The sequence below is a fragment of the Arthrobacter sp. P4_H3 genome, from assembly GCF_056400885.1.
On record NZ_JBFUKK010000028.1, the window covers coordinates 1 to 43653 of the forward strand.

The 43653-nt window shown below is 66.9% G+C and carries 42 protein-coding genes, 2 pseudogenes and 1 riboswitch; of the genes and pseudogenes, 23 read left to right on the forward strand and 21 right to left on the reverse strand.

Features of this window, described 5'->3' with window-relative positions; all coding sequences use genetic code 11:
* Positions 1–12 precede the first annotated feature (12 nt).
* The 3 genes and pseudogenes from AC1DRE_RS23055 to tcuA form a co-directional block, all read right to left on the reverse strand.
* Positions 13–495: pseudogene (locus AC1DRE_RS23055) on the reverse strand (ABC transporter substrate-binding protein); the annotation flags it as partial.
* A 608-nt stretch (positions 496–1103) separates the two neighbouring features.
* Positions 1104–1793 carry a GntR family transcriptional regulator gene (locus tag AC1DRE_RS23060; protein ID WP_476986812.1) on the reverse strand — a complete coding sequence of 230 codons (690 nt, stop codon included), beginning with the start codon at positions 1791–1793 and terminating at the stop codon, positions 1104–1106.
* A gap of 58 nt (positions 1794–1851) precedes the next feature.
* On the reverse strand, positions 1852–3345 hold the full coding sequence (gene tcuA, locus AC1DRE_RS23065; RefSeq protein WP_476986813.1) for an FAD-dependent tricarballylate dehydrogenase TcuA: 1494 nt from the start codon (positions 3343–3345) through the stop codon (positions 1852–1854).
* 239 nt (positions 3346–3584) lie between these two features.
* On the opposite strand from tcuA, the gene AC1DRE_RS23070 reads away from it, so the two are divergent.
* The 4 genes from AC1DRE_RS23070 (at position 3585) to AC1DRE_RS23085 (ending at position 7465) form a co-directional block, all read left to right on the forward strand.
* A complete protein-coding gene (locus AC1DRE_RS23070; protein WP_476986814.1) occupies positions 3585–4565 on the forward strand; it encodes a Bug family tripartite tricarboxylate transporter substrate binding protein in 981 nt (326 codons plus the stop codon).
* Positions 4562–5209 carry a tripartite tricarboxylate transporter TctB family protein gene (locus tag AC1DRE_RS23075; protein WP_476986815.1) on the forward strand — a complete coding sequence of 216 codons (648 nt, stop codon included), beginning with the start codon at positions 4562–4564 and terminating at the stop codon, positions 5207–5209. The genes AC1DRE_RS23070 and AC1DRE_RS23075 overlap by 4 nt, the downstream gene beginning before the upstream one ends.
* Positions 5209–6717, forward strand: coding sequence for a tripartite tricarboxylate transporter permease (locus AC1DRE_RS23080; protein ID WP_476986816.1), 1509 nt, complete (start codon positions 5209–5211; stop codon positions 6715–6717). Before AC1DRE_RS23075 ends, AC1DRE_RS23080 begins: the two co-directional genes overlap by 1 nt.
* 163 nt (positions 6718–6880) lie before the next feature.
* Positions 6881–7465: a histidine phosphatase family protein gene (locus AC1DRE_RS23085; protein ID WP_476986817.1), complete on the forward strand. Its 585-nt coding sequence runs from the start codon at positions 6881–6883 to the stop codon at positions 7463–7465.
* Positions 7466–7505: 40 nt separating this feature from the next.
* On the opposite strand, the gene AC1DRE_RS23090 is transcribed toward AC1DRE_RS23085, so the two are convergent.
* The gene (locus AC1DRE_RS23090; protein WP_476986818.1) at positions 7506–8333 is read right to left on the reverse strand and encodes a hypothetical protein; all 828 of its coding nucleotides are present in this window, start codon (positions 8331–8333) and stop codon (positions 7506–7508) included.
* Positions 8334–8492: 159 nt separating this feature from the next.
* Positions 8493–8945 (reverse strand): LbetaH domain-containing protein, encoded by a 453-nt coding sequence (locus AC1DRE_RS23095; RefSeq protein WP_476986819.1) that lies wholly within the window; start codon positions 8943–8945, stop codon positions 8493–8495.
* A 173-nt stretch (positions 8946–9118) separates the two neighbouring features.
* Between AC1DRE_RS23095 and AC1DRE_RS23100 the strand changes: the two genes are divergently transcribed.
* A complete protein-coding gene (locus AC1DRE_RS23100) occupies positions 9119–10006 on the forward strand; it encodes an SGNH/GDSL hydrolase family protein (RefSeq protein ID WP_476986820.1) in 888 nt (295 codons plus the stop codon).
* A gap of 206 nt (positions 10007–10212) precedes the next feature.
* Positions 10213–10839, forward strand: a complete 627-nt coding sequence (locus tag AC1DRE_RS23105) for a TetR/AcrR family transcriptional regulator (RefSeq protein ID WP_476986821.1) — start codon at positions 10213–10215, stop codon at positions 10837–10839.
* Between the two features lie 132 nt (positions 10840–10971).
* On the opposite strand, the gene AC1DRE_RS23110 is transcribed toward AC1DRE_RS23105, so the two are convergent.
* On the reverse strand, positions 10972–12261 hold the full coding sequence (locus tag AC1DRE_RS23110) for an MFS transporter (RefSeq protein WP_476986822.1): 1290 nt from the start codon (positions 12259–12261) through the stop codon (positions 10972–10974).
* Between the two features lie 17 nt (positions 12262–12278).
* On the reverse strand, positions 12279–13499 hold the full coding sequence (locus AC1DRE_RS23115; protein ID WP_476986823.1) for a M20 metallopeptidase family protein: 1221 nt from the start codon (positions 13497–13499) through the stop codon (positions 12279–12281).
* A gap of 159 nt (positions 13500–13658) precedes the next feature.
* On the opposite strand from AC1DRE_RS23115, the gene AC1DRE_RS23120 reads away from it, so the two are divergent.
* Positions 13659–14693, forward strand: coding sequence for an Lrp/AsnC family transcriptional regulator (locus AC1DRE_RS23120; protein WP_476986824.1), 1035 nt, complete (start codon positions 13659–13661; stop codon positions 14691–14693).
* Between the two features lie 26 nt (positions 14694–14719).
* Here AC1DRE_RS23120 and soxR read toward each other — a convergent pair whose 3' ends face one another.
* Positions 14720–15235, reverse strand: a complete 516-nt coding sequence (gene soxR, locus AC1DRE_RS23125; protein ID WP_476986825.1) for a redox-sensitive transcriptional activator SoxR — start codon at positions 15233–15235, stop codon at positions 14720–14722.
* Positions 15236–15343: 108 nt separating this feature from the next.
* Between soxR and AC1DRE_RS23130 the strand changes: the two genes are divergently transcribed.
* A complete protein-coding gene (locus AC1DRE_RS23130; RefSeq protein WP_476986826.1) occupies positions 15344–16801 on the forward strand; it encodes an MFS transporter in 1458 nt (485 codons plus the stop codon).
* Here the strand turns inward: AC1DRE_RS23130 and cycA are convergent.
* Entirely contained in the window at positions 16798–18288 is a 1491-nt protein-coding gene (gene cycA, locus AC1DRE_RS23135; RefSeq protein WP_476986827.1) for a D-serine/D-alanine/glycine transporter, read from the reverse strand. The genes AC1DRE_RS23130 and cycA overlap by 4 nt on opposite strands.
* 434 nt (positions 18289–18722) lie before the next feature.
* On the opposite strand from cycA, the gene AC1DRE_RS23140 reads away from it, so the two are divergent.
* From AC1DRE_RS23140 to AC1DRE_RS23175, 8 genes are all read left to right on the forward strand, one after another.
* Entirely contained in the window at positions 18723–19391 is a 669-nt protein-coding gene (locus AC1DRE_RS23140) for a response regulator transcription factor (RefSeq protein WP_476986828.1), read from the forward strand.
* Positions 19388–20602 carry a sensor histidine kinase gene (locus AC1DRE_RS23145; protein WP_476986829.1) on the forward strand — a complete coding sequence of 405 codons (1215 nt, stop codon included), beginning with the start codon at positions 19388–19390 and terminating at the stop codon, positions 20600–20602. The genes AC1DRE_RS23140 and AC1DRE_RS23145 overlap by 4 nt, the downstream gene beginning before the upstream one ends.
* A 115-nt stretch (positions 20603–20717) precedes the next feature.
* Complete coding sequence (locus tag AC1DRE_RS23150) at positions 20718–20996, forward strand: hypothetical protein (RefSeq protein ID WP_476986830.1); 279 nt, start codon at positions 20718–20720, stop codon at positions 20994–20996.
* Position 20997: 1 nt separating this feature from the next.
* The gene (locus tag AC1DRE_RS23155) at positions 20998–21963 is read left to right on the forward strand and encodes an FAD:protein FMN transferase (protein ID WP_476986831.1); all 966 of its coding nucleotides are present in this window, start codon (positions 20998–21000) and stop codon (positions 21961–21963) included.
* Positions 21956–22513, forward strand: a complete 558-nt coding sequence (locus AC1DRE_RS23160) for a ferric reductase-like transmembrane domain-containing protein (protein WP_476986832.1) — start codon at positions 21956–21958, stop codon at positions 22511–22513. Before AC1DRE_RS23155 ends, AC1DRE_RS23160 begins: the two co-directional genes overlap by 8 nt.
* The gene (locus AC1DRE_RS23165) at positions 22510–23763 is read left to right on the forward strand and encodes an NADH-ubiquinone oxidoreductase-F iron-sulfur binding region domain-containing protein (protein ID WP_476986833.1); all 1254 of its coding nucleotides are present in this window, start codon (positions 22510–22512) and stop codon (positions 23761–23763) included. The genes AC1DRE_RS23160 and AC1DRE_RS23165 overlap by 4 nt, the downstream gene beginning before the upstream one ends.
* Positions 23760–24005, forward strand: coding sequence for a ferredoxin (locus AC1DRE_RS23170; RefSeq protein ID WP_476986834.1), 246 nt, complete (start codon positions 23760–23762; stop codon positions 24003–24005). Before AC1DRE_RS23165 ends, AC1DRE_RS23170 begins: the two co-directional genes overlap by 4 nt.
* 273 nt (positions 24006–24278) lie before the next feature.
* A complete protein-coding gene (locus AC1DRE_RS23175) occupies positions 24279–26186 on the forward strand; it encodes a DEAD/DEAH box helicase (RefSeq protein ID WP_476986835.1) in 1908 nt (635 codons plus the stop codon).
* Positions 26187–26277: 91 nt separating this feature from the next.
* Here the strand turns inward: AC1DRE_RS23175 and AC1DRE_RS23180 are convergent, their stop codons facing one another.
* The 8 genes from AC1DRE_RS23180 to AC1DRE_RS23215 all read right to left on the reverse strand — a co-directional run bounded on the left by AC1DRE_RS23180 (position 26278) and on the right by AC1DRE_RS23215 (position 33731).
* A complete protein-coding gene (locus AC1DRE_RS23180; protein ID WP_476986836.1) occupies positions 26278–26928 on the reverse strand; it encodes an MBL fold metallo-hydrolase in 651 nt (216 codons plus the stop codon).
* Positions 26929–26949: 21 nt separating this feature from the next.
* Positions 26950–27960, reverse strand: a complete 1011-nt coding sequence (locus AC1DRE_RS23185; protein ID WP_476986837.1) for an aldo/keto reductase — start codon at positions 27958–27960, stop codon at positions 26950–26952.
* Positions 27961–28025: 65 nt separating this feature from the next.
* A complete protein-coding gene (locus tag AC1DRE_RS23190; protein WP_476986838.1) occupies positions 28026–30218 on the reverse strand; it encodes a putative bifunctional diguanylate cyclase/phosphodiesterase in 2193 nt (730 codons plus the stop codon).
* 188 nt (positions 30219–30406) lie between these two features.
* Complete coding sequence (locus tag AC1DRE_RS23195; RefSeq protein ID WP_476986852.1) at positions 30407–31036, reverse strand: nucleoside/nucleotide kinase family protein; 630 nt, start codon at positions 31034–31036, stop codon at positions 30407–30409.
* An 81-nt stretch (positions 31037–31117) separates the two neighbouring features.
* Positions 31118–31474 (reverse strand): DMT family transporter, encoded by a 357-nt coding sequence (locus AC1DRE_RS23200; protein ID WP_476986839.1) that lies wholly within the window; start codon positions 31472–31474, stop codon positions 31118–31120.
* Complete coding sequence (locus AC1DRE_RS23205; RefSeq protein WP_476986840.1) at positions 31474–31797, reverse strand: DMT family transporter; 324 nt, start codon at positions 31795–31797, stop codon at positions 31474–31476. Before AC1DRE_RS23205 ends, AC1DRE_RS23200 begins: the two co-directional genes overlap by 1 nt.
* Before the next feature lie 9 nt (positions 31798–31806).
* A riboswitch (guanidine-III (ykkC-III) riboswitch) is annotated at positions 31807–31872 on the reverse strand.
* A 50-nt stretch (positions 31873–31922) separates the two neighbouring features.
* Positions 31923–32537, reverse strand: coding sequence for a hypothetical protein (locus AC1DRE_RS23210; protein WP_476986841.1), 615 nt, complete (start codon positions 32535–32537; stop codon positions 31923–31925).
* 93 nt (positions 32538–32630) lie between these two features.
* Positions 32631–33731: a LacI family DNA-binding transcriptional regulator gene (locus AC1DRE_RS23215; protein WP_476986842.1), complete on the reverse strand. Its 1101-nt coding sequence runs from the start codon at positions 33729–33731 to the stop codon at positions 32631–32633.
* Positions 33732–33938: 207 nt separating this feature from the next.
* On the opposite strand from AC1DRE_RS23215, the gene AC1DRE_RS23220 reads away from it, so the two are divergent.
* Complete coding sequence (locus tag AC1DRE_RS23220) at positions 33939–35906, forward strand: glycogen debranching N-terminal domain-containing protein (RefSeq protein WP_476986843.1); 1968 nt, start codon at positions 33939–33941, stop codon at positions 35904–35906.
* A 26-nt stretch (positions 35907–35932) separates the two neighbouring features.
* Here the strand turns inward: AC1DRE_RS23220 and AC1DRE_RS23225 are convergent, their stop codons facing one another.
* The gene (locus tag AC1DRE_RS23225) at positions 35933–36586 is read right to left on the reverse strand and encodes a HutD/Ves family protein (protein ID WP_476986844.1); all 654 of its coding nucleotides are present in this window, start codon (positions 36584–36586) and stop codon (positions 35933–35935) included.
* A gap of 141 nt (positions 36587–36727) precedes the next feature.
* On the opposite strand from AC1DRE_RS23225, the gene AC1DRE_RS23230 reads away from it, so the two are divergent.
* The 3 genes from AC1DRE_RS23230 (at position 36728) to AC1DRE_RS23240 (ending at position 39146) form a co-directional block, all read left to right on the forward strand.
* The gene (locus AC1DRE_RS23230) at positions 36728–37339 is read left to right on the forward strand and encodes a phosphoribosylanthranilate isomerase (protein ID WP_476986845.1); all 612 of its coding nucleotides are present in this window, start codon (positions 36728–36730) and stop codon (positions 37337–37339) included.
* A gap of 72 nt (positions 37340–37411) precedes the next feature.
* Complete coding sequence (locus AC1DRE_RS23235; protein WP_476986846.1) at positions 37412–38476, forward strand: LLM class flavin-dependent oxidoreductase; 1065 nt, start codon at positions 37412–37414, stop codon at positions 38474–38476.
* A gap of 124 nt (positions 38477–38600) precedes the next feature.
* Entirely contained in the window at positions 38601–39146 is a 546-nt protein-coding gene (locus AC1DRE_RS23240) for a YceI family protein (RefSeq protein WP_476986847.1), read from the forward strand.
* Positions 39147–39170: 24 nt separating this feature from the next.
* On the opposite strand, the gene AC1DRE_RS23245 is transcribed toward AC1DRE_RS23240, so the two are convergent.
* Positions 39171–40187, reverse strand: a complete 1017-nt coding sequence (locus AC1DRE_RS23245) for a magnesium and cobalt transport protein CorA (RefSeq protein ID WP_476986848.1) — start codon at positions 40185–40187, stop codon at positions 39171–39173.
* Between the two features lie 249 nt (positions 40188–40436).
* On the opposite strand from AC1DRE_RS23245, the gene AC1DRE_RS23250 reads away from it, so the two are divergent.
* The gene (locus tag AC1DRE_RS23250) at positions 40437–40838 is read left to right on the forward strand and encodes a YccF domain-containing protein (protein WP_364123974.1); all 402 of its coding nucleotides are present in this window, start codon (positions 40437–40439) and stop codon (positions 40836–40838) included.
* Positions 40839–41006: 168 nt separating this feature from the next.
* The gene (locus AC1DRE_RS23255; protein WP_476986849.1) at positions 41007–41513 is read left to right on the forward strand and encodes an SRPBCC family protein; all 507 of its coding nucleotides are present in this window, start codon (positions 41007–41009) and stop codon (positions 41511–41513) included.
* A gap of 31 nt (positions 41514–41544) precedes the next feature.
* Here AC1DRE_RS23255 and AC1DRE_RS23260 read toward each other — a convergent pair whose 3' ends face one another.
* The gene (locus AC1DRE_RS23260; protein ID WP_476986850.1) at positions 41545–42297 is read right to left on the reverse strand and encodes a 2-phosphosulfolactate phosphatase; all 753 of its coding nucleotides are present in this window, start codon (positions 42295–42297) and stop codon (positions 41545–41547) included.
* Positions 42294–43181, reverse strand: coding sequence for a DUF4031 domain-containing protein (locus AC1DRE_RS23265; RefSeq protein WP_476986851.1), 888 nt, complete (start codon positions 43179–43181; stop codon positions 42294–42296). The genes AC1DRE_RS23260 and AC1DRE_RS23265 overlap by 4 nt, the downstream gene beginning before the upstream one ends.
* Positions 43182–43314: 133 nt before the next feature.
* Here AC1DRE_RS23265 and AC1DRE_RS23270 point away from each other — a divergent pair.
* A pseudogene (locus AC1DRE_RS23270) lies at positions 43315–43653 on the forward strand (hypothetical protein); the annotation flags it as partial.

Below are 43653 nucleotides of genomic sequence, written 5' to 3' on the forward strand. Positions count from 1 at the left end.
AGCCAATCAGCCAATCTCCGGCTTGACCACCAGCTGCGCCCCGCCCGCCGCAGCGCCGGCAATGATGCTGACGGACTCCCCCTGGCTCTTGACGAACGAGTTGATCGCCGGGTTCGGCCCGATGTAGGCGGCATCGATCGCGCCGGCGTTCAGCGCCTCGATCGCAGCCGGGCCGGCGTTGAACACCTGCGTGCTCAGCTTCGTTTCGCCCAGGCTCTTCGCAATGAAGCCTTCCTTGACCCCCACCAGGGCAGGAGCATGGGTCACGTTGCCGAAGAAGCCAAGTTTCAGCTCGGCCGCGGGGGCGGCGGCCGCGGCGGCCGCCGGCTGTGATTCGGTGCCGCGGTTGAGGTTTGACGCCACGACCGCGCCTCCGGCGATCAGGGCTACGAGGCCCGCGGCGATGCCGATTCCGAGGGCACGCTTCCGCTTTGGCTTGGCCGTTTGACCCGCAATGATGCGGGTGGATCCTTCGGGGTTCTGATGCGATGACATGGGGATTCCTTCAAGAGTGGGGCAGCCCGGTATAAGGGTCGCCGCCGGACAACAGTCGAGGGGACGGAGGCTCGCGTCGGCAGTCTTTTGCCGCCCTCCGTGAGGGGCCAGCTGCTGGGCCTGTTGCTCTTGTGGAGCTTGTCCGGTGCCCCGGTCCCAGCGCTTGGATTGAGATTACGGTCCGGCATCCGGCGGAAACAATGCCCCGCGACTCCTGCGTTCATGGGCAGTAACGGGGTGACCCGCAGCGTCATCTGCGGCCCTGAAAGGCGGTGCTGAGCGCCCGAAGCGTCACGCGGCGTCACGCGGCGGTTCACGTGGGCCGCGGTCACGATGGCCTTTGTGACTGTCAGCCAAGACCAGGTGTTTTGAGTCAGAGGACAGGCTGGCGGTTATGTGCTCACGCAAATCTGCGGACGTTGCGGGTGGAGGAGGCGGGGCGGCATTTTGGAGCCGCCCCGCCTCAGCCGCGCTCGCCCCATCCTGCGCCCGTCTTTCGGGCTACCTGTTGCGATGGAAAGCAGGACCAGGGTTCACGCATGCCGGAACTGAGTCCGGCGGTCGTCGGGGTTTTGTGGCGGTGATGTCGCCCGAACTGTGCCACTGGTTCAGCGGCGGGAACCGTGGTTGGTCAGCGGCTGTTGCAGTGCTGTTTCTCGGAGAAGCTGCAGACGAAGTGTGCGCGCTGTTTCCATGTGCTCTCGGGCGATTTTTCCGGCGGCATCGCTGTCCTGCTGTTCGATGGCCTGTATCAGGGCCTCGTGCTCGTCCAGCGATTCCACCCAGCGGTTCCCCGTGGAGAGGGTGGACCGGGGTGCGTGGATGAGGTGTGTTGACAGGCGGTCCAGCAGGTCCCGGAGGACGGGGTTGTGTGCGCAGTTCCAGATGGCGGCGTGGAACTCCAGGTTGGTGGTGATTCTGGTGTGGTCGTCCGGTTCCTGGAGTTGCCTGTCTCGCTGCAGCAAGGCGTCGAGCCGCATGAGGTCGGGGAACTGCCGGGATCGGGCGGCCTGTCGTGCTGCCTCTTCTTCGAGGAGGATGCGCATGTCGTAGATCTGGATGACCTGCTGCGGGTCCACCTGGGGAACCTGCAGGCCCCTGGCTACCCGCTCAAGGAGGCGTTCCTGCTGCAGGCGGGACAGCGCCTCCCGGACGGGTGTCCGGGAGACGCCGAAGCGGGTGGCAAGCGAAGTTTCTCGAATGGCGGTACCAGGCTGGTGCACTCCGGACAGGATTTCGCTGCGCAGTGTCTGGAAGATGTTCTCCCCGTCGATGCGTGGGGTTGCTGAATCCGTCACTTGGCTGGTCCTTGAGGTGTTGGAGTGGTTGTTGCTGGCCGCTTGTTCGAAAGGAACTTTACGCCAGAACGCCCGCGCGCCGGCCGAAGACGCATCCTGCAGCAAGGCCGGTGCCCCCCGGGTAGTTGATGCTGAATAGGCCGCCGAGCATTTCACCCGCCACGAACAGGCCTTCGATGTGCTTGCCGTCCCCGTCCAGGACGCGGCCATGGGTGTCCGATTTGATGCCGCCGAAGGTGAAGGTAATCCCGCACGTGACGCCGTAGGCGTAGAAGGGTCCGGTTTCAAGGGGGGCGGCCCAGTTGCTCTTGACCGGTTCGGTCGCCGCTGCCCGGCCGTCCTTGATGGTGGGATCGAACGGGACAGCGCGGTCGATCGAATTATTGAAGTCCGTCACGGTCTTGGACAGGCTCTCCGGGTTCAGGCCGATCTTGACGGCCAGTTCCTCGATGGTGTCCGCGACCTCCACGGAGATGCCGGGCATGTCGTATTCCTCGCTGCGCAGCATCGGGCGGAGGGTTGCATCGAAGATCTGGTACGCCACTGATCCGGGCTGCTTCAGGATTTCCTTGCCGTACTTGGCGTAGGTGTAGTTCCTGAAGTCCGCGCCCTCATCCAGGAAACGTTTGCCGTCGGTGTTCACAATGATGCCGAACGGGTAGCTCTGCCGGGTCAACCGGTTGGTGAGTTCACGGTTGCTCTCGTTGGTGGCCGTGAAAGCGTCCCACTGCACGCTGTGGCAGGTACTCCAGTCGCCGCCCTTGGTGGCACCGATCGCCAGCGCAGCAGCGATCATGTCACCGGTGTTGTACGGGGTTCCCCGGACCTTGGCGTTCTCCCAGCCTTCGCCAAGGTGCTCCCGCCGCCACTGTGGATCGGATTCAAAACCGCCCGCGGTGAGAATCACTGACTCTGCCCTCAGTCGCAGTTCGCCTTCAGCGGTTTTAACAACGACGCCGGCAACGCGCCCGCTCTCGACGATGAGGCTTTGCGCCGCGTGGCCATAGCGGACATCGATACCCAGCTCCGAGGCGACCCGCATGTGGTCCTCGATCAGGCCCTCGCCGCCGCCCACGTTCCCCACGTGCAGTCCGCCCCAGAAGAGGTAGGACCCGTCCGGACGCTCATAGGCCTGACGCTCGTACATCAGGCGGTACTTCAGGCCCAGGCCATTGAGCCACCGAAGCGTGGACTGGCTTTCGGCGATGAGAACTTCAGTCAGCGCGGGGTCGTTCCGGCCTTCGGTCACCTTTTCCAGGTCCGCTGCATATTCCTCGGCACTGTAGGGGGGAACAACAGTGCGGCCGTGCCGCTCATCCGGTTCCACGAGGCCCTGCAAATCTTCGAGACCGTCGTGCGCGATCCGCGTGGCACCGGCGGTGTAGAAACTGTTGCCACCGGCCATCTCCTTCTCGCCCTTTTCCAGCAACACGACGCGCCGCCCGCGTTCCGCCGCGGCATGTGCCGCCGTGAAACCGGCATTACCGCCGCCCACCACAATTACGTCAACGCTGTCCGTGCTCCGGGGTCCGGCTCCATTACCGATAGACATTGGCTGTCCTTTCACTGGTTAGTGAATCCAACTGTATACAAACGTATGCAATCGGCGCAAGAAGGTTTTTTACAAACCAAACTTGCCGGTGACCGCCATCACATGTATAACTGTATTTCATTGTGTACAACAGTATGCGGATCGGTACCGGCAGTCTGTGTCACCGCAATTACGGCTGAGGCTCCGGCCCAGCAGAGGACTTTCGCACCGCCCAACAACGTCGTTACGGAACGAGAACCATGAAAAACCCCCTACGAAATGCCGTCTTCGGCCTGGTCGTGGCCATCGTGGCAGCGCTGGCGTTCCTGAATGCCGGCACCGCCGGCGGAACGAGCACGGCCCGGAACAAGCTGACACTGATAGCCCCGGCAGCACCTGGCGGCGGATGGGACGGCTTTGCCCGTGAAGGACAGCAGGCGCTCAAGAGCGGCGGCGTCGTCAATAACGCCCAAGTGGTCAACGTTCCCGGAGCAGGCGGAACAATTGGTCTGAGCCAGTTCGTTCAGACCCCCGGCCGCGAAGACGCCCTCCTGGTGACCGGTGGAGTGATGGTGGGGGCCATCGAACTCGGCGACAATCCGGAGTCCATGGCCGACGTTGTTCCCATTGCCCGGTTGGCCGATGACTACGCAGCCCTGGTGGTTCCGGCCGACTCCAAGTTCAAAACACTGGATGACTTCCTGGAAGCCTGGAAGAAAGACCCGGGAGGAACCTCGATCGGCGGCGGCTCCCTGGGATCCATCGACCATCTCCTCAGCGCAAAGGTGGCAAAAACCGTCGGCATCGATCCTCAGGACGTGAACTACATCGCCTATTCCGGTGGCGGCGAAGCCCTGACCTCCCTCCTTTCCCACACCACCGCTGCCGGCATGTCCGGCTACAACGAAGTCAGCGACCAGATCGAAGCGGGAACCCTCCGTGCCCTGGCCATCTCTTCGGAAGAGCGGCTCGAGGGTGTGGACGTTGCCACGTTCAAGGAACAGGGTGTGGACGCATCCATGTCCAACTGGCGTGGAATTGTAGCCGCGCCCGGCATCACGGACGAGGCGAAGGCGGAGTTCATCAAGATCGTCACCGAGATGCGCAGCAGTGCCCACTGGCAGGAAGCACTGAAGCGCAACAGCTGGACGGACACCTTCACCACCGGCGAGGAATTCGAACAGTTCATCAACAACGAAGTTGCAACGGCCCAAGAAATCGTAAAGGACCTCGGCCTATGAGCCTCACCCAGCATCAGTCGGAAGCAGGACCCGCCACGGAGCCACACGGAAAACCTAAGCCCCGCTTTGGAACCGGCCGCAGCGAATTCGTGGTCGTCGTCGTGCTTTTCGCAGTGGCCATCTTCCTCACCGTCGGCACTGTCACCATGCACGTCCAAGGCAAATCAGCCCCGGGGCCGCAGTTCTTCCCTATCATCGTGTGCGTCATTCTCTACCTGGTAGCCACCCTGCTCGCCATCCAGATCCTTCGCTCACCGCAGGTTCCGGACAACTCCATCCACCCCGGACACGGGCAGTTCTCGGCGGACATGCTGCACGACCTCGGTCACCTGGGGAAGGAAGAGGATGAGGCGTATGACGATGCGCCATCCAAAACCCCGGCCAACACCTGGAAAACCTACTCGGACTGGCGGACGGTCGGCTTGATGCTGGCCGGCGTCGTGGCCTTCGTCGCGCTGCTGGAACCGCTGGGCTGGATCATCAGCGCGACGATGCTCTTCTGGGTTGTTGCCTACGCCCTCGGCAGCCGTCGACGATTCTTCGACATCGGCGTGGGCCTGCTCTTTTCCTCAATCATTCAACTGGCCTTCGGCGCCGGGCTGGGCCTCAGCCTGCCCTCCGGCTTCATAGGAGGGATCCTCTAATGGAACAACTTGAACTCCTCATGGGCGGCTTTGCCAGCGCACTGACCCCGATCAACCTCCTCTGGGTGCTGATCGGCGCCCTCCTGGGCACCGCCGTCGGCGTCCTTCCGGGACTTGGCTCCGCCATGGCGGTGGCCCTGCTGCTGCCCGTCACATTTTCACTCGAACCCACGGCAGCGTTCATCATGTTCGCCGGCATCTACTTCGGCGGCCTCTTCGGCGACTCCACGTCAGGAATCCTGCTCAACACACCTGGCCACTCGTCGGCCATCGCGTCCACCTTCGAGGGTCACCGAATGGCCAAGAGCGGGCAGGCCGCCAAGGCGCTGGCCACCTGCGCCATCGGCGCCTTCATCGGAGGCCTGATCGCCACCACCCTGGTGGTGTTCTTCGCGCCGACCCTGGTCAAAATGGCCACCGTCTTCGGGCCGGCCGAGTACTTCGCCCTGGCAGTGTTCGCGTTCCTGGCCATCTCCGCCGTCGTCTCCGAATCCGTGATCCGCGGGATCGCGGCGCTGGGGATCGGTCTGGCCCTGGCCCTCGTCGGAATTGATGGCCCCAGCGGCACCGCCCGCTTCACCCTGGGCATGCCCCAGCTCTTCGACGGGATCTCCGTTATCGTCATCACCGTCGGGCTCCTGGCACTCGGCGAGGTATTCCACATCGCCTCCCGCATCCACCGCGACCCGATCGCCACCCGGATCGAAACGAAGGGCCGGGCGAGACTTAACGTCGCAGACTTCAAGAAAGCCCTGCCTGCCTGGCTGCGCGGCACCGCCTTCGGTGCCCCTTTTGGGCTCATCCCCGCCGGCGGCGCTGAAGTGCCCACGTTCCTGGCCTACGGAACCGAAAAGCAACTGGCCAAGCGCCGAAACGATCCGGAATTCGGCACCACCGGCTCAATCCGCGGCCTCGCAGCCCCCGAAGCCGCAGCCAACGCCACCGCCGGCACCGCCATGGGTGCGCTGCTCGCACTCGGCCTGCCGACTTCGGCCACCGCAGCGATCATGCTCGCAGCATTCCAGCAGTACGGCATGCAGCCCGGGCCCCTGCTCTTCGAGCGAAGCGGTGACCTGGTCTGGGCGCTGCTGGCCTCACTGTTCATCGGTCTGGTGATCCTGGTCGTGATCAACATCCCGTTTGCCTCCGTCTGGGCCAAGCTGCTGAGCATCCCCAAGCACTACCTGTACGCCGGCATCACCGTTTTCTCCATGCTCGGCGTCTACGCGGTCAGCTCCGCAGTTCTGGACCTGTGGCTCCTCATTGCCATCGGGCTAATCGGATTCCTGATGCGCCGCTACAACATCCCGCTCGCGCCCGTTCTGATCGCCGTAATCCTCGGACCCATGGCCGAGACCGAACTGCGCCGCGCGCTGGCAGTCTCCGAAGGTAACCTGGGCATCCTGGTGGACAGCCCCATCACCATCACCCTCTACGCGGTCCTGGCCGCCGCCCTGGTCCTCAGCGCCGTCCAACACGTCCGCCACCGGGTCAGTCGGAAAGTCTAGTCACCTGACCCCACCAAATGAGAGCCCCTGCGTCTCCATTGCCTCCACGGGCCGTTGAGTTGCAGGGGCCTCCCAATTTCCGAGGTGGCCCGCCGGCCGTCCGCCCGACCTGTACGTGGCCGCCGTTTTCGGGGCCGCCCGCTGTCAGGGCACAATGGAAAGCATGACCCTTACGACCTTCGCCCTCGTCCGCCATGGCCAGACGGACTGGAATGCGCAGCGCCGGCTGCAGGGTTCCACCGACATTCCGCTGAACGACGTCGGCCGCGGCCAGGCAAGCGACGCCGTCTCCGTCCTGTCCGGCCACGATTGGGATGCCATCGTGTCCTCGCCGCTGAGCCGTGCCGCGGAAACCGCCGACCTGATTGCCGCCGGGCTCGGGCTCAGCGTGACCAGGCGCGTGCCGGCGCTTACCGAGCGCAGCTTCGGGCCCGCGGAGGGACTGCAGGCCGGCCCCGAATTGGACGCACTGCGGACGCCCGGTGGTTTCCGCGGCGCCGAAAGCGAGGACGAGGCAGCCTCCCGCGGGTTGGGCGCACTGGAAACGCTGGCCGAGGAGTTCCGCGGCCGCCGCGTCCTGGTTGTCGCCCACGGCACGCTCATCCGGGTCACTCTCAGCCGCGCCATCGGCCGCACTCTGCAGAGCATCGACAACGCCGCGCTCAACCTGGCCCACCACCATGCCGTAGATGGCTGGCAGCTCGAATACTTCAACGGCGAGCGGGTTGTGGCCGCCGCCCAAGGCTGACCGTACCGGGGTCCTACTACCCGGGCCGGTAGGCCCTCAACTAGGGCTGGTAGTACCCCTCCGTCGGCGCGAATCCCGCACGGTCCACCTTGCGGTGGTAGTGAACTCCGGCGATGCCGCCCAGCACGGCGCCGAGCAGAGCTGATGCAGCCACGGCTATGGCTGCGATGACGCCGCCCGTACTCAGCTGGCCGTCGCCCACGGGGAAGCGGAGGAAGCTATTGAGCGTGGCCAGGACACTGGGTTGCCCGCCACCAACAATCGCCACCAGGGCCAAACCTGCCGCCAGGATCACAGTCCACAACCACACCATGAGCCCCTGGCCGATGCCGTTGAAGCGCGCCATCCGTCCTGCGACGTAGCCGCCCGCAAAATAAGCGAGGAACGGGATGGACACGAGCGTGATCGAAGCTGCCACGCCACCTGATGATGCCTGGCCGGCTTCCGCGATAAGGTCCGTGCCGGCCAGGAAGCCGGCCCGGCCGGCCGCGGTAACCACGGCGACCAGCACAACAGCAATTGCGGTCGCGGTGAGCCAGCCGAAGAAGGCCGAGCCGATCTTGATGCCGCCGAACCGCTCCTCTTCGCGGGCAACCACGGCTTCACGGATAGCGGCGGCAGGGTCTGCAGGAAAGAAACGCTCCACCGGGCCGCCGGTGTCCTCAACGTAGCCGGTGTCATCAACGTACGCGGGGTCCTCCAATGCGGCGTCCTCGGCGTAGGGGACGCCGCCGTCGGATTCTTCGTAGAAGCCGTCGTCAACTCCGCGGGCACGAGCGCTGCCATCCGCTGGACCCGGAGTTTGGGGAACGTCATCTCCCGCTCCGTGGCGACCCCGCTTGCCTTCAGGCTCACCTGCGCTGCCCATCACGCGTCCTCGCTTTCATGGTCTCCGCTGCGCCTACGCTGCCGGTGACTATGACCCAACCTAGTCGCCTCCGGTGCAGCTCGCGAGAGGCTTTCGGCCTGACCTGGACTTCGTCTGCGCTCCGCGCATTGTTCGCAGGCGCAGCGTCAGGCGCCGGTCTCAGGCAGCCTTTCGCACCTTATGGTTGCCGTCCGAACGGGACCGCGATGCCGAGTTTGCCGTCGGCTTGCTTCTGGCCGCTACGTGGCTTCCCTGGGCAACAGTGGTGTCCCCATGCAGGCGGACCCCGTGGGCGATCACGGCACCGGCCCCGATCCGGGAGTGGCTGCCGATATGGACCCGGTTACCGACCACGGCTCCCGGCCCGACGTACACGGCGTCACCAATCACCACCCGGTGGCCGATACGCGCCTGCCGGTCGATCCAGCTGCCCCCGCCGACCCGGCATCCCGACTCCACCCGGGCGCCGGCCTCCACATAGGCACTTGAGCTGATGAACGACGTCTCGTGCACCTCGGCGCCACGCCCGATCAGACCGCCACCGTTCGGGTGCCGGTGGTAGGTGATGACCTTCCCGGCGTCGTCTTCAACGGTCTCGATTTTCCTGCTCATTTACCTTCCTGTCAGTCCGGAGATACGTACCATCAGACACTCCTTTTAACACCCGAAACGCGACCAGCATTCCACGCAGGAATTTGCCCCGGGCCGGCCAATCTGCGGAACATGTTGGCCGCCCAAATGGTTATTTACACAAAGGGCTCAGGCTTCCCACAAGGAGGTGCAGGGTGACCGCGAACGGCAAATATCTGTCAGGACGCCGGCCCCAAGATGGTGTTTCCGGCGCCGGGTACGTGGAGCGTGCCGGCGCCCACCCGTGGCGCCGGTACGTTGCTTTGGGGGATTCGTTCACTGAAGGAGTGGGCGACCCTGACCCGCGGAGTCCTGGTGGAGTGCGCGGTTGGGCCGATCGCGTGGCAGAGGAACTGAGCACCGGTCATGAGGACTTCGCGTACGCGAACCTTGCCGTCCGCGGCCTGCTGCTGGAGCAGATAATGGACCTGCAAGTTGCGCCGGCGTTGGCCCTTCAGCCGGACCTGATCACGCTTTCGGCGGGAGGCAACAACATGGTTTTCCACGGCGGTGATCCGGACAAATTGGCTGACAGGCTCGACGCCGGTGTGGAGCTTTTGAGTTCTTGCGGCGCCACCCTGGTGCTCTTCACCGGGCCCGACTGGAGGTCAACGCCCGTCCTGGGCCGCAACCGGACCAGGGTTGCCGTCTTCAACGAGAACATCCGCTCCATCGCGTCCCGGCATGACGCCGTGGTTGCCGACCTATGGGGCCTGAGGACGCTCAGGGACCCGCGGATGTGGGACCAGGACCGGCTGCATCTCTCCCCGCTGGGCCACCACTCCGTGGCCATGATGGTGCTGGACACGCTTGGTGTCCCGCACCGGCTCCGGCCGCTGGAACCCGGGGAACTGCCGCGTGGCAGTTGGCCCCAGGCCAGGGCAGGCGACCTGTTGTGGGCTCGCCGGTACCTCCTGCCTTGGGCCTGGCACCGGCTGCGGAAACGGGCGGCCCTGGAAGAACTGAGGGCAAAGCGCCCCACTGCGGCCCCTGTGAATAGCCTTGGGCAACCTGCCGCCGCGATGGAGGACTTGAGCCAATAGGCAGGCATGTGAGTGGCGGGAGAGCCCTGCAGACGCGCGAGGTCCGCGGCGGAGGCCGACTGCCCAAAAACGCTCCGGGCGTAGAGTGGAACTGATATCTCATTCGTTTTGCCAAATTAACCGGCCTAACCAAACAGACGTCATCAGGGGAAGCACCTGAAGACTGGTGAAGCTGTTCCTGGCACTGTCTGCCGAGGAGGTGAACAATGGACAGATTGAGCCGGCGCAAGGATGCCAGTGATCGTATCCTCAAGATCGCGTCGGACCTGTTCTCCGCCGAAGGCCTGTACCAGGTCGGCATCAACCGCATCATTGCCGAGGCCGGCGTGGCCAAGGCGACCTTTTACAGGCATTTCCCGACACGGGATGATCTGGTCCTTGCCTATATCGATGAACTGGGCCTCGGCTGGGCAGCGGATTTGAGGCAGGCCGCAGGTCCGTTCGCAACACACCCCGCCGACCAGCTGCTCGGCATGTTCGACGCCATTTCCCGGGACGGGCGCCCCGGCGACCAGCGCGGTGCTGCGTTCCTGCGGGCCGCGGCCGAGATCCGTCCCGGCACTGCTGCGCACCTGAGGATCGCCCTGCACAATGCGCGGGTCCTCGACTGGGTCACGCGGCTGGCCCGCCAGACAGGTGCAGAAGACCCTGACGCACTGGCCCGGGCGCTGGCGCTCATCCTTGAAGGGGCACAGGCATGCGGAATCACGTCTCCAGACTCCGATACGCCTGAGATTGCCCGGGCCGCGGCCCGGCAGGTCATCCGCTCCGCCATGCCCCGTCCCCGGCAGGCCGCACGGTCGCAGGTCGCGGCCGCCCGGAACCCCGCCTGAGGCGGAACCCAACCGGAGGCCACCTGACGCAGCGACGTGCCCGCATGGCGCCGTTCTCGCAGACACCGCAGACACCGCGAAGGCCGGGCGGCCAAGCCGCCCGGCCTTCGCCGGTTCACCCAGGAAGCAGCGTCAGCCGCGCAGGTCCTTCCCCTTGGTTTCGGGAAGGCTGAAGACGAACGCCGCGCTGACCAGCAGCAGCACCACGGCGTAGATGTTGAACAGGCTGGGCAGCTGGAGCGTGGTGCCAAGCCACTGCTGCAGGTACGGCGCGGTTCCGCCGAACACTGCGACGCAGATGGAGTAGGGGACGCCGACACCCACGGTGCGGATGCTGGTGGGGAACAGTTCGGCGTAGACGGCCGGAACAATGGCCGCGCTGGCGGCGATGAAGATGAGCATCACGGACATGCCGACCGCCAGCTGCCACGCGGAATCCTTCAGCAGCCAGGTCATCGGGAAGTGCATCACGGCCGAGCCGATGGCGCCGGCCCAGAGGACCTTCTTTCGGCCGATCCGGTCGGACAGCTTGCCCCAGAACGGCAGGGCGGCAATGAAGACGATGTTGCCGATCACGCCGGCCCAAAGCGCTTCGCCGCGGTCGATCTTGAGGGCGGTCGTGGCGTAGCTTGGGGCCACCACGCCCCAGATGTAGTAGATCACAGTCAGCCCCACGGTCAGTCCGATCACCTGGAGGGCCTGCTTGCGGTGCCGGACGATCTGGGGCCAGATGGGCGCCCGTTTCTCCGTGGCGGACTCGCCTTCGAACACGTCCGTCTCGTGCAGTTTCGACCGCATGATCAGGGCGTAGAGGCCCATGGCGGCGCCGACAAGGAACGGGATCCGCCAGCCCCAGGCGTTCATCACCTCGGTGCTCAGCGCCATGTTCAGGACAGCGCCCAGGAGTGTGCCGAAGAGGATGCCCACGGTGCCGGACGTGTAGATCAGCGTGGCCCAGAACCCCCGGTGTTCCCGGGGTGCCATCTCGGAAAGATAGGTTTGCGACGACGGCAGCTCTCCTCCGTGGGCCAGGCCCTGGACCAGCCGGGCCACCAGCAGCATGAGGGATGCCCACGCGCCTACGGCAGCGAAGGTGGGCGCGATGCCGATCATCAGGCTGCCCAGGGAGGCCAGGCCTACGGCCAGGGTCATGGACGCTTTGCGGCCGATCCTGTCCCCGATCCAGCCAAAGAGGAAGCCGCCGAAGGGACGTGCCACGAAGCCGACGGCGAAGATCGCCAACGTGGATAGGACCGCAGACGCCGGGTCCGCCTTGCTGAAGAGCTGGCTGGCGATGAACGGCGTAAAGGTGGCGTAGATGGCCCAGTCGTACCATTCGACGGCGTTACCGATGCCGGTGCCGATGATGGTCTTCCTGGTGGCGGTGCGGGCCGCGAGCTGCGGGCTGACGGTGGTTGTCATGGTGTTCTCCAGGGTTCTCAGGACCGGGCGGCCAGGGTGGCGATGCGGGAGAGTGCCAGTTCGGCGTAGAGTGCGGCGCCGTCGGCGAGGACGCCGTCGTCGAAGGTGGCATAGGGGGAGTGGTTGAACGCTGCGGCGACATGGTCGGCACCAGGCGGCACGGCGCTGAGGCCGATAAACGTGGAGGGGACCTCGTTCATGACGCGGGAAAAGTCTTCCGAGCCGCTCAGTGGCGTGGCGAAGCGGGTGTGCCGGCCTTCGCCGAACAGCCCGCGGATCACGTCCTCCGCGGTGTTGGTCTCGTCCACGTCAGTGACGCTCAGCGGGTACTCGGCACGGTATTCCACATCCACATCCAGGCCGTGGGCGGCGGCGATGCCCTTGAGCAGCGCGGGGATCGAAGTCATCATCTTCTCCCGGGATTCCTCGGAGAACGTGCGCACGGTGGCTTCGATCCTGGCGGTTTCGGGGATGATGTTCCGTTTGGTCCCGGCCTGCAGGACGCCCACCGACAGCACCACGGGATCGAACATGTTGAACTGCCGGGTGATCATCACCTGCAGCGCGGTGACCATCTCCGCCGCCGCGGTGACCGGGTCCTTGGCCGAATGCGGCGCCGAACCGTGGCCGCCGGCCCCCAGCACAGTGACGAATAGCCCGTCTGAGGCACTCAGCATGACGCCGGGCCGCGTGCAGAACTTCCCGTGCGGTTCCAAAGCGGAGAACACGTGCATGCCGTACGCGGCATCCACGCGCCGTCCGGCGGCGTCCAGGACGCCTTCGCGGATCATGTGGCTCGCGCCGTCGAAGCCCTCCTCACCCGGCTGGAACATCAGGACGACGTCGCCGGCCAGTTCGTGCCTGCGCTCGGCCAGGAGCGTTGCGGCTCCGGCCAGCATGGCGGTGTGGAGGTCGTGGCCGCAGGCGTGCATGGCGCCTTCGATCTTCGAGGTGAACTCGGCGCCGGTCTTTTCCTGGACCGGAAGGGCATCCATGTCCGCGCGGAGCAGGACCGCCGGCTTGGCGGGAGAACCGTGTGGTGCGCCGCCGCGCAGGACCGCAGTGACCGACGTCGTGCTCTCGCCGAGGGTGATCTCGTACGGCAGCCCGTCCAGCGCCTTCAGCACCTTTTCCTGGGTCCGCGGAAGATCCAGGCCGATTTCCGGCTCCTGGTGCAGCTGGTGCCTGAACCTGGCGAGGTCCCCCTGCAGCTCCTTGGCGTCGGTGATGATCGGCATGCGTGCTCCTGATCTGTCGGCGGGCCGGCAGCGGTTCCGCGGCCCAGGTCTCCAGTCTGTCGTGACATACTTCACAGGCAGCCAAATGGCTGGAAAAATGCAATCAAGGACTATTAAGCGCAGGATTCACGCAACATGGACGGGCGGAGGAAGGGATAAATGGAACTCAGCGAGGAGGACCTGGCCCTCATCAACGCCCTCCAGATTGCGCCGCGGCTGAGCTGGTCGGACGCCGCCGAAGTCCTGGGCGTTCATGCGACCACGCTGGCCGCTCGCTGGGAGCGGCTGCGTTCCGCCGGGGCGTCCTGGGTCACCGCGCACCTGATGGGCGATCCGCAGCAGATGTGCCTGGCTTTTGTGGACGTGGAGTGCGAGATGCACCGCCGTGATGATGTGACGGAGGCCCTGGCGGCGGTGCCGGAGATTGTCACCGTGGAGGAGGCGGCCAGCAACCGCGACCTGATGCTGACGGCGATCACGCGGTCGCTGGACGAATTCGGCACCGCCGTGGCCGCGCGGCTGAAGGACATCGACGGGCTCGTAAAATACCAGACTGCCCTGTGTACGCGGCTGCACACCGGCGCCTACTCCTGGCGGCTCAACGTCCTGGACCGCGCCCAGGTGGCGGCGCTGCGGGCCAAGGCAGGACCTGAGGCAACGGGTTCCGCCCCGCCGCTGTCCCTGCGGGAGCCACTGCCAGCCAGCCACCTGGATCTTTTGCCGTTCCTGGCCCGCGACGGCCGGGCGACGGCTGCGGACATTGCCCGCGCCCTGGGACGGCATCCGGCCACGGTCCAGCGGCAGCTGAACCGCGTGCTGGCCAGCCGCGTGCTGTCCTTCCGCTGCGAGATCGCGCAGAAGTATTCAGGGTTCCCGGTGACGTGCCAGTGGTTCGCAAATGTTCCGCCCGGCCAGCATGATGCCGCGGCGGCCGAACTCCGGGGGTTCCGCAACGTCCGGCTGGCCGCCTCCACCACCGGGCGGACCAACTTTGTGATCATCATGTGGCTGCAGTCGGTGGCCGATGTCCTGACCGAGGAACTTGCGCTGCAGCAGCGGATCCCGGGGATTGAACTCGTGGAGAGCGTGGTGATGCTCAGCAGCGTCAAGCGGGTGGGCTGGATGCTGAACCCGGACTCGACGGCGACCGGCGCCGTCGTGCCTTCGGTGGGGTTGGGCCTTTCGTCGGGTTGAGCCTTCCGTCGGGTGCGACCGGACGCCTAGGCGTCCGGACCTTCGGAGGCCGCGGCGCCAGGGTCTCCGGTGTAAGGGTCGCGTGAGTCGGGTTCCCAGCGCCGGGGGCCCGTGCCGCCGTCGCCCAGCGTGTCCTGCGGGTTCTGCAGCCGGCAGGCCTTCAGGCTGAGGCAGCCGCAGCCGATGCACCCGTCCAGGTCGCGCCGCAGATGCTCCAGGGCGGCGATGCGCGCGTCCAGTTCCGAGCGCCACAGCCGCGAAAGCCGGGACCAGTCGCGCTTGGTGGGGGTCCGGCCTTCAGGCAGGGAATCCAGGGCCGCCCGGATCTCCTTCAGCGGGATGCCGACCCCCTGGGAGACCCGGATGAACGCGACACGCCGCAAGGCGTCGCGGCGATACCGCCGCTGGTTTCCGGAGGTCCGTTCGGAGGAGATCAGGCCGCTGCGTTCGTAGAAATGAAGGGCCGACGGCGCCACCCCGCTCCGTTCGGACAACTCACCGATGCTCAGGGCATGGTGTGCTCCGCCGGCAAGCTGTGGCATGCTTCCCCCTAGGGTTTCCCGAACGCTGTAACCGAACGCCGAGCGTCATTTCCGCATCCCGGGCGGCACCTTGACCTCAACCTTAGTTGAGGTCCTACGGTAACGTCCATGACTATTGATCAGGCCACCACCGTGCAACGAAGCGCCCCAGCATCCGCCCCGGCGACCGCAGGAATCCTGCACCGCCACTATCTCCTGGTGACGTCAGGCGCGTGCGCGCTGGTGTTCCTGGCCGCCTTCGAATCCCTCGCGGTGACCACCATCATGCCGCTGGTCAGCCGTGAGCTGGACGGCGCCGGGCTCTACGCCCTGGCCTTTGCCGGCCCCCTCGCCACGGGTGTGATCGGCATGGTGGCGGCCGGCAACTGGTCGGACCGCCGCGGGCCGGTCGGGCCGCTCTACGCGTCGGTGGCCATGTTCGTGCTGGGCCTGCTGATCGCCGGCACCGCGGGAAGCATGGCCGTCCTGGTGGCCGGCCGGCTGGTGCAGGGACTGGGCGGCGGCGCCATGACCGTGGCCCTGTACGTTGTGGTGGCACGCGTCTACCCTCCGGTGCTGCACCCGAAGATCTTCGCCGCCTTTTCCGCGGCCTGGGTGATTCCGTCCCTGGTGGGCCCCTTCGCCGCCGGAATCGTGGCGCAGGCGGCAAGCTGGCACTGGGTCTTCCTGGGCGTGGTGGGGCTGGTGGTTCCGGCACTCCTGATGATCGTGCCGGCGCTGCGCGGGCTGCACGGCCGTCCGGCAGCGGTAGAGGCGTCCGCAAAAACTGACGGGCCGGAAGCTAGTGCGAATCCCAAGCGGTGGTCCTACGGCCGGCTCGCCTGGGCTGCCCTCGCGGCGCTCGCCGTTCTCGGGCTGAACCTCTCCGCCCAGTTACCGGTGGCCGGCGGCGCGGTGGCCGCGGCCGCCGTCGTGATTGCACTGGTCGCGGTGCGCCCGCTGGTGCCCCGCGGCACCCTGCTGGCCCGGCGAGGGCTGCCGAGCGTCATCCTGGCCCGCGGGCTGGTCTCGGCGGCGTTCTTCGGAGCGGAGGTCTACCTGCCATACCTGCTGGTGGAGCGCTACTCCTATTCGCCCACCTTCGCCGGGCTGACCCTCACGTTCGGTGCCATTGCCTGGGCCGGAGCCTCCGCGGTCCAGGGCAGGCTCGGTACGAAGCTGAACCACCGGCTGGCCATCGTGATCGGTTCCGCGATGGTGCTGGCCGCCGTCGTCCTTGCCCTGGTGACCACCGTGCTGGGGTGGCCGGCTGCCGTCGCAATAGTCGGCTGGATCTTCGCCGGCGGCGGCATGGGGCTGATGTATCCGCGCCTGAGCGTCATGACACTGGCCATGTCCACGCCGGAGACGGAGGGTTTCAACAGTTCCGCCATGTCCATCTCCGATTCCCTCGGCGGCGCGCTGGCCCTGGCCACCACCGGGATTGTGTTCACGGCCTTAACCGCAACGACGACGGCGGGCGGGGTGTCGGGCGCCTCCTTTGCGGGAGTGTTCGCCCTCACGGCCGCCATCGCCGTCGTCGCTGTGGTTGTGGCGCCGCGGGTTGCGGCGCGTCGAACGTCCTAGCTCATGGTGCTGACTTTTGCTTTGTCCGAATCAGACTCAGCCTTCCACTCTGCGATCCGTGCCTGCTGGAGCGGCGTCTTTCGGTTGAAGTGCCAGGCCGCGCCCAGGATCAGGAACCAGAGGGGCGCCACGAACAGGGCCAGGCGGGTGTCGTCGGCCTGGGCAAGCGCCACGAGCATAAACACGAAGAACGCCAGCACCACGTAGGGCATGAAGGTGCCGCCGGGCATCTTGAAGGCGGATTCTGCGTGCAGTTCGGGCCGGCGGCGGCGGAACACAATGTAGCTGACCAGGATCATGGACCAGACGAACATGGTGAGCACCGAGGCGACCGAGGTGACCACGGTGAAGGCGCCGATGACGGAGTCGCCCGAGTAGAGCAGCACCAAGCCGGCCAGCAGGAAGATGCAGGAGAACAGCAGGGCGTTCTGCGGAACCTTGCGGATGCTCAGCTTGCCGAAGGCCTTCGGGGCGTTGCCGTCCTGGGCCAGGCCGTAGACCATGCGCGAGGTGGAGTAGATGCCGGAGTTGGCGCTGGAGGCCGCGGAAGTGAGGACCACCAGGTTGATGACCACTGCGGCGATGCCCAAGCCGGCCAGGGTGAACATGCCGATGAAGGGGCTGCTCGCGGCGTCGATGCTCCGCCACGGGTTGACCGCCATGATGACCACCAGCGCGCCGACGTAGAAGAGCAGGACGCGGATGGGGATGGAGTTGATGGCCCGCGGCAGGTTCTTCTCGGGGTCCTTGGTTTCGGCCGCTGCGGTGCCCACGAGTTCGATGCCGGCAAAGGCGAAGATGGCGATCTGGAACCCGAGGATGAAGCCGAACATGCCGTGCGGGAACATGCCGCCGTCGTTCCACATGTTGGCCAGGTTGGCCACAGCGCCGTTGGGGGAGGTGAAGTTCGTTGCGATCATCACGATGCCGGTGCCGATCAGCGCTACGATGGCCACCACCTTGATGATGGCGAACCAGAACTCTGCCTCACCGAAGGCCTTGACGGTGGGGAGGTTCAGCAGGATCAGCACCACGGGGGTGAGGAGCGCAGGGATCCATAGCGGGGTGCCGGGGGCGAGCTTGTCCACGTAGCCGGCGATCGCCACAATGTCCGCCACTCCGGTGACAACCCAGAAGAACCAGTAGGACCAGCCGGTGAAGAACCCGGCCCACGGACCCAGGAGGTCTCCGGCGAAGTCGCTGAAGGACTTGTAGTTCAGGTTGGAAAGCAGGATTTCGCCCATCGCCCGCATCACGAAGAACAGCATGAAGCCGATGATCATGTAGACGAAGATGACGGAAGGGCCGGCGAGGGAAATGGTCTTGCCGGAGCCCATGAACAGGCCGGTTCCGATGGCGCCGCCGATGGCCAGCAGCTGGATGTGGCGGTTGCTCAGAGCTCGGGCAAGGTGCGGTTCCTGGCTGTGGCCTCCGCTGGTTGGTTCCGTTGCAGTGTTCCTGGCAACCGTTGTGGTGCGTTCAGACATCAGTGCTCTTTCCTTGTCACAGGCGGACTGCGTTGCTGGCTGACTGCTCTGGGAGCAGGCAGCCGCACCGCCATCCGCACGGAGCCGCCACAATGTGACGGAGGTAACAGTTGGGGGTGTGGTTTAAGACTAGGGGCAACTTTGCGGCCTTTCCCGGCGGGGCAGGAATGCTTTCCGTTCGGGGTATCGACCGGATTCCGCCGGCGCTGGCCCGGCACGGTGCCCCTCGCCGTCAAGCTGGGAAAGGGCGTTCATCGGCACGTTGCCGGGCTGAGCGGCCATGGCGGAGCCTCCCCGTTCCGTGTCCCGGCAAGGGCTAATGCGCCGCTGTCCGTGTTTATTGCTCCTCGACAAACGTCGAGCGTCAAAGCATCAATCGTAATCCGTTGTTGGACTTAACAATGGCTCCGTGCGGCGGACCTATACTTCACAGCATGAGCGACGGCCCGAAAGTGCTGCTGGTGGAAGACGACGCCGTCCTGGCTTCGATGTTGCGGGAGTTACTTGTCGGCGAAGGATACGAGGTGGTCCTGGCGGCGGACGGACAGCGTGCTCTGCACGAAGGCCTCAGCCAATCTTTCGACGTCCTGTTGATGGACCGCGGACTTCCGGCCATCGAAGGGCTGGACGTCCTGGGCCGGCTTCGCAATAAGGGAATTTCGACGCCCGCCTTGATCCTGTCGGCTCTGAGCAACCCCGCCGATAGGGTGGAGGGCCTGGACCGCGGGGCCGAAGACTATCTCGGCAAACCCTTTGACATCGACGAGCTGTTGGCGCGGCTCAGGTCCCTCTTGCGAAGGCACTCCACACACGCGGATTCGGTGCCGGTCCCCGGCGGCATGCTGGACATCAACGGCCGCACGGTCACACTGGGCAGCGGCGCGGAGGTGGTCCTGTCCGAGCGGGAAAGCGGACTTTTGGCCCAATTGGGCCGCCGCCCGCGGCAGATTTTCACGAGGGAGGCGCTGCGGGCCGCGGTGTTTCCCGATGCCGACGACGACGGCGTGGTGGACACCTACGTTCACTACCTGCGCAAGAAACTGGGACGGAAGTCCGTGCTCACCGTCCGGGGGATGGGCTACCGGCTTGGTGAGCTCCGGTGACCACGCGGGACCAGTCCGAATTCAGGCGTGCCGTGACACGGCTGGCGATTCAGTTCACGGCGCTCATCGTGGCCCTTCTTGCCCTCATGGGCGGCTTGCTGTATTCGGTTGTCACCACCGGAGCCCGCGAGTCGGACAACCGGAAACTGGCGGCCGCCACCTTGATCGACTCGCCCAGGGACGCCCCGCTGGACGTCTTCGTAGCCATACTCAACAATGGCAAGCTGACGGTATCGCGCAACATGCCCGCAGGGCTTCCCGATACCTCCGCCATCAACCGCGTCCTGGCATCGCACCGCAGCGAAACGGGGACCAGTCAAGTTGCAGGGAGGAGCTATGCAGTGCTGACCGCCTTCCACGACGGAAGGGTGGCCCAGGCCGCGGTGGACAGCCATGAGAGCCAGGAAGAAGCAGAGCGGCTGGTTCTGGCCATGACCTCCACCGGGGCGGCGGCCGCCGTCCTTGCCGCACTGATATCCGTGTGGATGGCCGGCAGGGCCCTGCGCCCGCTTGCCGAGAGCCTGGCCCTGCAGCGCCGGTTCGTTGCCGATGCCAGCCATGAACTGCGCACCCCGTTGACTTTGCTGAGCACCCGGGCGCAGATGCTGCGAAGGAAACTGACCCGTCCGGGCGTGCAGCCGGGTCCCGAGGAAGTTGCGGACGGCGTGGAGCGCATTGTGGAGGATTCAAAGCTCCTCACCGGAATCCTGGACGATCTGCTGATCTCGGCCGATCCCCGCGCCGCGGCTGACTACCAGCCGGTAGATCTTGGCAGCATTGGGGCTGGTGCGGCTGCCTTGGCCGCAGCGGAGGCGCAGAAACGGTCCATCCTGCTGCAATCGAAGTTCCCTTCCGTGCCCGTGACCGTACGCGGCTCCGAAGTGTCCCTGGGGCGCGTGTTCACTGCGTTGATTTCCAACTCCTTGGACCACGCAAAAAGCACTGTCACAGTCCAGGTCAGCACCCAGGGCCGCGAGGCCGTCATCCGGGTTGCGGATGACGGGCCCGGTTTTCCGCCAGGCTTCGACACGCGGGCCTTTGAGCGATTCGCCTCTTCACGTGCGGACGCGGGAAAAGAGGGTGTGTCCCGGCACTATGGGCTCGGCCTGGCCCTCGTGGCTGAGATCGTCACGCTCCATAAGGGCAGGGTGGGCGTTGATTCCAGCCCCGCGGGCGGAGCCGCCGTGGTGGTCACGCTGCCGCTCGCCTGAGGGCAGACCAGACTGACCGCAAAAGCCGACTGACAGGAATGTCTAAGAAATCACAAAGAATCCGCGAGGACGATTGATTTAACGGCATTCACGTCAAAGGCAGGTGGAACAGGCCATGAACATTCGAAGCAACGGCAAACGGCTGGCCATTGGTATCACTACTGCGGCCACGTTGGGCAGCCTGGCCACGGCAGGGGTGGCGTCCGCCGTCGTATATGCCAACACAGCGGCCACGAAGTCGACCGGCACCACCACCTCCACCGATTCCGGCAGCGGAGCCAGTTCCAGCAGTGGCGCCACACGCGACACCCGTCCCGGCAAGAGTTATTCCAGGGTGAGCCCCGTCCAGCCTGGCAGCGGGGGCGCGGTCCACGGAAATTCTTCAGGATCCTGACATGGAAGCCCACTCGTCTTGGACGGTCTGGGGCCTTGAGGCCGCCGTCACCGTTACCCGCCCCGATGCGATCACTGACGCCGACCGGCTGGTCCGCGCGGTGATGGCGGACGTGGATGATGCCTGCAGCCGCTTCAGGGCCGACTCGGAACTGTCACGACTCCAGCCGCGGTTTGCTGAGGGCGCGGAAGCCAGCCCGCTGCTGGCACTGCTGGTCCGACGCGCCCTGGAAACCGCCGTTGTGACCGGGGGTGACGTCGACCCCACCTTGGGGCGGGACCTGGATGCTTTGGGCTATGACCGGGACATCGTCAGCGTCCGGCTGTCCCCGGATGCGGCTGCCTCCAGCGGGCCCGGGACGGCTGGCAGCCGGACTACCCGCAGGCCCGAGGGATGGCGGCGCGTCAGCGTGCGCGGACAGACCATTACGGTCCCTGCGGATATCCGGCTGGACCTTGGCGCCACCGCCAAGGCGATCGCAGCGGACAGCGCCGCGGCCAGGGTCTACGCCGAGCTGGGATGCGGAGTCCTGGTCTGCCTGGGCGGAGACCTCGCCACCGCCGGCCCGGCCCCCCAGGGCGGCTGGCAGGTCATAGTCCAGGACCTCGAGGCGGACCCGGCCCAGCAGACAACGTTGGCGCCCGGGTTCGCCATGGCCACCTCCAGCACTCAAAAACGCCGCTGGCAGCACGCCGGGTCGCAGGTTCATCACATCCTTGATCCCCGATTCGGCCTGCCGGCGGAGCCGGTGTGGCGCTCGGTCACCGTGGCGGCCCCGAGTTGCCTTGAGGCCAACGCCTACAGCACGGCCGGGGTGGTCCGCGGCCATGCCGCAGTGGACTGGTTCCGGCGCGAAGGCATCCCCGCGCGCTTCGTCGACAGGCACGGGCGGACCATTCACACGGGCGGCTGGCCGGCGGAGGCGGCGGAACAGCATGCGATCGCGGGAGGCGAAGCCAATGGATGAGGCTCTCTGGGCTTTTGGCCGCGTGAGCGGGTTGATTTCCCTGGCGCTGTTCACTTTTTCCGTGCTGCTGGGCATCCTGAACCGCTCTGGCCGCCCGCTGCTGGTGCTTCCCCGGTTTTCCATCGCGCTGCTTCACCGCAATATCGCCTTGCTCGCCACCGTATTCCTGGGCCTGCACGTGGGCTCGCTCCTGCTCGATTCCTACGCCAAGCTCAACGTCATCGACGTCCTGGTTCCCTTCCTGGGCGCATACCAGCCGTTTTGGCAGGGGCTGGGAACCGTTGCTCTGGATTTTGTGGCCGTCATCGTCGTCACGGGGCTCCTGCGCCACCGGATCGGTCAACGCACGTTCAAAGCCGTCCACTGGCTCACGTACGCCATGTGGCCCATCGCGTTGGCGCATGCCATCGGCAACGGGACGGATGGAACCGGCAAATGGTTCCTGGTGCTGGCCGTCGCTTCCGTGGCAGCCGTCGGGGGTGCGGTCATCTGGCGCCTCTCTTCCACGTTCCTCGAAACAGCCAAAGCCCGCGAAGGAGGCCTGCGATGACATTCCAGGAGACCGCGCTCCCTGAGTCCACCGGGTGGCGTGCGCCGTTCGGCGCGTTTCGGCTTTTCGCCGCGGGTACTGAGGCTGGCCACGCGCGCCATCTTGAAACCTTCGGTCCGCTGGACATAGACCGCGTGGGCCCGGAACTTGTCAGCGAGCTGGAAGCCTCGGGCCTGACCGGGCGGGGCGGCGCTGCCTTCGCATCGTGGCGCAAGATGGCCGCAACGGCGCAATCCCGGCCTGCGGGGATCCTCGCGCCGCGGCCCGTTGTCATTGGCAATGGCGCCGAGGGAGAACCGCTCAGCTTCAAGGACAAGACGCTGCTCGCCGAGGCCCCGCATCTCGTGATCGATGGGCTGTTGGCGGCCGCACGCGCCGTCGGCGGCTCGCGGCTGTATCTATACGCAGGGGCCCCCAGTTTGCCCGTCCTGGAACGGGCCATTTCCGAGCGGCCGGCCGCCTGCGGGATCCGGTTGACGGAAGCTCCGGACCGGTTCATCGCGGGGGAGGCAAGCGCCGCGGTCAACGCGATCGCTACGGGTTCTGCGCTGCCGTTCGACAAACGGCGCCGGTTGAGCGAATCCGGCCTCAAGAACCGCCCCACTCTGGTTCTGAATGTGGAGACGCTGGCGCATATAGCCCTAATCGCCCGCTACGGGGCAGCTTGGTTCCGGGGCGTGGGGTCCGCTGACGACCCTGGCACCCGGCTGATTTCCGTGTCGGGCGAGGGCCCGGACCAGGTTCTGGAGGTGGCAGGGAACGCATCGCTTGAGGAGATTCTGCACAGCTCCCAAATCAATGCGGCCAACGTAGCGGCGGTATTGGTTGGTGGCTATCACGGCCGCTGGGTGAAGTCCCTTGATTACAAGCTGTCCAGTTCCGGGCCGGCCAGCCATGTGGTTCGCCCGGGCGCGGGTGTTTTCCATGTACTCCCCGCCGGGTACTGCGGGCTGGAGACCACAGCCGCGATCGTCGACTACCTGGCGGGGCAGTCCGCAAGGCAGTGCGGCCCCTGCATGTTCGGACTGCCGGCGATGGCCGGGGTCCTCAGCCGCATCGCCTACCGTGAACGGGACCCCCGGCTGGTAAGGGAGCTCGAACGGTTGGGCAGGCTCGTCGCGGGCAGGGGAGCCTGCCACCATCCGGACGGAACCATCCAACTGATCGGCAGTGCGCTGGACGTCTTCTCCGATGAGATCAAAGCGCACCTGGCCGGCACCTGCACAACCGTGAACGGGAGGGCCGCATGAGCCGGACCCTGCACATCGACTGGACCAAGTGCGACGGCCGCGGCCTGTGCACTGAGCTGCTGCCCGGGCTGCTGGGGCGCGACGACTGGGGTTATCCGGTGGCCCGGCGCGGCGACCGCACGGATATTGCGATCGGCCGGAACGATGCGGAGGCGGCCGACGAGGCCGTCAAGCTCTGCCCCAAGCTGGCCCTCCGGGTGGTGGATGGCGGTGCCGGGTCCAGTGGGCGGCCCGCCAGATGATAGACTGATGGAACTTGATGTGCAGTGATGCCCACTTTGATTCGGTTCATCAACCGGATCCCCCGAAGGATTTGTCCGGCAGGGAGTGGGTTTTTTTCATGTGAGAGGCACATCCTGCGTCGATGAACGCGTTCTATTTGGTCCCGGCTTCCGCCGCCGCAAGGTTGGCAGCAGCCCGGTTGATCACCTGACTTTTCTTCGGCGAACCCCTGGGCCAACCGGCACCGGGGGCCGATATCCGCATGGATACCGCCTGAAAGACCTTTGAAACACATGACAACTTTTGCTGCCCTCGGCACGCCCAAAGCACTCGCCGACACGCTGACCGCCCAGGGAATCGTTGAACCGTTCCCCATCCAGGTCAAGACCCTTCCTGACACCCTGGCCGGACGCGACGTCCTCGGCCGCGGCCGCACCGGCTCCGGTAAGACCATTGCCTTCGCCATCCCGCTTGTTGCACGACTCGCTGAGCGGGAAGCCAAGCACTTCCGCAAGCCGGGCCGCCCGATGGGCCTGGTCCTTGCGCCGACCCGCGAGCTGGCCACCCAGATCAACGCCACCATCGAGCCGATGGCCAAGGCCATGGGCCTGAACACCACCGTCATCTACGGCGGTATCTCCCAGGCCCGCCAGGAGAAGGCGCTGCGCGCCGGCGTCGACATCGTCATTGCCTGCCCGGGCCGCCTGGAGGACCTGATCCGCCAGCGCATCCTGACCCTCGAGGCCGTCGAGGTCACCGTGCTCGATGAGGCCGACCACATGGCCGACCTCGGCTTCCTGCCGGTGGTCAAGAAGCTCATGGACATGACCCCCAGCCAGGGCCAGCGCCTGCTCTTCTCCGCCACCCTGGACAACGGCGTGGACAAGATCGTCCAGCGCTACCTGTCCAACCCGCTGACCCACTCCGTGGATGACCCGCAGGCCGCGGTGACCACCATGGAACACCACGTGCTGGTGGTCAACGACCAGACCGTCAAGAAGCAGCTGATCGTTGAGCTCGCTTCGGGTGCCGGCCGCCGCGTGCTCTTCATGCGCACCAAGCACCACGCCCGCAAGCTTGCCAAGACCCTCACCGACGCCGGCATCCCCGCCGTCGACCTGCACGGCAACCTCTCGCAGAACGCCCGTGACCGCAACCTCGCCGAGTTCTCCTCCGGTGACGTCCGCGTCCTGGTCGCCACCGACGTCGCCGCCCGCGGCGTCCACGTGGACGACGTCGAACTGGTTATCCACGTTGACCCGCCCACCGAGCACAAGGCATACCTGCACCGCTCCGGCCGTACGGCCCGCGCCGGTTCCGACGGCACCGTGGTCACGCTGACCCTCCCGGAGCAGCAGTCCGACGTCAAGAAGCTGATGAAGGCTGCCGGCGTTGAGGTCAACTTCGAGCGCGTCACCGCCAACTCACCCCTGGTTGCAGAACTGGTGGGCGAAATGGCCGACAAGATCGATCCGCGCACCCGCGCCGCACTGCTGGCCGCCAAGTCCAACCAGGGCGGCGGCACTTCCACCGGTGCAAACGCCGAGCGCAAGCGCGCCCGCCGTTCAACGCAGGCCGCGCCCACCGCGGGCGGCCGAGGCGGACGTGGCGGACGCGGACGCGTCGGAGCCGAGGCTCCCCGCACGGATCTTGCGCGTTCCGAGCGCCGTGCCGTGGCCTACGAGGGCCAGGCCGCTGCCCGCAACGCCGCCGAGCGCGTTGCCGAGAAGAACCAGGACCGCGCCGACGCCGAGCGCGCCGAGCGCCGCAACGCACGCGGCCGTGGCCGTTCCACCGCATACTCGCACCACAACGATGTTCCCGCAGCAGGCGGCCGTGCATCGGCCGGCCGCGGGTCTGACGCACGTGCCTCAGACGCCCGTGGCGACGCCCGCGGCGGCGCAACCCGCACCAGCGCACCCCGCGGTGGCGCACCCCGCACCGGCGGTGCTCCCCGCACCGGCGCAGCAACGGGTGGCCAGCGCGGCGGACGTCCGGCAACGGGCCAGCGCGCCGCTGCCGGCGCCAAGTCCGGCTCAGCCGGCGGCAATGCTGCAGTCTGGTCCTCCAACACCGGCGGCACCTCGGGAGGATCCTACTCCGGTGGCGGCAACGGCCGCTCCGGCGAAGGCCGTCCGGCACGCAGCGGCGGTCCCCGCCGCGCGTCAGCTCCGGCGTCGAACGAACGCCGCAGCCGCTAAGTCCCTTAACCTACATCGAGTGCTCCGTAACCGCCGTTTAGAGGGTTCATAACGGCAGTTGCGGAGCACTCGATCGGTTGTTAACCCTGCGCTACCAGCCGCGGGCGCGCCACTCCCCAAGGTGCGGGCGCTCCGCGCCGAGGGTAGTGGGTTTGCCGTGGCCCGGATGCACCACGGTGTCATCCGGGTACACGTCAAACAGTCGCTCGCTCACATCGGTGATCAGCTGGGCGAACCGTTCGGGGTCGTTCTGCGTGTTGCCCACGCCTCCGGGGAACAGCGAGTCGCCGGAGAAGATGTGCGCCTGCCCTTCCGGGTCCTGGTACACCAGAGCCACGGACCCCGGGGTGTGTCCCCGGAGGTGCACGGCGGTCACATCGAACCCGTCGAAGTTGCCCACGTCCCCGTGGTCCAGCAGCACATCCACCGGGACCGGCAGCTCGGGGGCATCATCCGTCCCGGCCGCCGTCTTTGCCCCGGTGGCCTCGACCAGGCCCGGCAGTGCACGGACATGGTCCCAGTGCTGGTGGGTGGTGGCAACCAGCGCCAGCTTCGGCGTCGCGGAGGTATCCGCGGCAGCATCGGCAAGCAGCTCCTGGATGGCGGCCAGATCATCGGCCGCATCGATCAGGAGCTGGGCGCCGGTTGCCTTGCTGGTCAGCAAGTACACGTTATTGTCCATCTCGCTGACCGAAATCCGGCGGATGGTGATGTCACGCAGGTCGTGAATGAGGGAATCCATGGGCTTCAGTCTACGGAAGCCCTATTCACGGCCTTGGGACACCCAGTTGGGGTCCGCAGAGCGGGAGCCGACGACGGCGTCCGCGGCGGAGCCGAGCCTCTCCAGTTGCGCCGGGGTCAGGTTGAGCGCCAAGGCGCCCAGGTTTTCGTCTATCCGTTCCGCCCTGCGTGTGCCCGGAATGGGCACGACAGGAAGGCCGAGCCGTTTGCCTTGGGCAAACAGCCAGGCGAGCGCCACCTGGGCGGGAGTTGCAGCCCGCCCGGCAACGCTCAGCTCGTCGGCGACAGCCTGCACGGCGGCCACAACTCCCTGGTTGGCATCCGCGGCGTCGGCAGCGAAGCGCGGGATATTGCGGCGGAAGTCGCCGCTCCCGAGCTTTGAAGCGTCCACTGTGCCGGTGAGGAATCCCCGGCCCAGCGGCGAATAGGGCACAAACCCCACCCCAAGCGCGGCTGCCGCGGGAACTACGTTGCGTTCCACATCGCGGCTCCAGATGGACCATTCGCTCTGGACCGCGGCGATGGGGTGGACGCTGCTGGCCTCCTGCAGCTCCTCGGCTGTCACTTCCGACAGGCCGAGGTGCCGCACCTTGCCCTGCTGCACCAGCGCCGCCATGGCCTCCACGGTTTCCACAATCGGAACGCGGAGGTCCCGGCGGTGCATGTAGTACAGGTCAATGGTGTCGGTACCCAGGCGGCGGAGGCTGGCTTCCACCGCTTGTTGGATGTAGGCGCGGTCGCCGCGGACGTCGGTGTAACCGCTGCCGGGGGTGCCCACGAGCCCGAACTTGGTGGCCAGCTGGACCTCGTTCCGGCGTTCCTTCAGCAGATTGGCGATCAGTTCCTCGTTGCTGCCGCCGCCGTAGATATCCGCGGTGTCAATGAAGCTGACGCCCGCGTCCACCGCATGGTGCAGGGTCCGCAGCGCCTCGCCCTGGTCCACTCCGCCGTAGACCGGGGTGAGGGCCATGCCGCCGAATCCCAGGGGGCTGACGGTGAGGCCGTCGCCGAGGTGGACTGATGGTGCAGTCATGATGCGCTCCGTTCGCTGTGAGTCCGTTTCCCTGCCAACAACCGCGGCGGGAACGCCGGTATTCCTCAGGAATCGAGGGCTTCCTCAAGCGCTTCCGGGCCGGTCTGAAGGCGGGCTCCTGTTGCCAGCAGTGCCTCGATCGCCTCGGCGGACCCTGGGTGTGCCAGGAGGTAGCCTTGCCCCATCTGGCAGTCCAGGGCACGGAGGAGCTCCAGCTGCCCGGGTTCCTCCACGCCTTCGGCGATCACTTCCAGGGACAGCATGCGGGCCAGCCCCAGGATGCCTTCGAGCATCGCCGCCGATTGCGCCGCGGATGCCTGCCGCCCAAGGAACGAACGGTCAATCTTGAGGATGTCTGCCGGCAGTACGGCCAGCGAGCTCAACGAGGAATATCCGGTGCCGAAATCGTCGATGGCAACGCGGACGCCGGTATCCTTCAGGATTTTGAGGGCTGCGATGCCGCCGTCAGTGCTGCCCGCCAGGGCTGTTTCGGTGACTTCAAGCACCACTTTGTCCGCCTGTGCTGCGGGGTCGGAAAGGATGCCCTTGATGGCGGCCAGGTTGCGGGGATTGGGGAGCTGGATGGTTGAGAGGTTGATGGCAATCCAGAGGTTTTCGCACTGCGGCAAGGCCTTCCGCCAGTCGGCCGCCTGGCGGCATGCGGTGTCCAGCACCCAGCAGCCGACGGCGTCGATGTCGCCGGTCTCCTCGGCCAGTGGAATGAATTCGGACGGGGCGAGCAGTCCCAGGGTGGGGTGCTGCCAGCGCACCAGCGCCTCCACGCCGAGGATTTCCCCGCTGTTCAGATCCGCGATCGGCTGGTACTCGAGGCGGAGCTGGCCGCCGGTCACCGCACTGGCGAGGTCTCGTTTGAGGGCGGCGCGGTACGTCATATGGTCGTAGCCCTCGGCATCAAACAGCTGATAGCGGGCTTTGCCGCCATGTTTGGCGAGGTACATCGCGAAGTCCGCCTGGCGGAGCAGTTCGGCCGCATCGCTGGTGCCCGCCCGCCGCTGGGCCGCGCCCATGCTGGCAGTGACTGTCCGCCGGTCCTCGCCCAGGAAGAAGGGTGCACGCAGTGCCTCATGGATCCGCTCTGCGATCCCCGCGGTAATGGAACCGGCGTCGTCGTCCATCACAACTATCGCGAATTCGTCCCCGCCGACCCGGGCAACGAGGTCGTGGGTGCGCACGCAGCCCAGAAGGCGCGCGGCCAGCTGGACGAGCAGGTCATCGCCCCGCTCATGTCCCAGCGAGTCATTGACGTCCTTGAAGTCATCGATGTCGATGAATAGAAGTCCCTCGCTCCGGTTCCGGCGGGTGCTCCCGCTGCCAAAGGATTCTGTGAGGCGTTCCATCAGCGCCGCACGGTTGGCCAGCCCGGTCAGGGGATCATGGGTGGCGCGATGCGTCAGGTTCGCGTGGCTGTTGTGGACGGCGGCGGCCATGCCGTTGAAGGCCTCCGCCAACTCGCCGAGTTCGTCGCGGCGGAACACTTCGATGCGGTGATCGTAGTTGCCGCCCCGTAGCTTTCGGACACCCTTGTGCAGGCTTTCCACCGGGCGCATGAGGTCCTTGACCATCCTGCGGCGGAAGTACACCGTGGCTCCCACCGCCACCACGAACAGGACGCTGCGCCCAACGATAAGGACCCGTTCGAGTTCTGCACTGTGTGCGAGTCCCTTGTCCATCTCCAACAGGGAGTAGTGCCGGACCTCCGCCACCTGTTTGCGGACTTCCGCGCTGGCTGCGGCGAAGGCCGGGGACTCGTCCACATGATTGCCTTGGAGCGACTGCACCTGGCTGCCCCACAGGCCGTGTGCAGTCAAGGCTTCCTGCCATGACTGGCGGGCAGTGGCAATTGTTTCCCGCATGCCCGTCCCGCTCGGCAGGAGGGTGGCGGTTTCCTGGAACAGGCGGGAGATCTCCTCCTGTTGGCTGATGAAGGCCGAACGGTCGCCCGGTGCATTGGAGAGAAGCTGGTGGCCCTGCTGCTCGTGGGCATCGAGGGCTGCACGCAGCACCTCCACTTCGTCCAGCTCGAGATGGAGCTGGGCGGACGTCGCCTGCACCTGGTCCATCAGGCCGCGCACACCCACGATCGTTACCGCGGCCCCGACCAGCAGTGCCGCGAGCATGAGCAGGAAGGCCCTGGACCATTCGCGCTGCAGGCTCCAGGTGCGCCCGGGCCCTTCCACGCCGGTATCCGCCGGTATGGAGACCGGCCCCGAAGCCTTGCCCGGCGCGTTCCCATCCATGTGCTGTTGTCCTCTGCGTCGAGGAGCCACCGGGGGACCCAGCCACCGGCTGAGACCCGTTGATGGTCCGGTGATCCTAGGAGCAGGCTAACAGGGCTACGGGGTCCGGGCGGTGTGTCACTGAAAAAAGACTTCAGGAAAACTCCGTTACAGGCTGCGGGGAACGCGCAGTGAACGAACCGGAAACGCTAGGACCAGGGAATGACCCGGTCGGCCGCAGGGCGGGTGGACTCGATCAGCCGTGCGTTGGCCTCATCCGAGCCGCCGGCCCACGCCTCTGCCGCGGGCCGGTCCATGCCAAAGTGCACGTGCCTGTCCACCAGCCGCTCGAGGCGAAGGTCCGGGGGAGTGTCCATGAACCAGACCTCGTCCAGTTGCGCCCGGACCTGCCGCCACACGGGGTGGTCCGCCAGGAGGTAGTTACCTTCGGTGATCACCAGCGGCACGGAGGCCGGGACCGCAATGGACGCAGCCACCGGCTCGTCGATCTGCCGGCGGAACTCCGGGGCATAGACCACGGGCTCATCCCGCCGCGCCAGCCGCTGCAACAGCGAGAGGTAACCGCCGACGTCGAACGTGTCGATTGCCCCTTTGCGCTGCCGCAGCGGCGTGCCGTCGATGATCGCATTGCCAAGGTGGAAGCCGTCCATGGGCACCACCACGGCGGTGCCGGCATCAAAGAGGGAGTGCAGGCCAGCCGCGAAGGTCGATTTGCCGGACCCCGGCGAACCTGTGATGCCGAGAAGCATCCGCTTCCCGGACGCGACGCGGGCACGGAGGTCCGCCACGGCCGCCCCTATCTCCGGACGCCGGAGCATGGCTTGGTCCAGCCGTGGGGCAGTGCCCGGGTCCACTGAAGATGTCACCATGACACCAGCCTAGTCAGTGCTGCACGCCAGTCAGTGCTGTGCGGCTCCGCGGGCCTGCGGCAGCAGCTTCAGCCCCGCCGCGCAGCCAACAATCCCGGCGATGAACAGCAGCTTGAGCGGACTGGCAGGCTCGGCGCCGGTGGCCATGGCCCAGCCGACGGTCAGGGCAGCGCCGACGCCCACCCACACCGCGTAGGCGGTCCCGAGCGGGATCGACTTCACTGCGATCCCCAGTCCCACCATGCTCAGTGTGGCAGTGACGGCAAAGACTATGGTGGGGAGCGCCTGGGAGAAGCCGTCGGACAGGCCCAGGGCGGTGGCCCAGACGGCCTCGAGTACGGCGGAACCGAGCAGGATCAGCCATGCGGACGAATTTTTGCTAAGCATTACGCCACCACCTTCAGGCCCACCACGCACGCGGCGATCCCGGCGAGCAGCAGCAGCCGAGCCGCCGTCGCCCGTTCCACCTTGGTGATGATCGCGTAAGCGGAGGTCAGCACCACACCCACACCCACCCACACGGCGTAGGCGGTGCCGGTGGGAATGGACTGCATCGCGATGGCGAGGCCGCCGGTGCTCGCGATGACGGAAACCAGGAAGACGACCAGAGGGAGCACGCGCCGGCGGCCTGTGGCCCGGGAGGCGCGGTGCAGCGCTGCGGCCCACACGGCCTCGAGCGCCCCGGACAGAATGAGGATTAACCACGACATGACAGATCCTTTGGCCAGTCTTGTCGCGTGCCGGGTACTGAACCGTCGTCCGGAGGTTCCGGAGGGGAACCTTGATCCCAGCGTAGCAACGCCCGACGCCGGGCGGCCACCATTGGTGGTTAAGGTCACCGGCGGCCTGCGGGCCGGTGCGGGATCGACGAGGCGAGGGCAAGCACCGCGATGAACGACGCCCCCAGTACCGCAACCCAGGCGCCGCGCGGTTCGGTGATGGCGAGCGCGGGGCCGGCGATCCCGGGTCCTGCCAGGGCGAGTGCCGCGGCGAGGGCTGCGCTGACGAGGCCGCAGGCGAGCCTGGCCCAGAGCGGCCCGCGGCGGGACAGTGCGTAGCCCCCGCCGATCGCCATCAGGGCAACGGCGATTGCGCCTCCGCCGAGGCCTTGCGTGAGCAGTGCCGCAACTGCGCCGGGCATGAGCATCGGCGCGATGGCGAATGCGAGCGGCGCGAGGGCGAGCCAGCGCCACGCCCGCCGGCCGCCCGCACGCCGGAGCGCTTCAGCCCAGCCCAGGAGTCCGCCGACGGTGGCTCCAGGCAGGAGGATCGCGCCGAACGTCCCCCACCAGCCGAAGGTGGATGCCGGGCCGGCGAGTTCGACCATGTAGCCACGGAATCCAGCGGCCCATGCAATCCCGCACGTTATGCCGACCAGCACGAGGGGCGCAGTCCGATGGAGGGCGGGACCGGCGTCGGGCGAGGCTTGTGCGGACTCATTCTCGGGCATGATCGGCTCCACGGATTCACCTGGTAGCTGGGGACATTAGGGCACCGCCGTAGAAAGATCAAGGCCCGGCGGGTTCCCGTCCCGGCCGGCGCCTTACTCCGAATCCGGTGACGCCAACGGCAGCGGAATCCGTTCCACCACCCGCGGCGCGAGGAGGAGCTGCCTCGCCGGCGGCGGGAGGGTCGCATCACAGGGGGTGGCCGCCGTGGGGGTGGCTGCCAGTTCGTGCGTCAGCACGCGGATGATGTGGCGCGCCGCCTCCTCCACCGGCTGGGCGACGCTGGAGAGTCCCAGCGCGGCAGCCACTGGAGTGTCGTCGAATCCCACAATCGCAGCCCGGCCGTCCGGACCGGCAGGCTGGCCGGACGCGAAAGCGCCGGGCCGTGCCTCTCGGAGCTTCTCCATGGCTCCGAGGGCCAGCGAGTCGCTGGAACACACCACAGCCGTGGCACCCCTCGATGCCAGCAGGGCCGCTCCGGAGGCGCCGCCGGCAACGGAGTCTTCGGCCTCGGCACCGAGGACAGGCACGTCCCGGCCGTATCCGGCAGCCGTCATGGCGCGCTCCCAGCCGTGGCGGCGGTCGGCGCCCACCGGGTTGCCCGAATGCCAACCCAGGAAGCCGATCCTCGAGTGGCCCTGGGTCAGCAGCATATTCACGGCAGCTTCCGTTCCGGCGGCGCCGTCCACGTCCACCCAGGCGTGTTCCGCCGCCAGGGGGTGTCCGTCGGCATCCCAAGGCCGGCCGAAAACGGCGAAGGGCGTGCCGCGTTCCTGCAGCCAGCGCGACCGCGCGTCGTCAGGAGTGCTGGAGGTCAGGATGAAGCCGTCCAGCCCGGCCACGTCCAGGAGCTGTTCGTACTCGCGGACTTCGTCCTCGTCCGAGTCTGCGCAAAACAGCGTGAGCCTGTACCCCGCTGACTGGGCCGCCTCGGTGAGAGCGTGCAGGAAGCGGTCCAGGACGGCGCCGTTGATGCCGTCCGTGGCGGGATAGAGCCGCATGCCGAAGTTCATGGAGCGCTGCGTGCGCAGCTGGCGGGCGGCCGCACTGGGCCGGTAGCCGGCGGCCGCGATGGCGGCGCGGACGCGCTCCCGGGTGGCGGGTTTCACCTTGTGCGGCGCATTCAGCACGTTGGAGATGGTCTGCCGCGACACGGCAAGTTCGCTGGCCAGGCTGGCGAGGGTGGGCCGGGGCAAGCGGACTCCTTGGGATTCGTGTTGGGCGGGCAGCGTCGGAGGCATCCCGTGAAGGGCTCAGTACGCAGGCCTTTCCCTCACACAGTAACGTGTGAGACGATCTAAGCGCACAAAATTTGATCGATCGAATTTGTGGCTCCGGGGCTTCCGGTATTGCGGACGGCCGCCTTTGCCCGCCCATCCAACAGCACCAGGAGTTGTTTATCCTTGGCCTCTGAACAGCCATACCTGCACAATCTCTCCGGCGTCTTCAGCGCCCCGATCCAGGCGTGGTCCGACGCGCACGGGCAGATCCGGCATGCCGGGGCGCAGGGGATCTATTGCGGCGATGACCGGGTGATCAACACCGCGGTCCTCACCGTGGACGGGCGGGAGCCGGAATGGGTGTCGACCCAGCTGCGATCCTCCACGGAAACCGACTACATCTACTTTGTGCGCGCGGACGCCGAGGTGGCCGACCCCCTGCTCTCCTTGGTGCGCACGCGCACGGCCGCGTCCAGCCGTCTCCGCGCGGGCGACACCGCCGAGACGCTCACCGGCTGCTCCGGGACGGTGGCGGAGACGCTGCGCCTCGAATCGGCCATGCTGCAGCCGGTGACCTTGAACGTCCGGCTGACCCTCGGCGCGGACAACACCACCATGGAGCAGGTCAAGCAGGGCGGGCGCGGCCACGCCCCTGTGGAACCGCAGGCGCCCATGTGGTCCTGGCGTGACACGGACACCACGCTGACCCTGACCGCGGACAACGGAACCGTCAGCATGCGTGGCAGCAAGGTGACCATCGACTGGGCCGTGGAAGTGAAGCCGGGAGTGCCCGTCCAGCTGGGCTGGGCCGTGGACCTGACCGACGCGGACTCGCCGATGCTCGCGGCGGACGGGGAGCCCATCGTTGCTCCGGCGTCGGACGATCCCCGGCTGGACCGGCTCCTGGAACGGTCCGTCAGCGATCTCAACAGCCTGCGCCTGGCGCACTATTCGCATCCGCATGACACGTTCCTGGCAGCCGGGGCCCCGTGGTTCTTCACCATGTTCGGCCGCGACTCGATCATTGCGGCCCGCATGCTGCTGCCGATCAACACCGCCATTGCCGGCGGAACACTCCGTGCCCTCGCGGGCCGGCAGGGCACCGGGACGGACCACACCACGGCCGTCCAGCCCGGGAAGATCCTGCACGAGGTCCGGCGGACCGTCCTGACCATGGCCGAGAGCGGCCAGGCCCTGCGCCTGCCGCCGGTGTACTACGGCACCATTGATGCCACGCCGCTGTGGATCTGCCTCCTGCACGATGCCTGGAAGGCCGGCCTGCCGGACACCGAGGTGGAGGAACTGCTGCCCAACCTGCTGGATGCCCTCGAATGGCTCCGCGACCACGGCGACCTGGACGGTGACGGCTTCCTGGAATACCTGGACGAGTCCGGGACCGGCTTGGTGAACCAGGGCTGGAAGGACTCGGGCGACGCCATCCGCTGGCACGACGGCTCGCTCGCGAAGGGGCCCATCGCGCTGGCCGAGGTCCAGGCCTACGCGTACGAGGCCGCCATGGTGGGCGCGGAAATCCTTGAGGCCTTCGGACGTCCGGGAGCGGTGGAATGGCGCCACTATGCAGCCGGTATGGCCGAACGCTTCCGCGCGCAGTTCTGGTGCGAGGACGAGCTCGGCCCGTACCCGGCGCTCGCCCTGGACGCTGACAAGCGCCCGGTGGACGGCGTGACCTCCAACATGGGGCACCTGCTCGGCACCGGGATCCTGAACGAGGAAGAGCAGCTCATCGTGGTGCGCCGCGTTATGGACCCCACCATGTTTTCCGGCTACGGAGTGCGGACGCTGTCCACCACTAACGGCGGTTACTGGCCCACCCGCTACCACGCCGGCGCGGTCTGGAGCCATGACACGGCCCTGATCATCAGCGGCATGCTGGCCGACGGCTTCCCGGCTGAAGCGGCGCAGCTCGCGGCCGGGCTGTTGCAGGTGGCAGAGGCCAACGACTGGCGGCTGCCCGAACTCTTCGGCGGCCACGGCTCGGACACCATGCGCACGCCAGTGCCGTTTCCCGCGAGCTGCCGTCCGCAGGCCTGGGCCTCGGCAAGTTCCGTGGTGATTGCCGCGGCCCTCACACCCGTGGGGCCGGCGCGGGAGGAACTCCTGCAGTCGGCCGGCACCACCGTCGGACGGTAACGCACCGTCGGACGGTAACGCTGCTGCTAGCCGGTAACCCGGTCGATCGACACGACGGCCAGGAATCCCCGGCCAAGGATCTCTGGTGTCCGGGAGTCGGAGCCGACGACGGCGTCGTAGCGGCCCAGCGTCTCCGGCTTGGCGGAGTCCGGGACTGCTTCGGGCGCGTCGCCTTCGCCGGAACCGGCGGCTCCGGACTCGGCAGCGGCTGCATCACCGGCGGTACCCGGGCTGACCGTGGCCTGGCCCTGCAGCAGGACGCCCAACTGGCCCTCGAACACAGGGTGGGCACGTTTCTTGGAGAGCTCGATGATGGACGTGTACCCCTTGAACGCACCGTTCCGGGTGATCACGTTGAGGTCGCGGATGTCGCCGGTGGGCAGTGCGCTGGCTGTGTCGGCTTCGCCGGAGAACCGGAACGGCCGGTACTTCTCCAGCGGGTGTTCGGCGCCGTCCACGGTCAGGAGCAGGAGTTCGCCGTCGATCACGGTCAGCACGCGGTCCATGCCGGGAAAGGCGGAAAAGGCACCGGCCTTGGACACCTCGGCGATGCTGACGCGCCAGTCCCAGGCGCCGTCCTGGGCGGAAGCCGCCTTCGGATGGCTGGCCAGTTCGCGGGTTACCCCGCCGCTGTTGCGCCACGGTTCGGCTCTGAGTTCGGCATAGCGGATGATCTCCATGCGCCCAGCCTATCGGCCGTACGGCAGGCCACGCCCACATGAACACGACCACCGGGAAGCTTCGCCTGGCGTAACCTCGGCGCGGGCAGGACGGGCTTGCTAACGTCAGGTGGAGGAAAAATTTCGCAGGAGGAGCCAAGGATGTTCGTCAAGGTGTGTGGCCTGAGTACGCCGGAGTCTGTCCTGGAAGCGGCGGGGGCCGGTGCGGACGCCGTCGGATTCGTCCTGACCAAAAGTCCGCGGGAGGTCACTCCTGCCCGGGCCCGGGAGCTCTTGGTCCACGTTCCGGCCGGCACGCCGGCAGTGGGCGTGTTCCGCCACGAGCCGGTGGCGGACGCCGTCGCCGTCGCCCGCGAGGCGGGCCTGGAGTGGATCCAGCTCCATGGCGACCGCACCCCGGAGGACGTCAAGGCAGCGCACGACGCCGGCATGAAGGTCATCAGGGCAGTCACCATGGGTGCCTCCCCGGAAGCGTTTGGCAGTTGGGGCGAGGAACTGCTGCTGATTGACGCCGCCGTGCCCGGTTCCGGCGAGGCCTGGGACTACGGTTCGGTGCAGGCCAAGGGGCTGGGCGGGCGGAACTGGCTGCTTGCCGGCGGCCTTGACCCCGTCAACGTCGCTATGGCCGCGAAGGAAGCCGGTGCCTGGGGAGTGGATGTCTCCTCCGGCGTCGAAAGTTCCCGCGGGGTGAAGGACCTCGCGAAGATCAGGGCCTTCGTCCTGGCGGCGAAGGCAAGCACAGCGAAGGCCTAGCGCGGCCGCGGCCGTCCGCGGACGGCCGGGGACGGCCGGAATGAAGAGTGCCGGATTCTTGTTGCCGCAGTCATGAAGCGCATCGGATTTCTTTCCTTCGGCCACTGGGGCAACGTTGAGGGGTCCCGGACGCAGACCGCCCGGGAGGCCCTGCTGCAGGGCATCGAGCTGGCTGTGGCCGCCGAGGAGCTGGGGATCGACGGCGCCTTCTTCCGCGTGCATCACTTCGCCCGGCAGCAGGCCTCGCCGTTCCCTTTGCTGGCCGCGATCGCCGCCCGCACCAGCAGGATCGAAATGGGGACGGGCGTGATCGACATGCGGTACGAGAACCCCCTGTACATGGCGGAGGAAGCATCTGCCACGGACCTGATCAGCGGCGGCAGGCTGCAGCTGGGAATCAGCCGCGGTTCACCGGAACCTGCCAGGGACGGCGCCGCCGTGTTTGGCCATGTCCCGGCCGAAGGAGAGACTCCTGCGGACATGGCCCGCCGGCATGCCGCAGTGTTCCGGCACGCCATCACCGGCGCCGGAGTGGCCGAGGGCGATCCCCGCTTCGGCGGAGGAACGGGCAAATTGCCGGTCCAGCCGAACTCGCCGGATCTTGCCCGCCGGGTCTGGTGGGGCGCCGGCTCCCGCGCCACCGCAGTGTGGACGGCTGAACAGGGGATGAACCTGATGAGTTCCACCCTCCTGACCGAAGACACCGGTGTGCCGTTCGACCAGCTTCAGGCGGAGCAGATCAGCATGTTCCGCAGCGCCTGGGCCGAGGCAGGCCATCAGCACACGCCACGGGTGTCGGTCAGCCGCAGCGTGCTGCCGATCGTGGACGACGAGGACCGCCGGTACTTCGGGCTCAGCGCCCTGCGGGAAAGGCGTGACCAAGTGGGCGTCATCGACGGGCTCGTGGCGAGATTCGGGAAGAGCTACGTGGGCGAGCCGGAAGCGATCGCCGAGGAGTTGGCGGCAGACGCCGCGGTGCAGGCCGCCGACACACTCCTGCTCACGGTCCCCAATCAGCTGGGCGTGGACTTCAACGCCAAGCTCCTGGGCAACATTGCCCGCCATATAGCGCCCGCCATCGGCTGGCAGCCCAAGTGGTCCGCGGCCGCCGCGCACGGCGCGAAAACCGGGGCTTAGCGGGCTGTCCTGCCGTTTCGCGGGAGGCTAGCCGTGGCTATGTGTGTTCGCTAGCATTCAGCTGGGGAGCACCCCGAAGAACCGGCGGTCCAAAGCCCGCCAACCCAGTCGAAGGAGACCCGTTGTGACTCTTCCCCAAGGCATTACCCCCGGCATCTGGACCCTCGACATGTCCCACAGTGAAATTGGGTTCTCGGTCCGCCATGCCGGCATCAGCAAAGTCCGCGGCCGGTTCACCGACGCCTCGGCGGATGCGCATGTGGGCCAGTCGTTGGCGGCTTCCAGCCTGCACGCCACGGTGAAAACGGCAAGCTTCGACTCCGGCGACGCGAACCGCGATGCCCATGTGCGCGGGGCGGACTTCTTCGACGTCGAAAACTACCCGGAGATGACGTTCCGGGCCACGGGCATCGAAGGCGACGGCGAGGACTACACCGTTACCGGCGACCTCACCATCCGCGGCGTCACCAAGCCCGTGGAACTCGAAGTGGAGTTCAGCGGCGTGGCGGTTGATCCGTTTGGCGCCACTCGGGCAGGATTCAGCGCCGAGGCCGAAATCAGCCGCAAGGAGTTCGGACTGACGTGGAACGCCGCCCTCGAAGCCGGCGGGTTGCTGGTCAGCGACAAGGTCAAGATCAACGTGGAGGCAGCCCTGGTCAAAAAGGACTAGGGTCCGCGAGGAGGTGGCCTGCGGTCAGATCCATTTGTTGTGTTTGAACGCCGCGTACAGGACCACGCCCATGCCCGCCATCAGGCCAAGGGCCATGGGGTATCCGAAGATCCAGTCGAGCTCGGGCATGGTGCGGAAGTTCATTCCGTAGATGGTGCCCACCAGGGTGGGGGCGAAGAGGATGGCGGCCCAGGAGGAAATGCGTTTGACCTGCTCGCTCTGCGCGAAGCTGGATTCCGTCAGGCGCCGCATCTCATCGTTCTGGCGCTGGGCCACCAGGGCGGCGTTGACCGTGAGCGCGTTCTGGAGGAGGGCCCTGAAGGAAGTGGTCCGTTCACCCAGCCGCAGGACGTGGTCCAGGACGTCGCGCAGGTGGTCCTGCAGTTCCGTGCCGGGGCGGTGCTCCGGTGTTCCGGTGAGCAGGGCCTGCAGGATTCCCGCCAGCGGACTGGTCCCGCGCTGGAACATGATGACCTGACGGGAGAGTTCATAGATCCGGCGCGACACGTCCGGGTCTCCGCCGAAGAGGTCATCCTCGATCTCGTCGATGTCGTTTTCCAGCCCGGCCACCACCGGCTCATACTCATCCACCACCTGGTCCAGGATGGCGTACAGCACGGCGTCCGGCCCCAGGGCCAGGAACTCCGGCTGGGATTCCATCCTCCGTCGGACGCGGGCAAGGTCCGGAGACTCGGCGTGGCGGACCGTGACTACGAAATCCGGTCCCACGAAAACGTGGATCTCACCGAACTCAACCTTTTCGACGTCGTCGAGGTAGCGCGCCGGGCGGAGCACCAGGAAAAGGGTCTCGCCGTAGTGCTCAAGTTTCGCGCGCTGGTGTCCGGTCAGGGCGTCTTCCACGGCCAGGTGGCTGAGGTCGAACTCATCCGCCACGGAACGCAGTTCCTGCGAGTCCGGCCGGTACAGCCCGATCCAGGCCATCCCCTGACGCTGCCGCAGCAGGAAGTAGGTCTCCTCCAGCCCTTCCGGGTCGGTGGTCCGACGGCCATTCACATAGACGGCGTTATCAACGATGGTCACGGCTGCGTCTCCTTCTCCGGAAGGCCAATGGGCCTGACGGTGGCCTTACCCGGCAAGCTGCCAACAGTATGCGCCACTGCTGCCGTGAAGCGACGCCATGCCAACATAAGGATTTCGTAAAGACCGGGGCCCGGCCGGGACCCGGTACGTGGCCCAGGCCGGGCGGCCCGGTACAACGGCCCGGTTTCAGGGGCGTTTTCAGGGCAATCCCCGAGGCCGGATCGGGCGGGCGCGGGGGAGAATGGCGGTATGAAGACATTGCTCAACATCATTTGGCTGGTATTCGGCGGACTCTGGCTGGCACTCGGGTATTTCCTCGCGGGGATCATCTGCTGCCTGCTCATCGTGACCATTCCGTGGGGAATCGCGTCGTTCCGGATTGCGTCCTACACCCTCTGGCCCTTTGGCCGCATGGTGGTGGACAAGCCGGGCGGCAACGGCGTGTTTGCGTTGCTGGGAAACGTGATCTGGCTGCTGGTCGCAGGAATCTGGATTGCGATCGGCCACGTGGTGACGGCGTTCGCCATGGCCATCACCATCATTGGCATCCCGCTGGCCATCGCCAACCTGAAGCTCATCCCGGTCTCGCTGATGCCCCTCGGCAAGCAGATCGTGCCGACGGACCGGCCGTTCGTCACCAGCTACCGCTAATATCCCGCAGCCGCTCCGCGCAATGGCGGTCCAGCCGCCTTGAAGCCGGGCCCCTCCAGGAGGCCACTTCGTGGATGGAAACGTACCGCAGCTTCTGGGACTCCAGCTTCGACCGCCTGGACACGCACCTCAAGAGAATCCAATCCCAGGAAACCGAGGATGACCCAAATGGATGACAAAGCAGGATCCCCAACGGCAATATCAGCGCAGCAGTCGGCGCCGGACGACGCGATGCTGGTCATCACCCGCGACTTCGCCGCCCCCATCGGCGTCGTGTGGTCCGCCCTCACGGACCCGGACCAGGCTCCGGTGTGGTGGGGTCCGCGCGGCTTTCACGCGCCGCGGGAGACCATCGAAGCCGACTTCGAAGTGGGCGGCATGTACCGCGCCTGCATGGTCAGGGAAGAGACCGGCGAGAGGCTCTGGTGGAGCGGGGTCAACACCGAAATCGATCCCCCGCGCCGGCTCGTGTTCACCCATGCCTGGGACAACGCGGACGGCACCCGGGGCTTCGAAACGGAAGTGACCTTTGAACTCGAGGAAACCGGCCCGGCCACGACCCGGATGACGTTCACCCAGGGACCCTTCGACACTGCGGAGAACCGCGACGGGCATGGCGGGGGCTGGGGCGAGTCGTTCGACCGTTTGGCAGAGCACCTCGGCAGCGCCGCCTGAGCAGATCCCTTTTTGGCTGCCCTACGCGCCTTTATGCCCGGCGGAACGCGCCGCCGTCGAGAAGTGCGACGGCGGCGCTCCGGTTGAGTTCCGACGCGATCTCCACGTCCACCTGGTAGCCGCCGAAAACCAGTTCCCGTCCGCTGGAGCATTCCAGCAGTGTCTCGTTGAGGAGAGGCCCGGCCGCGGCGAAGGCGTCCATGGCCCACCGGGCTTCAGGGGAGAAACCTGCCCTGCGGTGCTCAGGCAGCGAGGCCAGGAAAGCACCCGCACCCAACTGGTCCTCGAGCGCCGGGCGGAGTCCGCCGTCGGGCCATTTTTCACCGGCCGCGATGACGGCGACCACGGCCGCCGGCGGAAGGTTCCGGGTGGCCCAGTCCGCCGTGGCGCGGGCGTTACGGAGGCACACCGCGGCCACCCGCGGCACCGTTCCCGCCAGCGAGTGGGCAAGTGCCGAGCCGTTGGGCGACGGCAGCACCACACGGTCCAGGGCGGGCGCGTCCCGCAGGCTCGCGGGCGACAGGCTCACGCCGTTGCCGCCGCGACGGCCGGCCAGCACTGCCTCCTGCTGCGTGGCGAAATCAGCGGCCGTGCTGTCGTTCCAGCGGTAAGGAAACACCTCGGCGCCGCGGTCCACGGCAATGCTCACGCACGTGGTGAAACACAGGACGTCCACCACCACGGCCAGTTCGGCCCCGGGCGCCACGGCCAGGGCGCCGTCGTACCCCCAGTCGAAGCGGACCGTAAACGGCAGTTGCCGGTGCGCGGCGGGAACCTCGCTCACGCCGGGCTGTCTTCGGGGTTGAGCTCGCCGTTGAGGTTGCGTCGGGCGGAATCCAGCCAGAGTTCCCGGCCGCGGGCTGTGTTGAACAGCGGGTCCAGTTCCAGCAGGTGACGGACGACGGCGGCCCGCCCGGCCGCGAAGTCGGCGTCGCCGATGTGGGCGAAGTCTTCCCGGACGGCACTGAGGTAGCGGCCGTAGGCCTTTGGTTCGCCGCCGAGCACGGAAAGATCCGCGTCGCAGAGGAGGGCGCCGTCGTCGTCCCCTGCATCCGGGCGGTGGTCGGCAGTGAGCCGGACCAGCCGCCCCACCTCGTACGCCTCGTCCTCGGACAGGCCCGCATGCAGGAGCCGGTCCTCGGCAAGCCTGGCTGATTCCTCCTCGTCCTGGCCGGCGATACCGCGGTACACAGCGTCGTGGAACCACGCGGCAAGGACTACGGTGCGGGGCGGATCCGCAGGTTCGGTGAGCAGGTCCAGGGCCTCGAGGACGGACAGCAGGTGGGTGCGGCCGTGGTACTTGCGGTGCTCCTCGCCCCAGCGGTCCAGGAGGTCCAGGAACAGGGCATCGTGGCCGGGCAGCACGGCGTTCCAGCGGTTCAGCAGCGGCACCTTAAGGGCCTTGCCGCGCTCGCGGGCCGGGATGCGGAGGCCGCTGGCGATCAGTTTACGGACCAGGACCCGGGCCTCCACGGGAACGGCGCCGGCCGCCACGAGCGCGTCATACCGGGCTTCGGAGACGTCGTAGTGGTCCCCGTCGAACGCCCTTTCCGGAATGCCGGCGGCGACCGCGAAGCTGTGCAGCTCCTCGATGGACGTGTCCGAGATGAGGTGCGAAAAGTGGGTTCCGTGGGCTGGCCAGAGCGGCGGATCGAGGTAGACGGCCATGAGGGAAGTCTAGTGCCGAGGGGATCCGGGCGGCTGGCGCCGAAGTTGGGCTGACACGGCTGGCGGGTTCCGCTGCCCTAGCGGCTAGCCTTTAAATGTCTGACCCCCGCGGCAGACTTAGTTCATGGAAGCCATGGGGGATTCTGCATCAGGAGGGGCGTTGCGGTGGGCCGAGCTGCCCGCTGATGCTGCTGCTGTTCAGCTTCCTTCACTTCAAACGCCAGCCGCGCGCGGCCGGGGCCTGCGCAGTGTCCCCGCGGCACCCCAGCATCCTCTTGAAGCAGCGTCCGACGGCGGGTCCGGTGAGCTGGCGCGGTGCCTTGAGCTGCTCAGGACCTTGAGTTCGACGGCGGTCGACGACGCCGCGCTGCTCGGCTTCCGCGAGGCCGCGGACTTCGCCGACACGGTCGAGGAGATCTCCCGGGCCGTCGAGTACCTGCAGATCGTGTCGGCCGGGGCCGTGGACCGCAGC

Excerpts from the sequence above, each read along its gene's own strand:
- AC1DRE_RS23235 (WP_476986846.1), top strand. The coding sequence starts at position 37,412 with ATGAAGCGCATCGGATTTCTTTCCTTCGGCCACTGGGGCAACGTTGAG.
- AC1DRE_RS23175 (WP_476986835.1), top strand. The coding sequence starts at position 24,279 with ATGACAACTTTTGCTGCCCTCGGCACGCCCAAAGCACTCGCCGACACG.
- AC1DRE_RS23155 (WP_476986831.1), top strand. The coding sequence starts at position 20,998 with ATGGAAGCCCACTCGTCTTGGACGGTCTGGGGCCTTGAGGCCGCCGTC.
- AC1DRE_RS23130 (WP_476986826.1), top strand. The coding sequence starts at position 15,344 with ATGACTATTGATCAGGCCACCACCGTGCAACGAAGCGCCCCAGCATCC.
- AC1DRE_RS23160 (WP_476986832.1), top strand. The coding sequence starts at position 21,956 with ATGGATGAGGCTCTCTGGGCTTTTGGCCGCGTGAGCGGGTTGATTTCC.
- cycA (WP_476986827.1), bottom strand. The coding sequence starts at position 18,288 with ATGTCTGAACGCACCACAACGGTTGCCAGGAACACTGCAACGGAACCA.
- AC1DRE_RS23140 (WP_476986828.1), top strand. The coding sequence starts at position 18,723 with ATGAGCGACGGCCCGAAAGTGCTGCTGGTGGAAGACGACGCCGTCCTG.
- AC1DRE_RS23110 (WP_476986822.1), bottom strand. The coding sequence starts at position 12,261 with ATGACAACCACCGTCAGCCCGCAGCTCGCGGCCCGCACCGCCACCAGG.
- AC1DRE_RS23070 (WP_476986814.1), top strand. The coding sequence starts at position 3,585 with ATGAAAAACCCCCTACGAAATGCCGTCTTCGGCCTGGTCGTGGCCATC.
- soxR (WP_476986825.1), bottom strand. The coding sequence starts at position 15,235 with ATGCCACAGCTTGCCGGCGGAGCACACCATGCCCTGAGCATCGGTGAG.
- AC1DRE_RS23250 (WP_364123974.1), top strand. The coding sequence starts at position 40,437 with ATGAAGACATTGCTCAACATCATTTGGCTGGTATTCGGCGGACTCTGG.
- AC1DRE_RS23230 (WP_476986845.1), top strand. The coding sequence starts at position 36,728 with ATGTTCGTCAAGGTGTGTGGCCTGAGTACGCCGGAGTCTGTCCTGGAA.
- AC1DRE_RS23180 (WP_476986836.1), bottom strand. The coding sequence starts at position 26,928 with ATGGATTCCCTCATTCACGACCTGCGTGACATCACCATCCGCCGGATT.
- AC1DRE_RS23225 (WP_476986844.1), bottom strand. The coding sequence starts at position 36,586 with ATGGAGATCATCCGCTATGCCGAACTCAGAGCCGAACCGTGGCGCAAC.
- AC1DRE_RS23205 (WP_476986840.1), bottom strand. The coding sequence starts at position 31,797 with ATGTCGTGGTTAATCCTCATTCTGTCCGGGGCGCTCGAGGCCGTGTGG.
- AC1DRE_RS23185 (WP_476986837.1), bottom strand. The coding sequence starts at position 27,960 with ATGACTGCACCATCAGTCCACCTCGGCGACGGCCTCACCGTCAGCCCC.
- AC1DRE_RS23115 (WP_476986823.1), bottom strand. The coding sequence starts at position 13,499 with ATGCCGATCATCACCGACGCCAAGGAGCTGCAGGGGGACCTCGCCAGG.
- AC1DRE_RS23075 (WP_476986815.1), top strand. The coding sequence starts at position 4,562 with ATGAGCCTCACCCAGCATCAGTCGGAAGCAGGACCCGCCACGGAGCCA.
- AC1DRE_RS23190 (WP_476986838.1), bottom strand. The coding sequence starts at position 30,218 with ATGGATGGGAACGCGCCGGGCAAGGCTTCGGGGCCGGTCTCCATACCG.
- AC1DRE_RS23255 (WP_476986849.1), top strand. The coding sequence starts at position 41,007 with ATGGATGACAAAGCAGGATCCCCAACGGCAATATCAGCGCAGCAGTCG.
- AC1DRE_RS23080 (WP_476986816.1), top strand. The coding sequence starts at position 5,209 with ATGGAACAACTTGAACTCCTCATGGGCGGCTTTGCCAGCGCACTGACC.
- AC1DRE_RS23120 (WP_476986824.1), top strand. The coding sequence starts at position 13,659 with ATGGAACTCAGCGAGGAGGACCTGGCCCTCATCAACGCCCTCCAGATT.
- AC1DRE_RS23105 (WP_476986821.1), top strand. The coding sequence starts at position 10,213 with ATGGACAGATTGAGCCGGCGCAAGGATGCCAGTGATCGTATCCTCAAG.
- AC1DRE_RS23165 (WP_476986833.1), top strand. The coding sequence starts at position 22,510 with ATGACATTCCAGGAGACCGCGCTCCCTGAGTCCACCGGGTGGCGTGCG.
- AC1DRE_RS23210 (WP_476986841.1), bottom strand. The coding sequence starts at position 32,537 with ATGCCCGAGAATGAGTCCGCACAAGCCTCGCCCGACGCCGGTCCCGCC.
- AC1DRE_RS23195 (WP_476986852.1), bottom strand. The coding sequence starts at position 31,036 with ATGCTCCGGCGTCCGGAGATAGGGGCGGCCGTGGCGGACCTCCGTGCC.
- AC1DRE_RS23150 (WP_476986830.1), top strand. The coding sequence starts at position 20,718 with ATGAACATTCGAAGCAACGGCAAACGGCTGGCCATTGGTATCACTACT.
- tcuA (WP_476986813.1), bottom strand. The coding sequence starts at position 3,345 with ATGTCTATCGGTAATGGAGCCGGACCCCGGAGCACGGACAGCGTTGAC.
- AC1DRE_RS23200 (WP_476986839.1), bottom strand. The coding sequence starts at position 31,474 with ATGCTTAGCAAAAATTCGTCCGCATGGCTGATCCTGCTCGGTTCCGCC.
- AC1DRE_RS23265 (WP_476986851.1), bottom strand. The coding sequence starts at position 43,181 with ATGGCCGTCTACCTCGATCCGCCGCTCTGGCCAGCCCACGGAACCCAC.
- AC1DRE_RS23090 (WP_476986818.1), bottom strand. The coding sequence starts at position 8,333 with ATGGGCAGCGCAGGTGAGCCTGAAGGCAAGCGGGGTCGCCACGGAGCG.
- AC1DRE_RS23095 (WP_476986819.1), bottom strand. The coding sequence starts at position 8,945 with ATGAGCAGGAAAATCGAGACCGTTGAAGACGACGCCGGGAAGGTCATC.
- AC1DRE_RS23085 (WP_476986817.1), top strand. The coding sequence starts at position 6,881 with ATGACCCTTACGACCTTCGCCCTCGTCCGCCATGGCCAGACGGACTGG.
- AC1DRE_RS23170 (WP_476986834.1), top strand. The coding sequence starts at position 23,760 with ATGAGCCGGACCCTGCACATCGACTGGACCAAGTGCGACGGCCGCGGC.